The sequence below is a fragment of the Aestuariibaculum suncheonense genome (genome assembly GCF_014596935.1).
Classification (GTDB): domain Bacteria; phylum Bacteroidota; class Bacteroidia; order Flavobacteriales; family Flavobacteriaceae; genus Aestuariibaculum; species Aestuariibaculum suncheonense.
Genome location: NZ_JACVXC010000002.1, coordinates 437230 through 494900, shown reverse-complemented (window position 1 = coordinate 494900; position 57671 = coordinate 437230). Strand labels below are relative to the sequence as shown.

General features: G+C 35.1%; 49 protein-coding genes (2 of these 49 only partly in view). 27 read left to right on the top strand and 22 right to left on the bottom strand.

The window, feature by feature from the left end; translation table 11 throughout:
• The 3 genes from ICJ84_RS07740 to sppA form a co-directional block, all read left to right on the top strand.
• Positions 1-35 carry the final stretch of a CPBP family intramembrane glutamic endopeptidase gene (locus ICJ84_RS07740; RefSeq protein ID WP_188215798.1) on the top strand. It extends 943 nt beyond the left edge of the window, so 35 of the gene's 978 nt are visible here — the last part of the coding sequence; its start codon lies beyond the left edge, outside the window; it ends in the stop codon at positions 33-35.
• Positions 19-1083: an AMP-binding protein gene (locus ICJ84_RS07735; RefSeq protein ID WP_188215797.1), complete on the top strand. Its 1065-nt coding sequence runs from the start codon at positions 19-21 to the stop codon at positions 1081-1083. Before ICJ84_RS07740 ends, ICJ84_RS07735 begins: the two co-directional genes overlap by 17 nt.
• Before the next feature lie 99 nt (positions 1084-1182).
• Entirely contained in the window at positions 1183-2946 is a 1764-nt protein-coding gene (gene sppA / locus ICJ84_RS07730; RefSeq protein WP_188215796.1) for a signal peptide peptidase SppA, read from the top strand.
• Positions 2947-2994: 48 nt separating this feature from the next.
• Here the strand turns inward: sppA and ICJ84_RS07725 are convergent, their stop codons facing one another.
• A complete protein-coding gene (locus tag ICJ84_RS07725; RefSeq protein ID WP_188215795.1) occupies positions 2995-3417 on the bottom strand; it encodes a DoxX family protein in 423 nt (140 codons plus the stop codon).
• Positions 3418-3474: 57 nt separating this feature from the next.
• Positions 3475-5103 (bottom strand): acyl-CoA carboxylase subunit beta, encoded by a 1629-nt coding sequence (locus ICJ84_RS07720; protein WP_188215794.1) that lies wholly within the window; start codon positions 5101-5103, stop codon positions 3475-3477.
• 154 nt (positions 5104-5257) lie between these two features.
• Between ICJ84_RS07720 and ICJ84_RS07715 the strand changes: the two genes are divergently transcribed.
• The 3 genes from ICJ84_RS07715 to ICJ84_RS07705 are packed head-to-tail and all read left to right on the top strand — an operon-like array spanning position 5258 to position 7004.
• Positions 5258-5803, top strand: coding sequence for an NADPH-dependent FMN reductase (locus tag ICJ84_RS07715; protein WP_188215793.1), 546 nt, complete (start codon positions 5258-5260; stop codon positions 5801-5803).
• A 23-nt stretch (positions 5804-5826) separates the two neighbouring features.
• Entirely contained in the window at positions 5827-6264 is a 438-nt protein-coding gene (locus tag ICJ84_RS07710) for a MarR family winged helix-turn-helix transcriptional regulator (protein ID WP_188215792.1), read from the top strand.
• A gap of 17 nt (positions 6265-6281) precedes the next feature.
• The gene (locus tag ICJ84_RS07705; RefSeq protein WP_188215791.1) at positions 6282-7004 is read left to right on the top strand and encodes a pirin family protein; all 723 of its coding nucleotides are present in this window, start codon (positions 6282-6284) and stop codon (positions 7002-7004) included.
• A 70-nt stretch (positions 7005-7074) separates the two neighbouring features.
• Here the strand turns inward: ICJ84_RS07705 and ICJ84_RS07700 are convergent, their stop codons facing one another.
• The gene (locus ICJ84_RS07700; protein WP_188215790.1) at positions 7075-8259 is read right to left on the bottom strand and encodes an MFS transporter; all 1185 of its coding nucleotides are present in this window, start codon (positions 8257-8259) and stop codon (positions 7075-7077) included.
• Positions 8260-8711: 452 nt separating this feature from the next.
• On the opposite strand from ICJ84_RS07700, the gene ICJ84_RS07695 reads away from it, so the two are divergent.
• The gene (locus tag ICJ84_RS07695; RefSeq protein WP_188215789.1) at positions 8712-8894 is read left to right on the top strand and encodes a CAL67264 family membrane protein; all 183 of its coding nucleotides are present in this window, start codon (positions 8712-8714) and stop codon (positions 8892-8894) included.
• 1 nt (position 8895) lies between these two features.
• Entirely contained in the window at positions 8896-10587 is a 1692-nt protein-coding gene (gene ettA / locus ICJ84_RS07690; protein WP_188215788.1) for an energy-dependent translational throttle protein EttA, read from the top strand.
• 68 nt (positions 10588-10655) lie between these two features.
• Here ettA and ICJ84_RS07685 read toward each other — a convergent pair whose 3' ends face one another.
• Complete coding sequence (locus ICJ84_RS07685; RefSeq protein ID WP_188215787.1) at positions 10656-10886, bottom strand: hypothetical protein; 231 nt, start codon at positions 10884-10886, stop codon at positions 10656-10658.
• A 216-nt stretch (positions 10887-11102) separates the two neighbouring features.
• On the opposite strand from ICJ84_RS07685, the gene ICJ84_RS07680 reads away from it, so the two are divergent.
• A complete protein-coding gene (locus ICJ84_RS07680) occupies positions 11103-11699 on the top strand; it encodes an NUDIX domain-containing protein (RefSeq protein WP_188215786.1) in 597 nt (198 codons plus the stop codon).
• Here the strand turns inward: ICJ84_RS07680 and ICJ84_RS07675 are convergent.
• Positions 11696-12718 (bottom strand): formimidoylglutamase, encoded by a 1023-nt coding sequence (locus ICJ84_RS07675; RefSeq protein ID WP_188215785.1) that lies wholly within the window; start codon positions 12716-12718, stop codon positions 11696-11698. The genes ICJ84_RS07680 and ICJ84_RS07675 overlap by 4 nt on opposite strands.
• 107 nt (positions 12719-12825) lie before the next feature.
• Between ICJ84_RS07675 and ICJ84_RS07670 the strand changes: the two genes are divergently transcribed.
• Together ICJ84_RS07670 and ICJ84_RS07665 are read left to right on the top strand one after the other, a co-directional pair.
• Complete coding sequence (locus tag ICJ84_RS07670; protein ID WP_188215784.1) at positions 12826-13710, top strand: chromosome partitioning protein ParA; 885 nt, start codon at positions 12826-12828, stop codon at positions 13708-13710.
• A 271-nt stretch (positions 13711-13981) separates the two neighbouring features.
• On the top strand, positions 13982-14557 hold the full coding sequence (locus ICJ84_RS07665) for a Crp/Fnr family transcriptional regulator (RefSeq protein WP_188215783.1): 576 nt from the start codon (positions 13982-13984) through the stop codon (positions 14555-14557).
• A 168-nt stretch (positions 14558-14725) separates the two neighbouring features.
• Here ICJ84_RS07665 and fumC read toward each other — a convergent pair whose 3' ends face one another.
• Entirely contained in the window at positions 14726-16123 is a 1398-nt protein-coding gene (gene fumC, locus ICJ84_RS07660) for a class II fumarate hydratase (RefSeq protein WP_188215782.1), read from the bottom strand.
• 175 nt (positions 16124-16298) lie between these two features.
• Between fumC and ICJ84_RS07655 the strand changes: the two genes are divergently transcribed.
• The 3 genes from ICJ84_RS07655 to ICJ84_RS07645 all read left to right on the top strand — a co-directional run bounded on the left by ICJ84_RS07655 (position 16299) and on the right by ICJ84_RS07645 (position 17783).
• Positions 16299-16940, top strand: a complete 642-nt coding sequence (locus tag ICJ84_RS07655) for a peroxiredoxin (protein WP_188215781.1) — start codon at positions 16299-16301, stop codon at positions 16938-16940.
• A gap of 99 nt (positions 16941-17039) precedes the next feature.
• On the top strand, positions 17040-17483 hold the full coding sequence (locus tag ICJ84_RS07650) for an SRPBCC domain-containing protein (RefSeq protein ID WP_188215780.1): 444 nt from the start codon (positions 17040-17042) through the stop codon (positions 17481-17483).
• 123 nt (positions 17484-17606) lie between these two features.
• Positions 17607-17783 (top strand): ATP synthase subunit B family protein, encoded by a 177-nt coding sequence (locus ICJ84_RS07645; RefSeq protein WP_188215779.1) that lies wholly within the window; start codon positions 17607-17609, stop codon positions 17781-17783.
• Positions 17784-17858: 75 nt separating this feature from the next.
• Here ICJ84_RS07645 and ICJ84_RS07640 read toward each other — a convergent pair whose 3' ends face one another.
• The 5 genes from ICJ84_RS07640 to prfB form a co-directional block, all read right to left on the bottom strand.
• Positions 17859-20408, bottom strand: coding sequence for an outer membrane beta-barrel protein (locus ICJ84_RS07640; protein WP_188215778.1), 2550 nt, complete (start codon positions 20406-20408; stop codon positions 17859-17861).
• 104 nt (positions 20409-20512) lie between these two features.
• Positions 20513-22069 carry an FG-GAP repeat domain-containing protein gene (locus ICJ84_RS07635; RefSeq protein ID WP_188215777.1) on the bottom strand — a complete coding sequence of 519 codons (1557 nt, stop codon included), beginning with the start codon at positions 22067-22069 and terminating at the stop codon, positions 20513-20515.
• A gap of 64 nt (positions 22070-22133) precedes the next feature.
• A complete protein-coding gene (arsC, locus tag ICJ84_RS07630) occupies positions 22134-22475 on the bottom strand; it encodes an arsenate reductase (glutaredoxin) (RefSeq protein WP_188215776.1) in 342 nt (113 codons plus the stop codon).
• The gene (locus ICJ84_RS07625) at positions 22472-23086 is read right to left on the bottom strand and encodes an HAD family hydrolase (RefSeq protein ID WP_188215775.1); all 615 of its coding nucleotides are present in this window, start codon (positions 23084-23086) and stop codon (positions 22472-22474) included. The genes arsC and ICJ84_RS07625 overlap by 4 nt, the downstream gene beginning before the upstream one ends.
• Positions 23083-24193 (bottom strand): peptide chain release factor 2 gene (gene prfB / locus ICJ84_RS07620; protein WP_188215774.1). Its coding sequence is split into 2 segments (ribosomal slippage): positions 23083-24129 and positions 24131-24193, totalling 1110 coding nucleotides; the frame shifts between segments, so codons are not numbered across the junction. The genes ICJ84_RS07625 and prfB overlap by 4 nt, the downstream gene beginning before the upstream one ends.
• A 142-nt stretch (positions 24194-24335) precedes the next feature.
• Here prfB and ICJ84_RS07615 point away from each other — a divergent pair.
• Positions 24336-25352 carry a threonine aldolase family protein gene (locus tag ICJ84_RS07615; RefSeq protein ID WP_188215773.1) on the top strand — a complete coding sequence of 339 codons (1017 nt, stop codon included), beginning with the start codon at positions 24336-24338 and terminating at the stop codon, positions 25350-25352.
• Between the two features lie 5 nt (positions 25353-25357).
• Here ICJ84_RS07615 and ICJ84_RS07610 read toward each other — a convergent pair whose 3' ends face one another.
• Positions 25358-25681 (bottom strand): YbaB/EbfC family nucleoid-associated protein, encoded by a 324-nt coding sequence (locus ICJ84_RS07610; protein WP_188215772.1) that lies wholly within the window; start codon positions 25679-25681, stop codon positions 25358-25360.
• A 65-nt stretch (positions 25682-25746) separates the two neighbouring features.
• On the opposite strand from ICJ84_RS07610, the gene ICJ84_RS07605 reads away from it, so the two are divergent.
• From ICJ84_RS07605 to ICJ84_RS07595, 3 genes are all read left to right on the top strand, one after another.
• On the top strand, positions 25747-27888 hold the full coding sequence (locus ICJ84_RS07605) for a S9 family peptidase (protein ID WP_188215771.1): 2142 nt from the start codon (positions 25747-25749) through the stop codon (positions 27886-27888).
• A gap of 78 nt (positions 27889-27966) precedes the next feature.
• Positions 27967-29007, top strand: a complete 1041-nt coding sequence (locus ICJ84_RS07600; protein ID WP_188215770.1) for a PLP-dependent cysteine synthase family protein — start codon at positions 27967-27969, stop codon at positions 29005-29007.
• 257 nt (positions 29008-29264) lie between these two features.
• Positions 29265-30524: an aminotransferase class I/II-fold pyridoxal phosphate-dependent enzyme gene (locus ICJ84_RS07595; RefSeq protein ID WP_188215769.1), complete on the top strand. Its 1260-nt coding sequence runs from the start codon at positions 29265-29267 to the stop codon at positions 30522-30524.
• 57 nt (positions 30525-30581) lie between these two features.
• On the opposite strand, the gene ICJ84_RS07590 is transcribed toward ICJ84_RS07595, so the two are convergent.
• Both ICJ84_RS07590 and ICJ84_RS07585 read right to left on the bottom strand, forming a co-directional pair.
• On the bottom strand, positions 30582-31700 hold the full coding sequence (locus tag ICJ84_RS07590) for a GNAT family N-acetyltransferase (protein ID WP_188215768.1): 1119 nt from the start codon (positions 31698-31700) through the stop codon (positions 30582-30584).
• A 23-nt stretch (positions 31701-31723) separates the two neighbouring features.
• Positions 31724-32728 (bottom strand): transporter, encoded by a 1005-nt coding sequence (locus tag ICJ84_RS07585; RefSeq protein WP_188215767.1) that lies wholly within the window; start codon positions 32726-32728, stop codon positions 31724-31726.
• Positions 32729-32883: 155 nt separating this feature from the next.
• On the opposite strand from ICJ84_RS07585, the gene ICJ84_RS07580 reads away from it, so the two are divergent.
• From ICJ84_RS07580 to ICJ84_RS07565, 4 genes are read left to right on the top strand one after another with little or no spacing between them, the layout of a single operon-like run.
• Positions 32884-33168: a DUF4834 family protein gene (locus ICJ84_RS07580; RefSeq protein WP_188215766.1), complete on the top strand. Its 285-nt coding sequence runs from the start codon at positions 32884-32886 to the stop codon at positions 33166-33168.
• 30 nt (positions 33169-33198) lie between these two features.
• Complete coding sequence (locus ICJ84_RS07575; protein WP_188215765.1) at positions 33199-35637, top strand: YfhO family protein; 2439 nt, start codon at positions 33199-33201, stop codon at positions 35635-35637.
• Positions 35630-36907 carry a glycosyltransferase family protein gene (locus ICJ84_RS07570; RefSeq protein ID WP_188215764.1) on the top strand — a complete coding sequence of 426 codons (1278 nt, stop codon included), beginning with the start codon at positions 35630-35632 and terminating at the stop codon, positions 36905-36907. The genes ICJ84_RS07575 and ICJ84_RS07570 overlap by 8 nt, the downstream gene beginning before the upstream one ends.
• Positions 36908-38365 carry a lipopolysaccharide biosynthesis protein gene (locus ICJ84_RS07565; protein ID WP_188215763.1) on the top strand — a complete coding sequence of 486 codons (1458 nt, stop codon included), beginning with the start codon at positions 36908-36910 and terminating at the stop codon, positions 38363-38365. It abuts the gene before it with no gap.
• Between the two features lie 77 nt (positions 38366-38442).
• On the opposite strand, the gene ICJ84_RS07560 is transcribed toward ICJ84_RS07565, so the two are convergent.
• Positions 38443-39561 (bottom strand): hypothetical protein, encoded by a 1119-nt coding sequence (locus ICJ84_RS07560; RefSeq protein ID WP_188215762.1) that lies wholly within the window; start codon positions 39559-39561, stop codon positions 38443-38445.
• A gap of 210 nt (positions 39562-39771) precedes the next feature.
• On the opposite strand from ICJ84_RS07560, the gene ICJ84_RS07555 reads away from it, so the two are divergent.
• Positions 39772-41445 carry a tetratricopeptide repeat-containing sensor histidine kinase gene (locus ICJ84_RS07555; protein ID WP_188215761.1) on the top strand — a complete coding sequence of 558 codons (1674 nt, stop codon included), beginning with the start codon at positions 39772-39774 and terminating at the stop codon, positions 41443-41445.
• Position 41446: 1 nt separating this feature from the next.
• Positions 41447-42112 carry a response regulator gene (locus tag ICJ84_RS07550; RefSeq protein WP_188215760.1) on the top strand — a complete coding sequence of 222 codons (666 nt, stop codon included), beginning with the start codon at positions 41447-41449 and terminating at the stop codon, positions 42110-42112.
• 271 nt (positions 42113-42383) lie between these two features.
• On the opposite strand, the gene ICJ84_RS07545 is transcribed toward ICJ84_RS07550, so the two are convergent.
• Entirely contained in the window at positions 42384-44072 is a 1689-nt protein-coding gene (locus tag ICJ84_RS07545) for a histidinol-phosphatase HisJ family protein (RefSeq protein WP_188215759.1), read from the bottom strand.
• Between the two features lie 398 nt (positions 44073-44470).
• Here ICJ84_RS07545 and ICJ84_RS07540 point away from each other — a divergent pair, with 398 nt between their 5' ends.
• From ICJ84_RS07540 to ICJ84_RS07530, 3 genes are all read left to right on the top strand, one after another.
• Complete coding sequence (locus ICJ84_RS07540) at positions 44471-45490, top strand: hypothetical protein (protein ID WP_206688687.1); 1020 nt, start codon at positions 44471-44473, stop codon at positions 45488-45490.
• Positions 45490-46197, top strand: a complete 708-nt coding sequence (locus ICJ84_RS07535; protein ID WP_188215758.1) for an outer membrane beta-barrel protein — start codon at positions 45490-45492, stop codon at positions 46195-46197. Before ICJ84_RS07540 ends, ICJ84_RS07535 begins: the two co-directional genes overlap by 1 nt.
• Before the next feature lie 94 nt (positions 46198-46291).
• Positions 46292-47302, top strand: coding sequence for a DUF481 domain-containing protein (locus ICJ84_RS07530; RefSeq protein WP_241748721.1), 1011 nt, complete (start codon positions 46292-46294; stop codon positions 47300-47302).
• Between the two features lie 16 nt (positions 47303-47318).
• Here the strand turns inward: ICJ84_RS07530 and ICJ84_RS07525 are convergent, their stop codons facing one another.
• The 6 genes from ICJ84_RS07525 to ICJ84_RS07500 all read right to left on the bottom strand — a co-directional run.
• Positions 47319-48161 (bottom strand): hypothetical protein, encoded by an 843-nt coding sequence (locus tag ICJ84_RS07525; protein ID WP_188215757.1) that lies wholly within the window; start codon positions 48159-48161, stop codon positions 47319-47321.
• 214 nt (positions 48162-48375) lie between these two features.
• Positions 48376-49203 carry a universal stress protein gene (locus tag ICJ84_RS07520; protein WP_188215756.1) on the bottom strand — a complete coding sequence of 276 codons (828 nt, stop codon included), beginning with the start codon at positions 49201-49203 and terminating at the stop codon, positions 48376-48378.
• A 235-nt stretch (positions 49204-49438) separates the two neighbouring features.
• Entirely contained in the window at positions 49439-52327 is a 2889-nt protein-coding gene (locus ICJ84_RS07515) for an alpha-amylase family glycosyl hydrolase (RefSeq protein ID WP_188215755.1), read from the bottom strand.
• A gap of 94 nt (positions 52328-52421) precedes the next feature.
• Positions 52422-53774: a SusE domain-containing protein gene (locus ICJ84_RS07510; protein WP_188215754.1), complete on the bottom strand. Its 1353-nt coding sequence runs from the start codon at positions 53772-53774 to the stop codon at positions 52422-52424.
• Between the two features lie 18 nt (positions 53775-53792).
• Positions 53793-55337, bottom strand: coding sequence for a RagB/SusD family nutrient uptake outer membrane protein (locus tag ICJ84_RS07505; RefSeq protein WP_188215753.1), 1545 nt, complete (start codon positions 55335-55337; stop codon positions 53793-53795).
• A 10-nt stretch (positions 55338-55347) separates the two neighbouring features.
• On the bottom strand, positions 55348-57671 hold the 3' portion of the coding sequence (locus tag ICJ84_RS07500; protein WP_188215752.1) for a SusC/RagA family TonB-linked outer membrane protein. The gene runs 796 nt beyond the window's last position; 2324 of the gene's 3120 nt are visible here — the last part of the coding sequence; its start codon lies off the right edge, out of view; the stop codon is at positions 55348-55350.

Here is a 57671-nt window from a genome sequence, read left to right as displayed (position 1 = left end):
CTATAGATTCTATTGGAAGTGACACCGACATATAAAAACATCCATCTTAAATTTAAAGTAAATGGATTTCACTATTCCAGTGAATATCTAAAGGAATTAGCCTACGATTTTGTTAAAGAAGGCAAGCCTTTTGAAAAGGAAATCGGAAATTTTTTGTTTCAATGGTTGGATGAGAATGAAACCATAAAAGTTAGAACATCCGGTTCAACAGGAACGCCAAAAGTCATTGAATTATCAAAGCAAGCTATGGTAAATTCCGCTTTAGCTACTGGTGATTTTTTCAAGTTACAACCGGGCGATAGAGCTTTATTGTGTTTGCCAGCGACTTATATCGCCGGTAAAATGATGTTGGTAAGAGCTATCATTTTAGGTCTCGAAATTGACATTGTAGAACCTGCTTCCAAACTGCAATTTGACACCCAAAAAGTATATGATTTTTGTGCCATGGTGCCCATGCAGTTAGAAAAGGCATTAGATACAATTGATCATATTAAAACCATAATTGTTGGAGGTGCGCCGGCTTCAAGTAGTTTAAAAGCAAATCTTCAACAGGTGCAAACTAAGGTTTATGAAACTTACGGAATGACGGAAACGGTAACGCATATCGCTTTGAAAGCAATTAATAATACATCAGTTTCTAAACCGAATTTTAAAGTTTTACCGGGAGTGACTATTTCACAAGATGAACGGGATTGTTTAGTGGTAGAAGCGCCGAAGTTATGTCAGGGAAAAATTGTTACCAACGACATGGTTAAAATCCATTCTGAATCGGAATTTGAGTGGTTAGGACGTTTCGATAATGTGATAAATTCAGGAGGCGTGAAGCTCTTTCCTGAGCAAATAGAGGCCAAACTTCAACATAAAATAAACAGCCGATTTTTTATAGCTTCAGAGCCTAACGATATATTGGGAGAACAACTTATTTTGGTTGTCGAAAGTGAATCAAACGATTTGAATTCCGAGGTATTTTCAGATTTAGATAAGTTTGAAAAACCTAAAGCAGTTTATATGGTTAAGGAGTTTGTAGAAACCACTTCCGGAAAAATTCAGCGCAAAAAAACATTGGAGATAATAAAAAAATAAGTTTCTTGTAACAAGAACCTATTTTGTAATACCAATAGAAGCGCATTAGGTGAAATGTAATGCCTCATTGTCTAATTAAATACATGAAAATTAATTTATATGAACTTTATTAAACGCGTATTATCGACCGTTACAGGTATCTTTGTATTTCTGGGTATTTGTATTGTCTTATTAATTGTTTTCGGACTTGTTTTTGGCTCGTCGTCTGAAGAACTCGTTAAAGTGAAGCCCAATTCGGTGCTTGATTTAAAACTCGATTTTCCTATTAAAGATTATGCCGGAAAAACAGAATTCGAGCAGTACGAATTTTTAAATAAGGATGACAAAAATGGCCTGTTTAATATTATTGACGCGATTCATTATGCGGCTGTAGATGATAAAATTAAAGGCATTTCCATTGATAATAATTTCATTAATGCCGGAATTTCTCAAACTAAAGCCATTCGTGATGCTTTGATTAAGTTTAAAGAATCTGGTAAATTCGTTACCGCTTACGCAGATATTTATTCGCAAAAGGATTATTATTTAAGTTCGGTTGCCGATACTGTTTTTATGAATCCTGCCGGTATGATGGAATTCAAAGGCTTGTCTTCAGAGCAGTTATACTTTAAAGATTTTCAGGAAAAAACCGGATTGAAAATGGAAGTGGTGCGCTTCGGAAAGTATAAAAGCGCCGTTGAGCCTTTCCTGGAAAACGAAATGAGTGAAGCCAACAGGGAGCAGGTAGAAGTGTTTTTGAATTCTATCTGGTCTGAAATTAAATCTGAAATTTCAGAAAGTAGAGGGATTTCAACAGAACAATTAAATATCATTGCCGATAGTTTGTTGGCGCGTAACGCAACGTTGGCTCAGCAAGCCAAATTAATAGATAAGATAGCTTACCATGATGAATATCTTGCAGGCTTGAAAAAGGCGACGGGTACTGAGCCTTCCAAAATGCAGGAAATGGTATCGATTTTTGATTATGCAGAGTATGCTGCTACCAATATGTTAACGGATTACAGTAAAAATAAAATAGCCGTGATTTATGCTGAAGGTGAAATTATATACGGAGAAGGCGATGAAGGTGCTGTTGGTCAAGGTGTCATGACAAAATCTCTGCAGGAAGCCAGAAATAACGATAAAATTAAAGCTGTCGTATTACGTATAAATTCACCTGGAGGAAGCGCTTTAGCGAGCGAATTAATTTGGCGAGAAATTGAACTGACTAAAAAAGTAAAACCAGTCATCGTATCCATGGGTAATGTAGCGGCATCTGGCGGGTATTATATTGCTTGTAATGCCGACAAAATTATAGCAGAACCAACAACCATTACAGGAAGTATTGGTGTGTTTGGAATGTTGCCAAACGGAAATGCTTTAGCCACTAATATGGGTATTAACGCTGAGCAGGTATCAACCAATAAGAATTCAGTGACTTACAGTTTCTTTGAACCTTTAAATGATGCGCAACATGATTTTATTAAAGAAGAAATTATAAGTATTTACGAATTGTTTACAGGTCGTGTTGCTGAAGGTCGTGGTATGGAGCAAGATGCCGTTAAGGAAATTGCTCAGGGTCGGGTTTGGACAGGATCAGACGCCTTAAAAATTGGATTGGTAGATGAGTTGGGTGGATTGGATTTAGCGCTTAAATATGCAGCTGAAGCGGCAGGAATTTCTGAATATAATATTAAAGAGTTTCCAATATATAAGAGAGATTTAGACAAAATTTTAAGACAATTCGGATTGACTGAAGCTAAAGAAGACATTATGAAAGAAGAACTGGGCGAAGAAGTTTATTCCTTATTGAAAAAAGTAAAAACAATGACGCAACGTAAAGGGATTCAGTTGTTAGTGCCTTATAGTTTAGATATAAAATAGAGCTTATAAATCTTAATAAAAAAGAGCGACCAATTGGTCGCTCTTTTTTTATTGTTGCATTTTAAAATAATAATCTAAAGAATGTTTTCCAGATCCGTAGAACAGGAAAAACATACACACTACAAAGGTTATAAGTGCCAGCATTAAATTGCCCGAATTCATTTCTCCTACAAAATTAATAAGTATGGCACCTATCAAAATAGGTAATTGTCCAATAATTGCCCATCGGGTTAACAATCCGAAAGCAATGAGCATACCTCCAATAAAGTGTGCAGGAGCAACATAATGTATAGCAAACATACCTCCAGCCCAATTTTGCATAGGTTTAAAAAGTTCTATTAGCATCATGCTATCAGACATGAAACTGATGCCTTTTATAAACAGAAAGACACCCAGAGCAACACGTAACAAATCCAGAGGCAGATAAGTATGCGCATTGGCCCACTTATTAAGTGTTTTTATTGTATCCATAATTAAAAGTTGTTGATTTTCAATTAAAAAGGTACAAAAAATAAAGTGTAAAAGCAATTAAACTTGTATCACACCTAGGTTGAAAGGTTTTTCAATAGGCGCGTGATTCGCTGCTTCAATACCCAAGCTAATCCAAGTTCTGGTATCTAGCGGGTTAATTATGGCATCAGTCCAGATACGAGCAGCTGCATAGTACGGAGATACCTGAGCATCATATCGAGATTTGATCTCGTTATAAAGGGCTTCTTCTTTTTCAGGGGTAATGGTTTCACCTTTCTTTTTAAGAGAAGCCGTTTCTATTTGAAGTAATACTTTCGCTGCCGAATTACCGCTCATAACGGCTAACTCTGCACTTGGCCAGGCAACAATAAGTCGAGGGTCGTAAGCTTTCCCACACATGGCGTAATTACCGGCACCATAGCTGTTACCCATAATAACGGTAAATTTAGGAACGACCGAATTACTTACGGCATTTACCATTTTAGCACCGTCTTTTATAATACCACCATGTTCGCTTTTACTGCCTACCATAAATCCGGTAACGTCCTGTAAAAACACTAAAGGAATTTTCTTTTGGTTACAATTTGCAATGAATCGGGTGGCTTTGTCGGCGCTATCATTATATATTACACCTCCAAACTGCATTTCGCCTTGTTTGGTTTTTACCAGTTTACGCTGGTTGGCTACAATGCCCACAGCCCAACCATCAATTCTAGCGTAACAGGTAATGATGGATTTGCCATATCCGGCTTTGTATTCGTCAAATTCGGAGTTGTCGACCAATCGTTTTATAATCTCATAAGTATCGTACTGGTCTGCTCTTGATTTTGGTAAAATACCATAAATGTCTTCTGGATTTTTTAGAGGTTTTTTCGGTTCAGCCCTGTTGAATCCGGCTTTATCGTAATCCCCAATTTTATCAACAATATTTTTAATGGTGTCTAAAGCGTCTTTATCGTCTTTTGCTTTGTAATCTGTAACACCCGAAATTTCACAGTGTGTCGTCGCACCACCTAAAGTTTCATTGTCAATGGTTTCTCCAATGGCTGCTTTCACTAAATAACTTCCGGCCAAAAAGATGCTTCCGGTTTTATCTACAATTAAAGCTTCATCGCTCATAATCGGCAAATAAGCACCACCGGCAACACAACTTCCCATAACCGCAGCAATCTGGGTAATACCCATGCTGCTCATTATGGCATTGTTTCTAAAAATACGACCGAAGTGCTCTTTATCTGGGAAAATCTCATCCTGTAATGGTAAATATACGCCGGCACTATCTACCAAATAAATAATGGGTAATCTGTTTTCAATAGCAATTTCCTGAGCTCTTAAATTCTTTTTAGCAGTTATTGGAAACCAGGCACCTGCCTTAACCGTCGCATCATTAGCAACAACAATACATTGTTTACCTTTAATGTAACCAATTTTGACAACTACACCTGCTGAAGGACAACCACCCTGCTCTTCATACATGTCTTCTCCGGCGAAGGCTCCAATTTCAATAGATTTAGCTTTAGCATCTAATAAGTAATCAATACGCTCACGCGCTGTCATTTTACCTTTTTCATGAAGTTTTTCAATACTTTTTTTCCCACCGCCTAGATGTACTTTGGCTAAGCGCTTATTAAGTTCTGACACTAAAAGTTTATTATGATCTTCGTTCTTATTGAAGTTTAAATCCATTGATGTGTATTTTGTGGCTAAAATACAAAAGTTTCAAATTATACTTAGTGCTAATGTTAATATTGTATTAAAGTATATTCCTTAGAAATAGTTTCCTTGGAAAGTAAAATTATTTTTTATATCTTTGACAAACAATTAAGAATTAAATATAGTTATGAAAAAAATTATAGCCTTTGCAGGAACGAACAGCAAGCAATCCATTAATAAACAGTTAGTAACTTATGCCGCAGGTTTGGTAGAAGGTGCAGAAGTGACCATTTTGGATTTGAATGATTTTGAGTTACCAATATACGGAGTTGATTATGAAAGCGAGTATGGTGTTCCTGAAAATGCACACAAGTTTATTGAATACATTAAGAATTCAGATGGTATTCTGTTGTCGTTAGCAGAACACAACGGTGCTTATACAACGGTGTTTAAAAACTTGTTTGATTGGATGTCTAGAATTGAAAGTAAAACATTTTTCGATAAACCCATGTTATTAATGGCAACGTCTCCGGGAGGTCGAGGAGGAGCATCAGTTTTAGATGTAGCTAAAAGTAGATTTCCTTACCATGACGCCGATATCGTTGAAGTATTTTCTTTACCATTTTTCGAAAACAATTTTGCCGATGGTAAAATAATTAACGAAGATTTAGATAATCAATTGAAAAATGCTGTTCAGCAATTTCAGGTAAGGTTTGAAGTTCAAACAGCGTAACTGAACATTAATTGTTTAAAGCTATGGGAGATTTAGCAAAAGAAATTAACTCGAAATTTGCCAATAACAAACAAAAGGCATTGGTAAATATAATGTTTACCGGAAACTGGATTTCTAGTTGCCAAAACGAGTTTTTTAAGCCTTATGGTATATCGCCTCAACAATATAATATTCTTCGAATTTTAAGAGGAGCAGGCGAAGCATTGAATGTACAGGTGATTAAAGAGCGTATGATTGAACGTGCACCAAATGCTACACGGTTGATGGATAAATTATGCGCTAAAGAACTTATAGAGCGTTTACCGTGTGCAAATGACAGACGTGTGGTTAAAATTGCGATTACAGAAAAAGGATTGAAGCTTTTGGCTTCGGTTCCTGATGATTTCAATAAAGATTTAATTAAAAATCTCACCGAAGAGGAAGCAGAACAGTTAAGCCTTCTGCTAGATAAAATGAGATAAAAAAAGGAAATTCAAACATGAAAACAATAGTTCATAAATCAGATAGTAGAGGATATGCAAATCATGGATGGTTACAAGCGAATCATTCCTTTAGTTTTGCGAGTTATTACAATCCTGAAAAAGTGCATTTTGGAGCTTTACGTGTATTAAATGATGATATGATTGCCCCAAGTATGGGCTTTGGTACGCATCCACACGATAATATGGAAATTATTACCATTCCGTTAAAAGGCGTATTGAAACACCGAGATTCTATGCATAACGAATGGCAGGCCGTTTTGCCAGGTGAAGTTCAGGTAATGTCGGCAGGAACGGGGGTTCAGCATTCTGAAATAAATGGTTCAGCTGAAGAGCATTTAGGATTATTTCAAATCTGGGTTTTTCCAAATAAACAAAATGTAGAACCACGTTACGATCAAAAAGCATTTGATGAAGAAGGAAGAAAAAACAAATTACAGACATTAGTAACTTCGATAGATGAAAATCATGAAGGTAGTTTGAAAATTCATCAGGATGCAGTTTTATCTCGAATAGATTTAGACAAAGGAGAAACCTTTAACTATAAATTAAAAAGTGATAAACACGGTGTTTATGTGATGAATATTTTCGGAGAATTTCTTATTGATGGAAAACCATTAGAAACCAGAGATGCCATGGGGGTTTCTGAAACTTTAAATTTTGATATTGAAACCAAAGAAGATTCCAGTATTTTATTTATTGAAGTACCTATGGAATTCTAAAAGTGTTGATTAATAGCAAAAAATCCCGATCATTTTGGTCGGGATTTTTTTATAATGTATGTAAAGCTTATTATGAGTAGCAAGTTTCTAAGGCTTTTTTACGCTTGGTTTGTTTTTGTCGCAGGACCATAATTATTAATGCAATAATGATTCCTGTTCCAGCCATAGTAGCACCAACCCAATCAGCAGCAGTGTAACCAAATCCCATGGCTATTGGTAGTCCTGCAAAATAAGCACCTGAGGCATTACCAATATTAAAAGCACTCTGGTTAAGAGAAGATCCCAACGTCTCAGAGCCTTTTGATGCTTTGATAATAGCGACCTGAATTGGGGTAGAAATACAAAAAGTTATTGTACCAATTAAAAAGGTCATAACCAAAACCAGAGTTTTATCGGTTGCTAAATAAGTATTGGCGATTAATGCAGAAACCATAAGTAACAAAGTGATGATAATCGCCTGCATCGGTCCAAATTTCTCAGACATTTTGGCTCCAATAAAATTACCGATAACCATACCTAATCCGGCAAGAATCATGGCTAAAGAGACCATTTCGTCTGGATGTCCGGCCACTTCGGTAATTAATGGTGCAATATAGCTATACCATGCAAAGAATCCGCCTGTACCAATAGTAGTTAATAAAATAATTAACCAAAGTTCTAAACGTTTAAAGATTTTGAATTCATTGAAAAAGCTATTTTCAGAAGATTGTTTTAATACGGGCATCCAAAGTTTTACTCCGGTAACGGCTAATACACCAACCATACCTACCATAAGGAAAGAGATGTTCCAGCTAAAGTGTTTTCCTAAATAGGTGCCTAGCGGAACTCCTAATAGGTTGGCAATGGTTAAACCACTAAACATGATAGCGATACCCTGCGCTTCTTTACCTGGTTTAGAAAGCTTTCCTGCAACGACAGCTCCAATGCCAAAAAATGCACCATGTGGTAATCCTGATAAAAATCTTAGAATTAAGAAAGAGGTATATCCTGTTGCGAATGCCGATAAGGTATTGAATACCGTAAACCACAGCATTAAACCTAAAAGCACTTTGTTTGCAGGCCATTTGCTGCCTAAACCTGTTAGAAGTGGAGCACCCACAACAACACCTAAAGCATAGGCTGATATAAAATGTCCTGCCTGAGGAATACTGATAGAAAAGGCAGAAGCCACATCGGGTAAAATCCCCATGATGACGAATTCTGTGAGTCCGATTCCAAAACCGCCGATGGCTAATGACAGTAAGGATTTATTCATGTGAAAAATTTGATTTTTAAATTATTTCTAGTGAAAACCAAGGTGCAAAAGTAGTTGTAATTACCATTGTGAAAGCATTCTCAATGGTAAAAGAAATGTTAATTAAAAAGTCTTGAATATAAAGGGTATTCTATTCTTTTTAATTAGATGTTTCCCTAGGAAAATTAATGTATTCTCAAGAAAATAATTTCAGGGAAATAAGACATGAAGTTATAGATTTATTGTTTTGATAATGAATGTAGAATAACAGATATAAAATAGATATATGTTAACACAGAAATAATATTAATTTATATGTTTTCCAATTCCTTGTAAAAGTGCGATATTTGTCCTTTAAATTTTGCGCAAAGGGTAGAAGTGGTATCCTTTTAATGGTTACATTAAAAGATGTAGCGTAAAACCTGACCTTGTAGAGAAACAAGGATGCGCCCTAAGACTAAAATAAATTAATTATGGCAATGAATAAAAATACCGTGTTATCATGGGCAACTTGGATTATGATTTTTGTAGGTTTAAGTTTAATCGCACTTGGTGCTTTTAGATACGATGACGTAGCAGGTTGGGGCTTTGCAGCCGTTGGTATTGGATTTTTTGCAGTTGCTTGGGTTTTTAATGCTTTAAAAGGTAGAGTATAATATGAGTGACGACAAGAAAGTTATCTTCTCGATGTCTGGGGTTACCAAGACATTTCAAGGTGCGAATACACCTGTTTTAAAAAACATTTATTTAAGCTTTTTTTACGGAGCTAAAATCGGTATTTTAGGTTTAAACGGTTCCGGTAAATCCACTTTGCTTAAAATTATTGCCGGATTAGATAAGAATTATCAAGGTGATGTAACCTTTTTACAGGATTATTCGGTAGGCTATTTAGAGCAGGAACCTCAGTTAGATGAGAACAAAACCGTTATGGAGATTGTAAGAGAAGGGGCTGCTGAAACGGTTGCTATTCTTGATGAATACAATAAAATTAACGACATGTTTGGTTTGGAAGAAGTGTATAGCGATCCTGATAAGATGGAGAAGCTAATGAACCGTCAGGCGGCACTTCAGGATCAGATTGATGCCTCTAATGCTTGGGAATTAGACACGAAGTTAGAAATCGCTATGGACGCCTTACGTACGCCTGATGGTGATAAGAAAATCAGTGTGCTTTCAGGAGGAGAGCGTCGTCGCGTAGCGTTATGTCGTTTGTTATTACAGGAACCGGATGTGTTATTACTGGATGAGCCTACTAACCATTTAGATGCCGAATCGGTGCACTGGCTAGAGCAGCACTTGGCACAATACAAAGGAACTGTAATCGCTGTAACGCACGATAGGTACTTTTTAGATAATGTAGCAGGCTGGATTTTAGAATTAGACAGAGGGGAAGGTATTCCTTGGAAAGGAAACTATTCGTCTTGGTTAGATCAAAAAGCGAAGCGTTTAGCGCAGGAAAGTAAATCGGCTTCTAAACGTCAGAAAACATTAGAACGCGAGTTAGAATGGGTACGTCAAGGAGCGAAAGGCCGTCAGACAAAACAAAAAGCGCGTTTAAAGAACTACGATAAATTATTAAGCCAGGACCAGAAACAACTGGACGAAAAGTTAGAGATTTACATCCCTAACGGACCGCGTTTAGGAACAAACGTTATCGAAGCCGTTGGTGTTAGCAAAGGTTACGACGATAAATTACTTTACGAAGACCTGAACTTTAACTTACCGCAAGCTGGTATTGTTGGGGTTATCGGGCCGAATGGTGCCGGTAAAACGACCATTTTCAGAATGATAATGGGGGAAGAAACTCCAGATAAAGGCGAGTTTAAAGTTGGTGATACGGCTAAGATTGCTTATGTTGACCAAAGTCACTCGAATATTGATCCCGAGAAAACCATCTGGCAAAACTTTAGTGATGAGCAGGAATTGGTTTTAATGGGCGGAAAAGAGGTGAACTCCAGAGCTTATTTAAGTCGTTTTAACTTCTCTGGTGGTGAACAAAACAAGAAAGTGAAGTTGTTATCGGGTGGAGAACGAAACCGTTTACACCTGGCTATGACGCTTAAAGAAGAAGGTAACGTACTATTATTGGATGAGCCTACCAACGACCTTGATGTGAATACACTTCGAGCGCTAGAAGAAGGGTTAGAAAACTTTGCAGGATGTGCTGTAGTGATTTCTCACGACCGTTGGTTTTTAGATCGTATTTGTACGCACATTTTAGCTTTTGAAGGCGATTCTCAAGTGTATTTCTTTGAAGGAAGTTTCAGCGAATACGAAGAAAATAAGAAGAAACGTTTAGGTGGCGATTTAACTCCAAAACGTATTAAATACAAAAAATTAGTACGCTAATTAAAATGCATCATGAAAATAAAAAAGCCAGCTGAATAAGCTGGCTTTTTTATTTTTCTTCTTAAAGTTTAGTTGTTGTTATACATGTGGCCTTCGGTGAAATCTCGGTATTTTTCTTCCTTACGGGCCATTTCTTCACTTATTTTGTCAAGTCGTTCGTTTTCCTTCTTTAGTTTATAAGATTTTCTAATACCCAAAACAAGGAGTATTGAAAAGAATATAACGACTATAACAAGTACAGTTACTATGTCTAATTGACTTATTAAAAGCCTAGACGCCGATAGTTTTGTAGGTAGCATAACAGAATGCTTTAATAGCTTCTCAAATATAAGATATTTTGTTGATTAAATGATTAAAAATGATATTGTTAGGTGTTTATTTGTAAGAAGTGTATTATGTGTTTTAATTGTAAAGCCTTTATTTATATGGGGTTTTCATTGAAAACAGATTAGAGTAAAAGGTGTGAAATTTTTTAAAAAGTATTATCTTTTCATAAGATTTAGAAGCAAATTGAAATGAAAGACATTCGAGTAAAAGATATAAATACTCAGTTGTTATCCGATAATTATTATGTGTTAAATAAGCTAACCTTTAAATATTTAATGCGTAATGGTGAATGGGTTACCCAAATGCGTGAAGTTTACGATAGAGGTGATGGAGCGGGTATTTTATTGTATAACAAAGCAAAGCAAACGGTTATTTTGACCAAACAGTTTAGAATGCCAACCTTTATGAACGATAATGAAGATGGTTATTTGGTGGAGATTTGTGCAGGTATGTTAGATAAAGACCACCCAGAGGCTTGCATCATAAGAGAAACCGAAGAGGAAGTAGGGTATCGGTTAAAAGGCGTTAAAAAAGTTTATGAAGCCTATTCTTCACCTGGTGTTATGACTGAAAAGATGCATTTTTTTATTGGTGAATATACAGATGATATGAAAGTGAATGAAGGTGGCGGACTAGAAAGTGAGCATGAAGATATTGAGGTATTAGAATTACCTTTTTCAGAAGCTATTGATATGCTTCATACCGGAAAGATTCAGGATACCAGAACTATTGTACTGTTACAGTATGCTATAATTCATAACCTGTTAAATGCACAAAACAACTAAAGGTTGTTTTGTGCATTAATAAAGTCAGTTATTAAATAGGTAATCAGTTTACCTACTTGATTTTCTGTTTTATGGGTTGGTGCAGCCTCACAAATGTGTAAATAACTTGCATTTGAATTTTCGGCAAAATAGCTCACAAAGCGTCTGGCATTATTCACCGAAAAACCACTTGGCGTCATGGCACTACTCGGTATGTTTTCAATAGTGTCACAATCAATTTCAATACCATAAGGATTGTTTGAAACAAAATCGAAAGCCTCCTTCATAGCGGCAGAAAATTTTATTTTGTGTGTGATTTCAATATCTTCAAACGTGGTGTATTGAATGTTTTCTAATTTTTTAAGTGTTTTAAATAGCGCTCTTGAGGTGTAGTTTTGCTGTAACCCAAAAATGTAATAGTTTTTCAAAAAACCTTCAGAATGTGCATAACTGAAGCCGTTGCCACTGTGTCGACCTTCTTCAGCTCTAAAATCGGAATGCGCATCAAAATTTACCGCATTAATAGGTTTGCCTAAAGCTAAACTGGTTCCTTTAATATTTCCGTAGGCATTATTATGCCCGCCACCGATGATGATTGGTTTTTTACCAGCCAAAACAATTTGATGGATTATATAGGAAACATGCGTGTCAATTTCTTTTACAAGGTCTCTCGCTTTGATAAAACTTTTTCTTTTATCTGGATTTAGAAGTGCTAATTTTTTTAATTCTTCAGAAAAATCTAAATGCCCTAAAATTAAAACTTTTTCAGGAGTTGTAAACTCGTTACTCTGTATATTTAGCAAGGTTTTTAAGGTGATTTCCCACGTTTTAGAGGTGCCGGATTTTCCGTGGTTAGCAAATACCCCTACATCTTCAGGCAAACCAATTATTACATACTTGACGTCCAAACTTTTAAGTTGGTCGTATATATTGGAAATGCTGGTTAAGAGCTTAATGTCTTGACCAAACTTGGATTCGCCGGAACGTTTGTTTAATAGTTTATTTAAACTATTTTTATCGAATAAAGAAAGTTTATCCATGTGAGTAAATAAATTTTGAAACGAAATTACATCATTATTTATTTGTGGCATTGTAAAAGTAAAAAATATTAAACAACGTACATTTTAATCATTAAAAACAAGAAATTATGGAAAACAACAAAAGCAGTATCGGTCTGAAGGTTGCGTTGGGGATTGCTCTGGTTCTATTTTTAGGAACAGCATTCTATTCAATGAACTTGTATCAGGAAAGTAACAAAGTTCAGAAAGATTTAACAGAAGAGAAACAAAAGGTAATGGATGAATTAAGCCTAATGGCTAGTCAGTACGACGAAGCTATAGGTGAAAATGAAGTTGCCAATCAAAATTTAATTGAAGCTCGTGCACGTATTCAAGGGTTGATAGATTCATTAAAAATCTCAGAAACTAACGTGAAAAGCTTATGGCGATACAAACAAAAATATGTGTCTTTACAAAAGGAAATGGACGTATTGTTAGCTCAAAACGATTCGTTAAAAGTACAGAATGCTTACTTAGCAACGTCTTTAGACAGTACACGTGTTCGTTTAGAAGAGCGCACCATGTTTAACGATTCGTTATTAATACAAAATACAGCTTTAGCTGAAGTAGTTTCTAATGCAGCAGTGCTTTCTGCAGTAGATTTAAAAGCTTCTGGAGTTATTGTAAGAACATCAGGTAAAGTTATTCCAACAGAGCGAGCAGGGCGTAGTGATAAAATTAGAGTGTGTTTTATTGTAGCTAAAAACAGATTGGTACAAGCCGGAGATCAGGAATTATACATTCAGGTTATCGATCCTAAAAACAATATTATTGGTTTAAACGAGCAAGTACAGTTTGATGAGGTGACCTTAAACTACAGTGTAATAAGTAAGTTTAACTACGAAAATGCAAACTTAAATGTATGTGAATTTATAGCGCCAAGAGGTGATGAAGATTTCGATAAAGGTCGCTACATTGTGAATGTTTTTAATGAAAAAGATTTAGTATCTACATCAGAATTTACGCTGAAGTAAACCGATATACCCCAAATAATAAAACCTCAAGTGCAAGCTTGGGGTTTTTTCATACAATAAACTGTCGTTTAAAGGAAATTATTTGGCTCTTGCTCGAATTTTAATTGAAATTTTGTGATATCAGTGTATAACTTTTACATTTGGTGTATTACGCTGCATCAGTAAAACTTAGGAGATTAATAGCAACTCATTCCTTTTGTTAAATAATGCATCTGTTATTACTAACTAACAATAATAAGCATGTACTAATGCTTTAAATTTTATTAATAGAATGCAATTAGAAGAAGAAATTTTAAATACTTTTTCAAGTATTTCTAATGAAACATTTGAAGAACTTTTAAAGGTGTCAGAATTAAAAACACTAAAACAGGGTACGCAACTTGTTAAAATAAATGAAGTTCCTAACAAGGTATATTTACTGCTTTCGGGCGTTGTTAGGTGTTATATTTGTACCGAGTCGGGTAAAGAGTTTAATAAGAGCTTTTACTTGTCTAACAGTTTTTTTGGATCCTTAACTGCCTTAATGAAAAATCAACCTTCACAATTTGTTTTTGAGACGCTTACCGATTGTGAAATTCATGAAGTCGATTTTAAAAAGGTTATGGAATTAGCCGAAACTAATTTATCGGTTAGTAAACTGTACAACAAAATTCTCCAATCGTTTTATGTTTTATATGAAAAACGTCTGGTTGACTTAATATCCCTTGAAGCAAAAGATAGATATGTGGAATTAAAGAAGCAAATTCCTGATGTCGATAAGATTATACCTCAGTATCACATCGCATCTTATTTGGGAATTACTCCAGTTCAGTTAAGTCGTATTAGAAAAAAAAGTGAAATCAATTAACATTTGTTAATTGATTGAAAGCTGTTAAGTAATATATTTGGCAGGAATTCCTTTCTTAAGTATACCTAATTAACTAACAAAAGAAAGATTAATAGCTAACTAACCAACAAAAAAAACAGGTCATTTTAATGACCTGTTTTTTCTTTGGTATCAATAAAGGTTGTTTAATTATTTTAAGCCTCCAACCATGTCTTCTGGTTTCACCCAAGCGTCGTAATCTTCAGCTGTTACATACCCTAAATTAACGGCTTCTTCTTTTAAAGTTGTACCGTTTTTATGAGCCGTATTGGCAATTTCTGCTGCTTTGTAATACCCAATCTTAGTATTTAATGCTGTAACAAGCATTAACGAGTTGTTTAATAATTTGGTAATCACATCGTGGTTAGGTTCGATGCCTACTGCACAGTTTTCATCAAAGCTTACACAAGCATCACCAATTAATTGCGCTGATTGTAAAACGTTTGCTGCCATAACAGGTTTAAATACGTTAAGCTCGTAGTGACCTTGTAAACCACCAACAGAAACGGCTACGTCGTTACCCATAACCTGAGCACAAACCATAGTTAAAGCTTCACATTGTGTAGGGTTTACTTTTCCAGGCATGATAGAACTTCCTGGTTCGTTAGCTGGGATGATGATTTCTCCAATACCACTTCTTGGTCCAGAAGCCATCATTCTAATATCGTTAGCAATTTTGTTTAAAGACACCGCTAATTGCTTTAAAGCTCCATGAGTTTCAACTAAAGCATCGTGAGCAGCAAGTGCCTCAAATTTATTAGGAGCGGTAACGAAAGGTAATTTTGTAAACTGAGCAATATATTCAGCAACACGTTTGCTGTACCCTTTTGGTGTATTTAATCCAGTTCCTACCGCAGTACCACCTAAAGCCAATTCGCTTAAGTGAGGTAGAGTGTTTTCCAATGCTTTAATACCGTAGTTTAATTGCGCCACATAACCAGAAAGCTCTTGTCCTAGGGTTAAAGGTGTTGCATCCATTAAGTGCGTACGACCAATTTTAACAACTGCTTTAAAGGCATCAGATTTCTTTTGAAGGGTATCACGTAATTGTTTTACTCCCGGTAGTGTAACCTCTACAATTTTTTTGTAAGCCGCAATGTGCATGCCAGTAGGGAAGGTATCGTTTGATGATTGTGATTTGTTAACGTCGTCGTTTGGCTGAATCGCTTTATCGCCTTCCCCAATTACTTTACCTGCTAATTGCTGAGCACGATTAGCGATAACTTCGTTAACATTCATATTACTTTGGGTTCCTGAACCTGTTTGCCAGATAACTAAAGGAAACTGATCGTCATGTTTTCCTTCTAAAATTTCATCACAAACAGCCGCGATTAAATCACGCTTTTCAATAGGTAAAACCCCTAATTCGCAGTTTGTAAAAGCCGCAGCTTTTTTAAGGTAAGCAAATCCGTAAACAATTTCTAATGGCATAGATGCCGAAGGCCCTATTTTAAAATTGTTTCTTGAACGCTCGGTTTGTGCGCCCCAAAGTTTATCGGCAGGCACTTTTACCTCGCCCATAGTATCTTTTTCTATTCTAAAACTCATCGTAATAATGATTTAATTAAAGTAACAAAGTTAAGTTTTTTAGGAAGTTTAAAAGCACGATAAGATGTAGTTTTATTAATTTTTTTCAACTTAAAAATTAAAAGTTAATTTCTTCTTATTAATTCTATTAAATTGATTAATTTAGTAGGAATTAAATTTTTAAAAATAAAGTATTATGGCAGCAATTAGACTGGGCGATGTAGCACCTAATTTTACAGCTAAATCAACCGAAGGCGATATCAATTTTCATGAATGGTTAGGCGATAGCTGGGGGATTTTATTTTCGCACCCGGCAGATTACACTCCGGTATGTACCACCGAATTAGGGACAGTAGCCAAATATAAAGATGAGTTTGAAAAGCGTAATGTAAAAGTAGTTGCGCTTAGCGTAGATGGTTTAGAGTCGCATAAAGGTTGGGTAAGTGATATTAATGAAACACAAAATACCACCGTAAATTTCCCAATCATTGCAGATGAAGATCGAAAAGTATCTGAATTATACGATATGATTCACCCGAATGCCAGCGAAAAATTTACTGTGCGTTCAGTATTTGTTATAGGTGATGATAAAAAAGTGAAATTAATCATTACATATCCGGCTTCAACAGGTCGAAATTTTGAAGAATTGTTACGAGTTATTGATAGCTTACAATTAACCGCTTATCATAAAGTAGCAACACCAGCCAATTGGAAAAATGGAGAAGACGTGGTGATTTCGCCGGCTATTACCAATGAAGAAATTCCGAGTTTATTCCCGAAAGGGCATAAAGAAGTTAAACCTTATTTAAGGATGACTCCACAACCCAATTTAGATTAACACTTAAATTGTAAAGCATCGTCATTAAAATTAAAAGGCGGTGCTTTTTTGTTTACATTAACTGGTAAATTTATAATATCATTTTAAAAGAATTTAATCATGTTACACAGACTGAGTTTTAAAGTGGGTATTAATGCCAAGTCCGAAATGGTTTGGAATGTGCTTTGGGGTAAAGTAACCTACCCGCAATGGACTAAAATTTTTAGTGAAGATTCGCAGGTAGAAACAGATTGGGTAGAAGGTAGTACGGCGCTGTTTACAGATGGAAAGGGAAGTGGCATGCGTAGCCGAATTTACAAACGGATAACCAATGAGTTTATGGGAATTGAACATTTAGGAATGCTTGAACAAGGTGTTGAGTTACCTCCAAATGAAAAAACGAAAGATTGGTTAGGTGCGAAGGAGGACTATACCTTAACCGAAACAAATGGTGTAACTACGCTTGAAGTTGGATTAGATACAGTAAAAGAATATGAATCATATTTTTATGAAACTTTTCCTAAAGCGCTTCAAATAGTAAAAGATTTATCTGAAAATAAGTAAACAATTCAAATGAAGTAGATTTACTGTTCTTAAAAACTCTGTTAATAAATTTTAGTTTCATATTGTATTACAAAAAGCTTTATATTATCTTTGCTTCATATTTTTTAAAGACACTTAACAATTATGTTCGATTTTGACCAATATTTAGGATTTTTAGCTTTTTTAACCATCTTAACCATAGGGTTTTGGTTAATGATTTTCTTATTAACGTTCGTAATTCCTTACTGGATTGGAGGCGCTTTAATTGAAAGAATGAAAGAAATTAGAGAAGAGAAAAAAGCTAAGCGTCAAAACGCCTAACATTTTTTTTGAAAATATATTAACAAAAAAGGGAAGCTAATTTTAGCTTCCCTTTTTTGTTGGAGTAGTGGTTCTTTAGAAACCACCACCCATATCGTCATCATCCATACCACCATTAGTTGGACGCTCGCGTTGTTTTTTCTGTTGGTTGAATCTGTAAATTAATGATAGGTTTACCTGACGTTGTCTCCATTGAAATTCACTATAAGTTTCAATACCTTCAGTAAATCTTGTAGAGCGTCGTTTTCTGGAGTTTAGTAAATCTTGTGCGTTTAATGAAATGGTCGCATTGTTATTAAAGATATCTTTACTGAACGCTAAGTCTATTGAGAATATTCCTTCTGTTTCACCTTGTGCTGTGGCACTTGGCCCTCTATAGTTCATGTTGGTTTGCCAATCGATACTGGCTGGTAAAGTTACTTTACTACTGAAACGAGCAAACCAACTTGTGTTTTTTGTACCGTAATCTATTCCATTGAATTCACCTTCTTTTTCAAACTGGAAGAAGTTAAAGCTAGAATTGATTCGTAACCACTTTTCAGGATTATACATGATACCAACTTCTCCACCTGTTCTGGTATTATTGGATAGATTAATGGGTATTCTTCGTGTAATCTGGATACCATCGGAAGTGTAGTAGCCCGTGTTTTCCTGAATAAATTCAAAAGAATCGGTTTCGTACTGGTAATATATAGATGAGGTTAGAGTTAATTTATCCCAACGTTTTAAGTAACCTATATCAAAAGCACTGGCAAAAGCCGGCTCTAAGTTAGGGTTACCCTGAAAAACCGTTGTTCGGCTAGAACGTGAAGGGAACGGGTTGATAAACCAACTGTTAGGTCTGTTAATACGTCTGTTATAACCAAAAGATATATTTTCTTCAGAATCTTCACTCTCCCCAGCCAAGTTATATATTAAATTTACTGTAGGGAACAGGCCCAGATAGTTGTTGTCAAATGATGTGTCTATAGGGTAGCCGAAAGCAGTTTGTAGTTCTTCTTCGGTTAATCGAGAATCTATATTTCCTTTAAGTTGTGTATTTTCTAGTCGTAACCCTAATAGAAAAGAGAACTCTCCAAATTTAGTTCCGTATTGCGTGTATAGTGCATTTACATTTTGGGTGTAGTCGAATATGTTTGTTAAAGTATCATTAACAAAGTAACTGCCATCACTAATGTCTTCTTGTTCTAAAATATAATCGGTTAATTTATTTCTGAAATTACCACGGTAACCAGCTTCAAAGCGGGATTTGTCATTTATAGGTAAAACATAATCAGCTTGTAAAAGATATTCTTTCTCGTCTTCTACAGAAAATACATTTTCATTTTGAAAGGTATCCGGATTGGTTTTGTCTGTAAAGACGTAATTTTCATTAATGTAGGTTGATTGATCTTCAGATCCATTTTCATATTGAAAATCGGCTGTTAATTCGTGACCATCATCATTAAATTTAGTGATATAATTTAATGCAAATTGATATTTGTTATCGTCTTCACTTTGTTTTTCACTTCTTAATGTTCTTTCAACAATACTTCCACCGTTATAACGATCACTAGTGTTTAGAGATAAATCTTCATCTTTACCAAAATTGTAGAATAAACTAGCTGTTAAAGAGGTTTTGTCTGATAAGAAATATTCAATACCGGTGTTGGCATTGTAATTTCTGTTTATACGGTCTACGTCCTGATCTTCTATAATTCTTTCATATTCAGGAATTGTTGTAACGCCACCTTCGGTTGTTACAGAATATTTACTGTCGTTAAAACTAATTCTAGGAGGTGCTGAGTATCTAAATCCTAAATTAGAGAAAAGATTGAATTTTTCCGTACGGTAGTTTAGGTTGGCAGAAAGCCCAACGTTGTCTGGATTACCTATAGTTAAGTTAAACGAACCATTAAAACCTAAGGTTTCTTTTTGTCTTAAAATGATATTTAAGATTCCGGCAGTTCCTTCGGCATCATAACGTGCAGAAGGTGACGTAATAACTTCAACACGTTCAATAGCAGAGGCAGGTAATTGACTGAAAATATTAGAGTCCGAAAATCCTGCCATAGCCGAAGGTTTTCCGTTAATTAAAATTTTCACGTTTTCGTTTCCTCTTAAACTAATAGCGCCTTCAACATCAACAGAAACCGATGGCACGTTGTTTAAGGCATCGCTAACCGTTCCTCCGGCAGTGGTAAGGTCTTTACCAATGTTGTATATTTTTTTGTCGAGTTTTATTTCTACAGTAGTTTTTTCGGCAATCACTTCAACTTCATCTAACGCTGCTAAATCTTCGGTTAGTGCAATTGTACCTAAATTTTCATTTTTAGTTAAGTTTTTATTGCTTAGGGTAACTTTCTTGTAGGAAATATATTCTATTGTAATATCATAAATTCCTTTAGCAACAGGAATACTAAAGTTACCATTAGTATCGGTTATACAACCGTCAATAATTTTGTTTTCTGCTTTACTAAAGAATGCTACTGTCGCATATTCTAAAGGAATATTCATGTCTTTATCGATCACTCTTCCTGTAATAATAATGTTTTTTTCGGCAACAGGATCTGTGCCTTTTGGTTGTGCCAAGGTAGAAAGTGTGACACCAAAAAGCGTAAAGACAGTCAATAGATATTTGGTCATAGTTGTTTTTTAAAGTGTTAGACTTCAAAAAAACATATAAGTTTAGTAGGGTTTTGTTAAAATAAAGTTAATTAGTCGGTTAACTAGAGGTTACTAAGGGACTGTTATTTTTTCTGAGTTAATAAAAGTACTTGAGAAAACTTGGTGTGTCCGGCGGCGGTTGCAGCTTTGCCCATTTCAGCTATGTTGTAGATAAAGGAACCAAGTAATACATCATCCTTTTTATCGTTGTTAAAATCTGCTATTTCCATGGTTAACCATTTTCCATCTTTTGCTTGTGGTAAATAGGAGGCTGTAAAATTCATTTTACCATCATTTTGAAGGTAAACAAAACTTTCATTAGGTTTGTCTAATTGAGAGTAAAATGAAATGGCTACAATATCTAAATCATCATCGCCATCAAAATCTCCGGTCATTACTTTACTGCAGCCACTTAATGGGTAAAAATAGCTTTCTTTAAAATGGTTTTTACCGTCATTTAAGTAAATTCTAAATCCGTGATATGGTTTTTCAATAGGAGAAAGGTCCCAGTTATCACCGTTACTAATAATGAGATCGTTGTAACCATCTTTATTCATGTCGACAAGTTCAAGGTAACTAACTCCATAAACGGGTGGGAATTCAACAACTTTTTCTTCTTCAAAAATATTATTTCCTTGATTGTAAAATATAGAAACTCTCTCAAAAGCCTGAGCCATTAAAGCTATAACATCTGGTTTACCATCTTTGTTCATGTCTTTAATGTAAGCAACACGGGCTCCGGGAAGGTAACTTAATACATGTTCTTTTTTAGAATTGAATCCGTCGTACCAAGATAGCTTGCCAGTGTAATTTCCGAAGTTACAGACAACTACATCTTTTTTTCTGTCATTATTCAAATCTCCTGAAACGAAATAAACCGGACGTTTTAAGTTTTGAATAAAAATATTATCATTATCATCTTGTGAAGGATAAAGACTTGCTAGCATACCATTTTCCTGATCTGAAGGTGCGAAATTACCAATGCCCAAAACTAATGGAGATTTGTTATCTCGGAATTCAGCATGTGTTGCCGGACTGTTTAATTTCCAATGTCCGGTTAGTTCTCCTGTATTTTTTACGGCATATAGATTATTGAAATCCCCAATATACAATTCTGAAGTTTTTTTATTGAATTCCAGCATGGTTACCATTGGCATTTTATTTTCACCAACTGTAATGTATTGCGCTTCAAAAGGCATAAGGTTATTGTCTACTGGCGTATTATTTTTTGCAACAGGGAGTTTTGAAGGTGCTTCGGTTTTATAGTATTTTATAATTTTTTGCCAATCATCATCCAAAATAATTTGATTGTTAGGAAAGATATTCAGGCTTTTTATAATTTGAATTTCCTTTGGGTCCAAGTCTTTATAGGGGTCAGTTTTAGGGTCTTTAACACCTAAACGAAGCCCCATATTAGGAAGTACTTTTTCTGCCCATGTGGTTTTATCTAATAAACTTGGCTCAGGAAAAAGATGGCACATTGTGCAGTATCTTTTGGCTAACTCTCGACCACTTAATTGTTCGGTGTTTTCAATTTTATTCACCGGAACTGTTTTAATTTTAGAATATGAAGTAAGGGTAAAAAAAAGTAATGCAGTTAGCATTACTAAGGGAAGGACATAAGCCAATATTTTTTTCATACTAAAGAAGGTCTTTTATGTCGTTAAATATAAATAAAAACCTTCCTTAATATGAATGATGAATTTAAAAAATTTCAGTAATTTTTTCGGTTGGTCTACCTATAACAGCTTTATCTCCGTTTATTATGATTGGACGTTCTATAAGTTTCGGGTTTTCAACCATGGCTTTAATGATTTGTTCATCGCTAAGGTTTTTTCCTTTGTAATCGGACTTCCAGATGGCTTCGTTGGTTCTTACCAATTCTATTGGAGAAATGTCTAAAAGCTTGATGATTTCAGTTAATTCCGTTTCGGTTGGAACATCTTCAAGGTATTTTACAACCTCGAATTCTTTACCAGCGTTCTCTAAAAATTGAACGCCTAAACGCGATTTACTGCATCGGCTGTTGTGAAATATTTTAATCATGAGATATGAATATTATAGATTTTTAAATCTTCAATTAATTGTTCCGGATTTTTAAAGTGAATGCCGTTAATATTTAAAGCTTTGGCGGCTTCTATATTCCGAAGGTTATCATCAATAAACAAAGTGTTTTCAGGAGAGATATTAAAACGTTTCAGTGTGATGTCGTAAATATCTTTAAACGGTTTTCTTGTTTTTTCGTCTCCTGAAACTACAATGCCTTCAAACCACTGTAAAAATTCGAATCGTTTTTGTGCAATAGGGAAGGTTTCGTTACTCCAATTGGTTAAAGCGACCACTTTGTAGTTTTTAGATTTTACCAATTTATCCAAAATAAACACAGTTCCATCAATTGCGCCTCCTAACATTTTTTCCCAATCGCCATAAAACAAGCGGATATAAGATTCGTATTCCGGAAATTTATTCACTAAATCTTCTGTGGCCTGAGCTAACGGATAACCTGCATCCTGATTTTCATTCCAGTCGCTAGTGCAAATGTTTTGTAAAAACCAAGCTGTTTTTTCCTTATCGCCGTTAAAGGCATCCAAAAAAACATACTCCGGATTCCAGTCGATAAGTACGCCGCCTAAATCGAAAATTATCGTGTTTATCATAAGGTATTATCGTCTTCAACTTTTTGCCCCATCATCATGAGATATGCTTTTAAAAACGGACCGATATTTCCATCCATAACCGCATCAACATTGCTAGTTTCGTTTCCGGTGCGAACATCTTTAACCAGTTTGTAAGGTTGCATCACGTAATTACGAATCTGGCTTCCCCATTCAATTTTCATTTTACCAGCTTCTATGTCTTCACGTTGTGCCATTTGCTTTTGTAGCTCGATTTCATAAAGCTGCGATTTAAGCATTTGTAAAGCTCTTGCTCTGTTATCGTGCTGCGAGCGGGTTTCTGAACATGAAATCTGAATACCTGTAGGCTTGTGCGTTAATTGGACTTTGGTTTCTACTTTATTAACATTTTGTCCACCGGCACCACTTGATCTTGCGGTTGTAATTTCAATGTCCGCTGGATTGATTTCAATTTCAATAGTATCGTCAACTAAAGGATACACGTAAACCGAAGCAAAACTGGTATGGCGTTTGGCATTACTGTCAAACGGCGAAATACGCACCAAACGGTGTACGCCGTTTTCACCTTTAAGCCATCCAAAAGCAAAGTCGCCTTCAATTTCTAAAGTCACGGTTTTTATGCCGGCAACATCACCTTCTTGAAAGTTTAATTCTTTGACTTTAAATCCGCTCTTTTCAGCATACATTAAGTACATACGCATGAGCATGCTTGCCCAATCGCAACTTTCGGTTCCACCGGCACCAGCTGTAATTTGAAGTACGGCACTTAGGCTGTCTCCTTCATCGGAAAGCATGTTTTTAAACTCAGTATCTTCTAGAAGGGTAGCTGCCTTGTTATATTGATTTTGTACATCTTCTTCGGTAGATTCACCTTCTTTATAAAATTCATAAAGTACCTCTAAATCTTCAAGAAGTGTTTTGATGGTATTATAGTCTTCAACCCATTTTTTCTTCACTCGAAGTGATTTCATAATAGTCTCAGCAGCTTTGGGGTCGTTCCAGAAATTAGGGTCGAAGGTTTTTTCTTCTTCGTTTTGTATTTCAATACGTTTTTTATCTAAGTCAAAGATAGTGCCTTAGTTTGTCAAGGCGGGTATTAAGATCTTTAATTTGATCGGAAGTTATCATGTATTCTATATTGTTATTGTTTTGTAAAAGCCAACTATTGGCCTTTATTTTCAACAAAAATAAAATTTAAAGGAAGAGCAGAAAAGTATTGTTGTCATTATTTTATAGATTTACTTTCTCAATTCAATTTTAAAGGCGTAAAATGAAAATAGATTTACGAAGCGATACCGTTACTAAACCAACTAAAGAGATGCTTGAAGTTATGATGAAGGCACAGGTGGGAGATGATGTGTTTCGGGAAGATGAAACGATGAATACCCTTGAAAAACGAATAGCAGAATTATTCGGTAAAGAATCGGCATTGTTTTTTCCGAGTGGTACAATGGCGAATCAAACAGCTATAAAATTACATACCCAGCCAGGAGAACAGGTGATTTGCGATAAGTATGCTCATATTTATAATTATGAATCGGGAGGAGCGTCTTTCAATAGTGGTGTGTCGTGCAGATTATTGGATGGGCATCGCGGTATGTTTACAGCCAATCAGGTGATCGAAGCTATAAATCCAGATGCTTATTATTATGCCAAAACAAGTTTAGTAGAAGTTGAAAATACAACGAATAAAGGCGGTGGTGCATGTTGGGATTACAATGAACTGGTTAAAATTAAGCAGGTTTGCGATGAACATAATTTGGGCTTTCATTTAGATGGAGCACGTTTATGGCATGCCTTGGTCGTTAAAAATGAAACTGCTAAACAGTATGGTGTGTTATTTGACACCATTTCGGTGTGTTTAAGTAAAGGTTTGGGGTGTCCGGTTGGATCTGTTTTGGTTGGCGATGCAGACATCATGAAGGATGCTTTGCGTATTCGTAAAATTTTTGGAGGTAATATGCGACAGGTGGGGTATTTGGCTGCTGCCGGATTGTATGCTTTAGATCATAATATTAATCGTTTAGAAGAAGATCATAAGAAAGCTAAGGAGTTGGGTGAGGTGCTTTCTAAATTGTCTCAGGTAAAATCGGTCGAACCTATTGAAACAAATATTGTGATTTTTGAGTTGCACAAAGATGTTAACGAGAAAGCGTTCTTAAATAAAATAGAAGATAATAACATCCATATAATAGGCATGGGGGGAGGTAAGCTACGTATGGTAACTCACCTCGATTATACCCAACTTATGCACGAAAAAGTTTTGGAGTGTCTCCAAACTTTTTAAAAGTATTATTTAAAAAAGTCCATGCCTGGAATGCTAGGCATGCCCTCTTTTGCAACTGCAGCTAATTCCGCCTCGTTAACCTTTGTGGCTTTTTCAATAGCTTTATTTAAGGTTAAAATTAAATAGTCTTCAAGTTGTTCTTTGTCTTCTAATAACTCGTCATCTATTTCAATGGTTTTAATCGTTCTGTTTGCTGTTAGCGTGATTTTTAGTTTTTTATCATTGCTAGACTCATCAATAAGAACGGTGTCTAAGCGTTTTTTAGTATCTTCAACTTTTTGTTGGGTTTCTTTAAGTTTACCCATCATATTCATCATATCTCCAAACATAGTGTATAATTTTTTATTACAAATTTAGATATTCAAGTTAAAATTGGAATTAAATTTCTTGAAAAATGAAAAACATCAACATTATGTTAATCATTAGCATTATTTTTGCGAACTCGTGTAAAAAAGAAGCGATAATGACAGAAGACAAAGTTTTAGCAACGCCACCTAAGGCAACCGTAAAACCAAAGGAGCTTACAATGCATGGCGATATAAGAATGGATAAATATTATTGGTTAAACGAAAGGGAAAATCCTGAAGTATTAGAGTATCTAAATGCAGAGAACGCTTACACCAAAGCAGTTATGGAGCATACCGAAGGATTGCAAAAGGAGTTGTTCGAAGAAATGAAAGGCCGCATTAAAGAAGATGATGAAACGGTGCCTTATAAACTAAACGGTTATTGGTATATTACACGATACGAAAAGGGAAAAGACTATCCGGTTTACGCAAGAAAAAAGGAAACCTTAGAGGCGACTGAGGAAATTTTGTTCGATTGTAACGCTATGGCGGAAGGGCATTCATTTTTCAATTTGGGAAGTATTTCTATAAGTCCTGATAATACCATGGCGAGTTTTTCATTAGATACCGTTGGAAGACGTCAGTACACTATTCAGATTAAAAATTTAGTAACGGGTGAAATTTATCCTGATAAAATAACCAATACTACAAGCAGTAGCACTTGGGCAAATGATAACAAGACCTTGTTTTATTGTGTGAAAGACGAAGTAACCCTCCGTTCTAGTAAGATTATGAAACATAAATTTGGTACAGATGCTAAAGATGATGTTGAAGTGTTTTTCGAAGCCGATGATACTTTTAATACGTTTGTATACAAAACCAAGTCTAAGAAATTTATTGTTATAGGTTCGTCAAGTACGCTAACTACCGAATATCGTATTTTAAATGCCGATACACCCGATGGTGAATTTAGAGTGTTTCAGGAGCGTCAGCGTGATTTAGAATACAGTATTGCACATTATAATGATCATTTTTACATCATAGCCAATAATGATGGCGCAACCAATTTTAAACTTTTAAAAGCCCATGAAGACACTACTAGCATTGAAAACTGGGAAGAAGTGATTCCACATCGTGAAGATGTGCTTTTAGAAGATATTGAAATTTTTAAAGATTATTTAGTCGTTAACGAACGTGAAAACGGACTGAATAATCTGAGAATAATCAGTTGGGATGGAAAAGAGGATTATAATTTACCATTTGAAAGCGAAACCTACACTACATATATAGGTAACAATCCGGATTTCGATAGTGATGTGTTGCGTTATGGTTATAATTCATTAACCTCGCCAAGTTCGGTGATTGATTATAATTTCAAAACTAAAACGAAAGACATTAAAAAGGAACAGGAAGTTTTAGGTGGTAAGTTTAATAAGGATAATTATGAATCTAAACGTATCTGGGCAACGGCGCGTGATGGTGTAAAAGTGCCGATTTCGTTGGTGTATAAAAAAGGTACAAAATTGGATGGTACAAGTCCGTTATTGCAATATGCTTACGGTTCTTACGGTCACACCATCGATCCTTCATTTTCATCAATACGTTTAAGTTTATTAGATCGCGGATTTATTTATGCCATTGCACATATTCGAGGCGGAGAATATTTAGGACGCGACTGGTATGAAAACGGTAAACTGTTAACTAAGTTAAATACCTTTTACGATTTTATAGATTGTTCTAAATTTTTGATTGAACAAAACTACACATCAGCCAATCATTTATATGCCTACGGTGGTTCAGCTGGAGGCTTATTAATGGGGGCGGTAATGAATATGAATCCGGAATTGTATTTCGGCATTATCGCAGCAGTGCCTTTTGTTGATGTGGTTACAACCATGCTGGATGATTCTATTCCGTTAACCACTGGAGAATATGATGAATGGGGGAATCCGAATGAAGAGGAGTATTACCATTATATGAAATCGTATTCACCATACGATAATGTTGAGGCTAAAGCCTACCCAAATACTTTAGTAACTACCGGACTTCATGATTCTCAGGTGCAATACTGGGAACCGGCAAAATGGGTGGCGAAGTTACGAGAACTTAAAACCGATTCTAATAAATTGTTGTTACAAACCGATATGGATTCGGGGCACGGTGGAGCCTCAGGACGCTTTGAAAGTTTAAAGGAAGTTGCGTTAGAATACGCGTTTTTATTAGATTTAGAAGCAAGTTATGGTCAGTAAAAAAAAAAAACTTATTTTTGTCAGGTTTTAGGTTGCAAATATTTTCAGTAATATTACCGTAGCTTATAAAAAGCATTTATGAAAAACAAAAAACAGGTTTTCGATAATGTATTAGATTTAGTGGGAAATACGCCGCTAATCAAGCTTAATAGAATGGTCTCAAATTTTAAAGGAAATTTCTACGCTAAAGTAGAATCTTTTAATCCTGGACACTCTTCTAAAGACAGAACAGCACTTTACATTATTGAGCAAGCAGAAAAGAAAGGTATTTTAAAACCAGGCGATACCATTATTGAAACAACATCAGGAAATACTGGTTTCAGTATAGCCATGGTAAGTATCATTAAAGGCTATGAGTGTATTTTAGCTGTAAGTTCTAAATCTTCACCAGATAAAATAGACATGCTAAAAACCATGGGAGCAAAAGTATATGTTTGTCCTGCTCATGTTCCCGCCGATGACCCAAGGTCGTATTATGAAGTAGCCAAGCGTATTCATGAAGAAACGCCTGGTTCGATTTATATTAATCAGTACTTTAATGAATTAAATATTGATGCTCATTACGATTCTACCGGACCAGAAATATGGAATCAAACCGAAGGTAAAATCACGCATTTAGTCGCTTGTAGCGGTACTGGGGGAACAATTTCGGGAACGGCAAGATACTTAAAAGAGCAAAACCCTAATATTAAAGTTATAGGGGTTGATGCTTTTGGTTCTGTAATTAAAAAATACCACGAGACAAGAGAGTTTGATAAGAATGAAATTTATCCGTATCGAATTGAAGGTTTAGGTAAAAACCTGATTCCGGGAGCAACAGATTTCGATGTTATAGACTCTTTTGTGAAAGTAACCGATGAAGAAAGTGCGCATACTGCAAGAGAATTAGCAAGAACCGAAGGTTTGTTTGCTGGGTATACTTCTGGAGCAGCGATGCAAGCCATAAAACAACTTGATGAAATCGGAGAATTTAAAGATGGTGACCAAGTTGTTGTTATTTTTCCAGATCATGGATCGCGTTATATGAGTAAAGTATATAGTGATAAATGGATGCAGGATCAAGGCTTCTTCTATTCACAAAACGAGCTTACCACTGAAAATATACAGTACGTAAAATAAGTGCTAAAGCAATATATATAGAGGGATGATAATTGTTTAAAAAACAATAAATCATCTCTTTATTTTTTTTGTAAATAATTGAACCCTAAAAATTATGTACAAAGAATTTAAATATTTAATTTTGCAGCAGCTAACTAAGAACTATAAAGCTTTCTTTTAACAGGCTAAAACAAGGGGCAGGCCCCATGTATCCTAGTAAAAGCCACTTCAAGTTAATAGTTAAGGCTTAATTTTAATAGCAATAAGATTTATAATAAATGAAGGATTTATTTGAAAAAATTTATAAAGACAAAGGTCCGTTAGGAAAATGGGCATCTCAAGCTGAAGGCTATTTTGTTTTTCCAAAATTAGAAGGTCAGATTTCTAACCGAATGAAGTTTCAAGGGAAAGATGTTATTACCTGGAGTATAAACGATTACTTAGGTTTAGCAAATCACCCTGAAATTCGTAAAGTAGATGCAGAGGCAGGAGCTGCTTATGGTTCGGCTTATCCAATGGGAGCAAGAATGATGTCTGGTCACACAGATCTTCATGAGTTACTTCAAAAGGAGTTAGCTGAATTTGTAAATAAAGAAGCTGCTTATTTATTAAACTTTGGTTACCAAGGTATGGTGTCTACAATTGATGCATTGGTTTCTAAAGACGATATCATTGTTTACGATGTTGACGCTCACGCCTGTATTATTGATGGTGTTCGTTTACATATGGGGAAGCGATTTACTTACAAACATAATGATGTTGAAAGTTTAGAGAAAAACTTAGAGCGTGCTACTAAAATGGCAGAACAAACTGGTGGTGGAATTTTAGTGATTTCAGAAGGAGTGTTTGGTATGCGTGGTGAGCAAGGAAAATTAAAAGAAATTGCTGCACTTAAAAAGAAATATAATTTCAGATTCTTAGTTGATGATGCTCACGGTTTTGGTACTTTAGGTAAAACAGGTGCTGGAGCAGGTGAGGAGCAAGGTGTTCAAGATGACATCGATGTGTACTTCGCTACATTTGCTAAATCTATGGCTGGTACTGGTGCATTTATCGCAGCAGATCAAGAGATCATTGATTATTTAAAATATAACTTACGTTCTCAAATGTTCGCGAAGTCTTTACAAATGCAATTAGTTGTAGGGGCAAGAAAACGTTTGGAAATGCTTAAAACTATGCCTGAGTTAAAAGATAAACTTTGGGAAAACGTTAATGCATTACAATCTGGTTTGAAGGAAAGAGGCTTCGATATTGGAACAACACAAAGTTGTGTAACGCCAGTTTATTTAAAAGGAAGCATTCCTGAAGCGATGGCTTTAGTTAAGGATTTACGTGAAAATTATGGTATTTTCTGTTCTATCGTTGTGTATCCTGTAATTCCTAAAGGATTAATTTTATTAAGATTAATTCCTACCGCAACTCATACATTAGAAGATGTTAGAATTACGTTGGATGCCTTTGATGGTATTAGAGAACGATTAGAAAACGGAACGTACAAGCGTTTATCTGCTGCTGTAATGGCAGCAATGGGTGAGTAATTTATCCGTGTAAATAATAAAAAAAGAGCCTCTAAATTAGAGGCTCTTTTTTTATGGTTATAAATTTTTTCTGTAGGTTCTTCGTTTGGCGTAAACCGTCGAGTCGAAATGTTTCCATATTTGTTTGATGGCTATATTGTCGTCTAATTCCGGTGTTCTTACGCAGGTTTCAACACCTTTTTCTTTAAAAGTATCGTAGAATTCATTAAAAATAAGTGCGTGAACACCTTTGTTTTGATAATCAGGATGTACACCAATTAAGTAGAAAATGGCACTTTTGCTATTCTTTTTTGCACGCAATATATGAGCAAATCCAAACGGAAATAATTTGCCTTTAGCCTTTTGTAAAGCTTCAGCAAAAGAGGGTAAAACAACGGCAAAAGCAACTAAATTCCCATCTTTGTCTACTATAAATTTGATGTATTCAGGATTAACAAATCCGATAAATTTCTTTTTAAAATATTCTTTTTGAATATCGGTAACAGCAACAAAGGATGATAGTTTGGCATATGTTTCATTGAATAAATCAAACATTTTATCCACATATGGCATCACTTCAGAAGTTTTGGTGAAATTCAATGCCTTTAGCTGGTAGCGTCGCGTAACAATATCGTTAAGTTTTAAGAATACCTTAGGGTCTACGTTACTAAAGGAGAAACTACTTTCAGAATACGATTTTTCAATACTATACCCTAATGCCTCGTAGTGTTTTATATAATACGGATGATTGTACCAGGTAACCATAGTGGCTCTGGTTTCAAAGCCTTCGCACATAACCCCAACTTTATCGAGGTTAGAAAAACCAACCGGACCTTCGGCATAGGCTAAACCATGCGAACGCCCGATCTCTTCAACTTTTTTAAGTAAGGTTTTAGATACTTCTAAATCATCAATAAAATCGAACCAGCCAAAGCGCATTTTTTTTACGTTTTGACCATTAACTTCAAGCCAGTTAATCATTGCTGAAACACGACCAACAATCTCATTGTTCTTATAAGCAAGGAATAAAGTTGCTTCGGCATCATGAAAAACAGGGTTTTCATTTACATCGAAGGTTTTTACTTCTTCACTGATAATCGGTGGAACCCAATATTTAGAATCTTTGTAGAGTTTGAAAGGAAACTTAACAAAGTCTTTTAAATCTTTTTTTGTTTTAACTTCTTTTAATGTAATCATAAAGTGGTTGGGAAGCTGTATTATTAGTTAAAATCTACAGCTTCACGTTTTTGTTTTGAATTAATCAAGTCGGTACTGCTATTCTTATTTTTGCTTTTGCGCGATCGGCGTTTGCCTTCATCTTTAGCCGATGTTCCGTTGTCGATTTCCTTGTAAGGATCCTGATGAAAATCTAGTCGGTACGACATTCCAAAGTTAGCACCAAAAACCGAAGGCGTATCTTTTGTGTTTAACGTTAAGGCGGTGTCTAACTGAAAGTTTTTACTTAGTAAATAAGCACCACCAAATCGAAACAGGTTGTCTGCATAAAAATCGCTTTGTATACCTTGTGTCTCAGCAAAAATAACCCATTTTGGACTAAACGAGTGCGTTAAGGTTAAAATATATTGAAAGTCGGACTGGTCGGTACCAATGCGATCTTTAATAAAGTTCATAATAAATACCCAGCCACCAGCAAAATTATTCTGGGTAGCAATCATTACCTTAGGGCTAAAACCTTCGATGCCGACATCGGTATACGGGTTTTTGTCGGTGTCATAATTTACTCCAGCATATACCGAAACCGCAGGAATTAAAGATTTCCATTTAAATTTGTGGTTGGCTTTCCAGCTGTATAGGTTTGGCTTGTCGTCTTCAGAATTTTTATAAGGATCGTAAACCAAATATTTCGCCCCTAATGTTAAATATTTAAAGTTTGCACGTTTATCTTCTGAATTTATGGTAGATGTATAGGTTTTAGTATCACTTTGAAAGGTGCCTTCTACATTCAATTCCAATTGTTCCCATAATAAGCCATAGCGAGCAGCAAAATCGACACCATATCCCTTAACTTCATAACTTGGAGCAGGCGTTCTTTTTTCATTTATAAAATAAGGGCCTGCTTCAAATTGCACGACATTTGTACCGACAGAAAAGGCGCTTCTTGAGGCTCCAGGTCGGTTGGAATTAATCACGTCGGTGTATTGAGCAAAGCCTTTTGCGGCGATTAAACTAAGTGAAATAAACAGTGTAGATTTGATTAGCTTCATAATATTGTGTTTAATTTTCGCAGTATCAAAACGATAAAACGAATGCTGTATTAATACCGCTTTAGGCATCCCAAATATAGAGATTTTATAGATTTTTTATCATTTTTGAACGGTTTTTAAGCGCATAGAATTGTATTTTTGTTAAAAATATTTTTATGATACAGCAAGCATCAGTTAACGGATTGATAAGAATGATTTTGATAATTATCCTTGTGTATTACGGGATAAAAATTGTTTCAAGACTATTAACGCCGTTCCTTATAAAATATGTTTCGAAAAAAGCAGAAGAACGTTTTGGCGGGCAATTTGGTCAGTTTCAGCAACAACGTCGTCAGGAATCACCAAAAAAAGAAGGAGAAGTAACGATTGATAAAATGCCCAATACAAAAACTTCAAATAAAGAGGTTGGTGAATATGTGGATTACGAAGAAATTGACTAATTTTCGCATTCATTGATTTAAACCATTTTCATGCAATTTTCATTTAAAAAAGTACTTCCACATTTATTAGTTATTACAGGTTTTGTTGTTATTGCGTTGGCATATTTTAACCCGGTTTTAAAAGGAAAGAAAATTTTTCAAAGCGATATCATGCAATATATTGGCATGAGTAAGCAACAAAATGATTTTAGAGAAGCAACAGGAGAAGAAACCTATTGGACCGACAGTGCTTTTGGCGGGATGCCAACCTATCAGTTAGGAGCTAAATATCCTCATAATTATATTAAACAATTAGATTTAGCCTTACGTTTTATACCTCGTCCGGCCGATTATTTATTTTTATATTTTCTAGGTTTTTACATTTTCCTTTTGGTGTTAAAAGTCGATTTTAAGTTAGCCGCTTTAGGGGCTTTAGCCTTTGGGTTTTCAACCTATTTAATTATCATTCTCGGGGTTGGACACAACAGTAAAGCTCACGCGATAGCGTACATGCCTTTGGTGTTGAGTGGGATTGTTTTAACCTTCCAACGGAAATACATTTCAGGGTTTTTGCTAACTACAGTAGCGATGGGACTGGAATTGGTAGCAAACCATTTTCAAATGACGTATTACCTGATGTTTTTAGTTGTTATTTTAGGAGTAGCCTATTTAGTTGACGCTTATAAAAATAAAGCTTTACCGGAGTACTTTAAAGCAATTGCTGTTTTAGTTGGAGCCGTTGTATTATCAATAGCATTGAATGCTACCAATATTTTAGCTACTCAGGAATACGTTAAGGAAAGTAAACGCGGAAAAAGCGAATTAACAATCAATCCTGATGGTTCTCCAAAAGTAGCAACTACAGGTTTAGATAAAGATTATATAACCCAGTTTAGCTACGGAATTGCTGAAACATTTAATTTATACATTCCTCGATTTATGGGAGGAGGAAATGGAGAGGATGTAGGTAAAGATTCGGCAACGTATGATGCATTTAGAAAGTTAGGTGCCACTACGACACAAGCAGCACAAGAAGCTAAAAGAGCACCAATGTATTGGGGCGAACAACCTATAGTTGAAGCACCAGCCTATATTGGAGCTGTCGTTTTGTTTTTATTCGTACTGGCTTTATTTTTAGTAAAAGGCCGTTTAAAATGGTGGCTTATTGGAGGGACCATATTTTCCTTACTATTATCCTACGGAAAGAATTTTGGGTTGCTTACCGATTTATTTATCGATTATGTACCATTATACAATAAGTTCAGAGCGGTAACATCGATTCAAGTCATATTAGAATTATGTGTTCCTGTGTTGGCCGTATTTGGTTTAGTGAAATTATTTAAAGACGAAAACACAAAAGAAGAAAAACTAAACGCCTTAAAATATACAGCAGGTATCACAGCAGGATTAGCTGTTTTATTCTTAGTGTTAAAATCTTCGTTATTTGATTTTGTTGGGGTTAACGATGGTTTTTACCGTCAGAATTATGGACCGGATTTTGTCGAGGCTTTAAAAACAGATAGAAAGACGTTATTTACCAATGACACTCTAAGAACTTTGATTTTAGTGTTGCTGTCAGCCGGATCGGTTTACATGTTTTTAAAAGGAAAGTTAAAGCAGCAAGCTGTAATTTTCATTTTTGCAGGATTGATTTTATTTGATTTAGTAGGTGTTGATAGACGTTACGTAAATAACGACGATTTTGTATCGGCCAGAGAAGTCGATAAACCATTTACCGCCAATGCTATCGATAAAGAAATTTTAAAGGATGATGGTCATTTCAGGGTTTATGATTTAGTGTCAGGGCCTTCAAAACCCTCGTATTTTCACAATTCTTTAACGGGTTATAATGCAGCTGAGTTACGCAGATATAATGATGTATTTGAGTTTTATGTTGCTAAAAACAATATGAACGTATTGAACTTGTTGAACACAAAATACATTATAGCGCAGGATAAGGAAGGGCAAATGTTTCCTTATGTAAATGATGAAGCCAATGGTAATGCTTGGTTTATTGAAAGTTTTAAAACTGTCGATAATCCGAATGACGAAATTCTGGCGTTAGATAAATTAGACAATAAAAAGCAAGCGGTTTTAAACACCGTCGATTTTGGGAAAACCTTTAAAAAGGAAATTCCAAATTACACGGTAGATTCAACAGCATCGATTACTTTAGTTGAGCAGCAGCCTAATTATTTAAAATATCAGTCAGATAACAATCATAATGGTTTCGCGGTATTTTCTGAAATTTATTACGGAAACGGGTGGAAAACATTTATAGATGGTGAAGAAGCGTCTCATATTCGCGTAGATTACACATTACGCGGTATGGAAATTCCGAAAGGAAAGCACACGATTGAATTTAAATTTGATCCGGATGTGGTGAAAACAGGAAGCACAATAACCTTGGCAGGTTCACTAATTTTTGCTTTACTATTAGTAGGTGGATTATTTTACGAGTTCAAAAAGAAACAGGAAATTAGTGCCTAAAAAAACGCTCATAATAACTTATTACTGGCCACCTGCGGGAGGCCCCGGAGTTCAACGTTGGTTAAAGTTTGTAAAATACTTACCGGAATTTAACGTTGATCCGATAGTTTATATTCCTGAAAATCCAAATTATCCGCTTTTGGATGAAAGTTTATTAGAGGACGTTTCTAAAAGTGCAACCATCATCAAACACCCCATTAAAGAACCTTATAAATTAGCAGGTATCTTTTCAAAAAAGGCATCAAAAACTATTAGTAAAGGCATTATTCCTGAACAAAAAAAGCAAAGTTTTATAGAAAAACTGATGTTGTTTGTTCGTGGGAACTTCTTTATTCCTGATGCCAGAAAAGGGTGGGTAAAGCCATCGGTTAAGTTTCTTTCAGAATATATTTCAAAAGAAAATATTGAAACCGTAATCACTACAGGGCCGCCACATAGTATGCACTTAATCGGTTTGCAGCTAAAAGCTAAATTAGGAGTAAAGTGGTTGGCTGATTTTAGAGATCCTTGGACAACCATTGGATATCATAAGCAATTAAAATTAACGCGGTCTTCTGCAAATAAGCATAAAGCTTTAGAGCATGAGGTTTTAAATTTTGCGGATGACATTATTGTTACGAGTTTTACAACTAAAACAGAATTTGAAGCAATTACTTCAAACCCCATTCATGTAATCACTAATGGTTACGATTACGAGCCGTTGAAAGACTTTACAATGGATTCTAAGTTTACTTTAGCGCATATTGGGTCGTTATTATCTAAACGTAATCCGGAGGTTTTATGGCGTGTTTTAAGAGATTTACGACTTGAGAGCGATGGTTTTGCAAAGGATTTTCAACTGAATTTAATAGGCGCAGTTAGTGTAGATGTGCTTCGAACCATGAATAAATATGGTTTAGATAATTGTATTAAGAACATAGGTTATGTATCGCACAGTAAAGCGGTAAAACATCAGAAGCAATCGCAATTATTATTGTTAATTGAAATTGATTCGGAAGAAACCAAGTGTATTATTCCAGGTAAGCTATTTGAGTATATGGTTTCGAATCGTCCTATTATTGCGTTGGGTCCTAAAAATTCTGATGTCGAAACTATTATTAAAGAAACCAATACCGGACATTACTTTTATTATAATAGTTACAGTTCTTTAAAATCGGTTATTTTAGAGTGTTATAAAGCTTTTAAAAATAACGAATTGCAGGTGCATGCCATTGGTATTCAAAAATACAGTCGCAGGGCGTTAACCGAATCTTTATCTAAACTGATTTAAATGGGTATTGTAGCTTCACAATCGGTTAAAAATATTACATCTACCTATCTAGGTTTTTTTATTGGAGCCATTAATACGCTGTTTTTGTTTACCAAATATATGAGCGACGAGTATTATGGTATGGTGGGATTTATGTTGTCCCTCGCTACGGTAATCATGCCTGTCATGTCCTTTGGCGTACCAAATACCATCGTAAAGTTTTATTCATCGTTTAAAACCAGAGTGTCACTCAACAGTTTTTTAACCTTGATGTTGTTTTTGCCCATTTTGGTTACTATTCCTCTAACCATTTTAGTTGTATTTAGTTATAATATAATTGCTGATTTTTTAACTAAGGAGAATGCAATTATTGAAAATTACCTTTGGCATACCTTCATTATAGCAATAGCTTTAGCGTATTTTGAAGTATTTTTTGCCTGGGCCAAAGTACAAATGCAAACTGTGTTTGGAAACTTCATGAAAGAGGTTTTTCATAGAGTAGGCGCCATGATTCTTTTATTTTTATTGCATTTTGAAGTAATAGACGTAGAACAATTTATGAAAGGTTTGGTACTGGTTTACATCATTCGTATGTTAATCATGAAGCTTTATGCGTTTAGCATTAAATGGCCAGTATTGACTTTTAAAAAAGTGAATAACCTCAGTAGCATTTTAAAGTATTCGTTTTTAATTATTATCGCGGGATCTGTAGCCTCTGTTTTATTAGATGTAGATAAAGTTATGATAGGTTATTTTATGCCAATAGGAGGCATTGCTTATTATAATGTGGCTATTTACATAGCAATGGTTATTGCAGTTCCACAGCGGTCTATGCATCAAATATTATTACCACTTTCGGCAAAATATATTAACGAAAAGGATATTAAATCACTCGATGATTTATCAAAGCGAAGTTCTCTAACGTTATTTGTGGTAAGCGGATTAATTTTTCTGTTGATCGTTTTGAATATAAATCAATTATATCTTATTGTTGAAGAAGAATACAGTCAAGGTTTGTTTGTGGTTCTCATTATTAGCTTGGCAAAATTGTACGATGCACTTTTAGGAAGCAATAATGCCATTTTATTCAATAGCGATTATTACAGAATGGTATTGTTACTCGGTGTCGTTCTGGTGGTATTAATGGTATTACTGAACATTGTTTTTATTTCGTTATGGGGTATTAACGGAGCAGCATTGGCTACATTTTTTGCTATGTTTTTATACAATACTATTAAACTGATTTTTGTTTACAGGAAATTTAAAATCTTACCCTTTACAATGAATACGGTAAAAACCGGGGCCGTTATAGTTTCTGGAGTATTATTGTTTTATTTCTGGGATTTTCCGTTTCACCCCATTGTGAATATTGGGCTAAAATCCACTTTAATAGGATTGAGTTATGTTTATGTGATACACAAGTTTAAATTATCTGATAATATTTCTTCGCTTCTCGATAGATTTATCAAATTGAATTAAATAAAAAAAGAAACCCCCTCGAAGTTGCTTTAGGGCGAACATATCGAAGGGATTTCTAAACTAACCAACCAAAATTTTTAAAATCGTCTGTTGTTTGAGTTTGACGATCTGTTATTGTCTTTACTATTATTACCTCTTGTATTTGAAGCCATTGATTTCTTGTTTGAACTTCTGTAAACATTAGCATTTCGTTGTTGTGATGCTCTCGGTTTACTTTCTGTTCTACTAGCTACTTGTGAGGGTTTTCTAGTGTTTGTATTACTTTTGTTATATATACGAGTATTATTGTTATTTGGTTTTTGAGTTACTCGATTTTGTTCATATTTTCTTGAATCATTATTTCTAACTGCAGGGTTTCTTTTTGTAACGTTATTATTTCTAAAATTATTGCGATTTACTTCAGGACGATAGGTTCTGCTTGAATTTCTATCTACAGTTTTGTTATTATAATTTCTATGACTGTTATCGGCTACGTAACGTTTTGAGTTGTTGTTTCTCGGGTTTCTGTTAACTGTAGCGTAGTTTCTGTTTCTTTTAATATTATCCCCATGTCTTGATGCAACCGATGTTCTTGGTCTGTAATTATTGTAATATGGTCTTTCGTATCTGTGACGAATTGGTTTGTAATATTGTCTGTAAGGTCTGTTATAAACTACACAGTAATCGCGAGCCGGAACACTGTAATAACGGTGCCAAGGTCTGTAAACATAATGTCTGTTGTAAACATTAATATATCCGGTACAGTGTGAAAACACGTTGTATCTGTTATAGTGTACATTCAGTCCGCCAACTCGGGTAACAAAACCATAGTTGTTATAGTTAATATTTACATGTCCTACTCGAGAAACGCGTCCGTAGTAATCATAATATATAGGGGTGTTTTCAATTTGAATGATGGCACCAAATTCATCATATTGTACATAAGCGTTGTAATCGTAACCAGAATTAAAACTAATGTTGAAATTTGGCGAACCAACCGAAACATTTAATTGCGAATTGTTGCCTAAGATATTAAAATCGAACTGTCCATCTCTGAACACAGAAAATTCAATACCATTTTCAACAAATATGAAAGAATTACCATAACCTCTGTTGTAAATTGTAGTTGCTACTTGCTCTGTATTGGTGGTTGTGGCTGCATTAGTAGTAAAGCCTGTAAGAGCTAAACCGGCTAATAAGAATATAAACTTTTTCATAATGGCATGTTTTTTATTGTTACGCTTAATGAATTACAAACAACGTGCCAAAATCAAAAGACAAGGGCGTGTGTTGGTGTTAACTTTCTTGATTTTAAATATTTAAAGTGAAAAATAAAATATTTTCGCTAAGCTGAAGATTATCAAATTTATATTGAATTTAGAAAACAAAAGCTAGGGAAGTCAGGGAATACTCATTATTTTTGAAATATGAATAAAAAAGAGTTTTTACTTCTGCTTTTAACCTGGATATTTGGTGTTATTGGATTTAAAATTGAGGCACAGCAAACACAGGATAGTACTCAAATTTACTATAACGCAATCACTGAATTTAAAGATGTAAATCTATCAGCAAAAGCCTTTGATTTTTTTCAGAAAAAAGTAAATAACGCTTTAGAAAATAATAAACCGGTAAAAGCTGCCTATAATTTAGAGTTAATTGCTTTTGCACAATACAGAATGGGCTTTTTCGACGAAAGTGAACAGTTTATTATTCAGGCTTTAAAATTATTAGATGGATCAGAATCTAATTCTCAAACTCAGGGCTTAAGAGAACGCTTGTTTAATCAGTTAGGAATGATTTATAGAAATCTTAAAGATTATGAAAATTCCAACAAGTATTTTAAAAAGGCACTAGCACTTAATCAAAATCCTGAAAATATTATTGCCATTAAAACCAATATCGCCAATAATTTTGCAGATCAAGAAGATTATAAAAAGGCGGTTGAGGTTTTAGAACCATTGTACGAAGAGGCTATAAATATAGAAGATGTTGATATTAAGGTGGTTTTTATTGATAATCTGGGCTATTACAAAACGAAAATAGGAGACGATTCAGGAGAAGTGTTGATGAATACGGCATTGAACTTAAGAACGAAAAGACAGATGTTAACAGGACTATTTTCAAGTTACTGGCATTTGTCGTTGTTATATTTAGATCGAAATGATAAGGTTAAAGCGAAGCGTTTTATAGACTCATTAGAGGTTATAGGGAACAAAATTGGAACACCAAGTTATCAACTGGAAGTATTAAAGTTGAAATTAGATTTAGCAAACAATCCAGATTTTAAAGCTTATGTGGACTTAAAGGAAGCAATAGCAAACGAGCATTTTGCTCGAGAAAACAAGTTTGCCGCTATAAAGTATAATGTTACTGAAAAGGAAAAGGAATTACAGGAAAAAGAACAGAAACTTAAAATTAGCGAACTTGAAAAAGAGAAGGAGAAAAACTTAAAACTCTTCTATTTAGCGCTTGGTTTGCTTGTGGTCTTTATTTCCGGGTTTTTATTGATGGTTTTAAGAATAAAGCATCGCAAAGACAAGGTGAAACAAGTGTATTTAACCGAAGCCCGTATATCTAAGAAAGTACATGACGAGGTAGCAAATGATGTCTATCAAATCATGTCTAAACTTCAGAGCACACCGCAGGTGAATGATGATATTCTGGATAATTTGGAGGCGATTTATTCCAAAACAAGAGATATTTCAAAAGAAAATAGTGCGATTGATTTAAAAGAAAATTTCTTAAATATTTTAAAAGATTTATTACAGGGCTATAGCAATAGTTCGGTAAATATTATCACCAAAGGCATTAGTCAAGTTGAATGGGAACAGGTTGATGATATTAAAAAAATGACGCTATATCGTGTGCTTCAGGAATTGATGGTGAATATGAAAAAGCACAGTCAGGCTTCAAACGTGGTATTGAGTTTTAAATATGAAAATAATAAAATTCAAATAGCTTACACCGATAATGGCCTCGGATGCAACCTTTTAAAAGGGACCGGAATGCAGAATATGGAAAACCGTATTCATTCTATTAATGGAACTATTATTTTTGAATCTGAAGCAGGTAGAGGATTCAAATCAAAAATTACGGTATAAAATGTTTAAAAAGGTTTTAATAGTCGATGACCACGATGTGGTAAGTGAAGGTGTGCTTTCGGTACTTAATCAAAATAATATCACCAATGTGGTTCAGGCACAATATTGCGACGAAGCTCATTTAAAGGTGAAACGTGCCGCTTTAGATGCCGATCCGTTCGATTTATTAATTACCGATTTATCTTTTAAGAAAGATCATCAAAACAGTACTTTAAATTCAGGTGAAGATTTGTCTGCTATTTTAAAAGATGAATTCCCCGAGTTGCAAATTATTGTCTATTCTATGGAAGATCGTTTGCAAAAAGTAAGAACTCTTATTCATACACATGGTGTTAATGGCTATGTGTGTAAGAGCAGGAAAGGCGCTTCAGAATTATCTCAGGCAATCAAACAGGTTGCCAATCAGGAAATTTTTCTTTCTCCTCAAGTAGAACATGCCTTAAATCATAATAATGAATTGGAGATTGACGATTATGATATTGAACTTATTAAACAATTATCGTTGGGGTTTTCTCAAGCTGAAATTAGTATGTTGTTTAAAACCAAAAACATGGTGCCAAGTAGTTTGAGTTCTATTGAAAAGCGCATTAATAAATTAAAAGATGTTTTCAAGGCCAATAATACTATTCATCTGGTTGCTATACTAAAAGATTTAGGACTAATTTAAAAAAAAAAAAGATGCTGTCTTACGGTTTTCCATAAAATGAAACTAGAAGAAAGAAATATGTTTGTGGTGCTATTAATCCTTTTACCATAGGGAGGCATTGGGCACGTCTTTTTTTAAGCGTGCTTTTTGTTTTACTCGATAATCGACACTGAAGTATTACATCGAATTCTGGAATTTTGATTTTTTACTATAATTTAGCTTTAGATTACTTCATATAAAAAACACCTTAACATAATTTGCTAAGGTGTTTTTTATATCCGTTAGAATACGGTTACATACTATGAAATTCAATAAGATTGGCTTCGTAATACTGGTCTCCTAATTTGTTTAATAAATTCGTAATGGTGTTGCTGTCGCCATCTACAGCTAAGGCAGAATACCCAACATTGTTAAGTTTTCCTAATCGTAAATCTATAATATTAATATTCTTAGATGCTAATGCCGATAATAAAATAAGCAGAACACCGGGAGCATTTAAATGTTTGGTAAGAATAACTTTCTGGCTTAGCGCTAAATTTAAGTTCACACCATCCATTTCTAATAAATACACACCCTCTCTGTGGTAATTTGGTAATTCGGCATCTTCTTTATAGGTCAAATTGGTAAACGTACCAGCATCGGTTCCGTTAATGAAGTCGATGGCGCTTTTAATATCTTCGTTATCACCGTTTATTGATAAAAAGGCTTCGGCAGTACCGTCGTTATTCGATTTTAAACGCGCGGTTTCAACGTTAATGCCTTCAGAAGCTAATGTGTTGAATAAGGAAGAAATAACCCCCGGTTTATCTAAATGTTTAGAGAATAATCCGTTAACTTTTTGAGTCGGTTTTTCCGGAACTTCGTTAGTTACCGTAATAGATTTTCCGGTTTTACGGATTCTAATCGCGTTGTATTCACCCATACTTGTCGAGCCTTTGTACAGGTCAACAAATTCAGAAAAAGAACCACCAAATGAAAAATCAGGAATAATTCGACGTTGCTCGGTATCTAAACGTTGATTTAATAACTCAATGCCTTTATTTAAAACCGTGTATTTAACTTTCAGTTCGTGGTCGTCGTAAATGGTACGATTTTCAGGGATTAACTTCGAATAACTCACATAACTTTCGTAACCGGCTTCCTGAATGTATTCTAAACTTTCTTTAAAGTTAAGTCCGTAGTAACGCACATGGTGTGTATCGGTACCCACACAAACCGGAATTTGTAATTCTTTGGCACGTCTTAAAATATTTTGAACAGGGTATACGCCAACACCCTTAAATTTACCCGCCATATTTACGTCAAGTGCTAAGTTACGGTCGGCAATAAGCTCTAAAAGGGTTCTGAATTTATTGGCTAACGGATGCGCACTGGTTTCAAAGTTCATTAAAGCTTCAGGCATATCCATATTCAGTTTTGGTAAATCGATGTGACCGATAATCTGAATCATATCACCAAAACATTCAATCATTTGAATCATTTCATTGAAATACCCATCCCAGTAAGCTTCAAGGCTTCCACGAAGTTTTAATAATTCCATAGCTTCTTCTTTCGAACCATCATATGGTAAGCCCTCTGGCGCAAAGTGTACTGAACCAATAACGTAATCGGCATCTTCAGCCTGGAAAATTTTAGAACGGCTCCATTGTAAACCCAATTCAGGGCCCATCCATTCTAATTCTACACCGTATTTAATATTGATTTGGCCTTCGTATTTTTCACGAAGGTTAGCAATACGTTTTGGGTAGTTTAGGTACGAACGATTACCACGAATGAATTTCACATTGGTTTCTCGTTCGGCAGTATAACGAAAACTTGTTAATCGAGGGGAGTGAATAATAAAGGTGATACTCGGGTGCCCAGCTTCAATAGCTTTGTCAATAATATCTTCTAATTTATCAATACCATGCTTTACATGGTCTTGTTCTGTACCCGCATGAATACCATGTGTTTCCCAAATAAACTCGTTAAGTTTTCTCATAAACCAAAATGTGTTTAAAATGCATTTAAAGAGGCAAATTTAGTTATTGGTAAATAATTATGAACTATAATAGAATGCTTTTCAATTTTTTTCAGTAAGTATTCTTTTTGACTTTGGAAAATAGTGTAAAACAAAAGACTTATTAAGAATTATATAAACTCGGTTGAAATTGATATGATCTTTATAGTTGGATTTTTGAATGATAAAATTTGTAAAATGAAGATAAAGTTTGTTGAAAAGATGAAATATAATTTATTGATTAATCTTAAGTTAAGTTGTTTTTTATGAACTATTTTGTGTTTTTTTTCTTAGATTTAAGTAGAAAATCAGTCTGGCATATGCAACATCAGTTACTCTTTATTTTAAAAATTGTTTTTTCTTTTTTTAATGGCGTTACCTTGATTTTATTCGTTTTATTGCTTGCTAATTCTAGTTACGGGCAGTATACATCTAAGGAGTTAAACCCTTATCATAAGGCATATCATGATAGTTTGCAAAGGAGAGAATACCCTTATACCTTTCCTATTTTAGCCAAACAAGCCTATAAAAAAGGATTCGATATCCCTTTTACTTATGGATTGAGTACGGCGTATTACACGCAGGTTCAGGATGTAAATATTAAACGGACTTTAATCGGTTTTAATGATTCAGATCCTGTTGATTTAAGTGGGTTTATAAAGTTTGGAACTATTGAAGCTAGAACCGAAGCAGTTACATTCCGACCAGATATGTGGGTCTTACCGTTTTTAAATGTTTATGGCATATTTGGCGTTGGTTCAAGTAGTACTGCTGTTCCTTTAGTCAGACCGGTCGATTTCTCTACCACACAGCATTTTAATGTCACCAGTATGGGGTTTGGTTTTACGGTAGCAGGTGGTTTTGGTCCACTGTTTTTTGTGGTTGATAATAATTTTAATTACGGAGATATTGATGCTTTGGTTGAGCCGGTTCCAGCTCATAATTTAGATATTCGTCTGGGGCATAATTTTGTAAATCCGCAACGAGCAGATAGAGGTTTAGCTGTTTGGTTTGGGGCATTTCGTCAAAATATTAAAGGCGATACCAGCGGAAGTATAAAAATTAAAGATCTGTTTCCTAATGGTGCCGAAGGTCTTCAGGAAGGTTTTATAAATCGCTTAGAAGAATGGGCCGACGGATTACCTCTTACACAGCAAATTATAGCGAATCAAATAATTAATAGAATAGACGATCATTTAAGCGGGGTAGATGTAGGTGATGCTAACATCACCTATACGCTAGATAAAGAACTGGCAAAGCCATGGAATTTAATTTTCGGAGCCCAGTATCAGCACAATAAACACTGGCAACTTAGAACAGAGTTAGGAACTTTTGGAAAACGCACTTCTTTCCTGATTATGGTGAATTATCGATTTGAAAGCTTATTTAAAAAGAAATGATGAAAAAATATGTACCACAGTTTTTAATCGTGTTTATGCTTTTGTTGAGTAACAAAGCACCAGCCCAAATTTTGTTGGGTTTAATTTTTGGAGATGACTTAAATTCTGAAAAATTAATTTTTGGAGTTCACCTGAATTATTCCTGGAATGATTTATCTAACCTTCCCGAATCCGGAAGTTTAAATGCTTTTAACCTTGGCTTAAATTTTAATTATAAGATAAGTGATAAGTTTAGAGCACAAACGGAAATGCTGGCAAAATATACTCGCGGAGCAGGAGATATTCCGGTATATTCTCTAGGTGATGAACATTTAGATGCCTTGTATGCCAATGGTAAAGTATCCAGAGAAATTAAGTATTTAAGCATACCAATAGCTATTCAATATTTAACACCAATTGGGGTTTATGCCGAAGCAGGTCCGCATGTTTCCATGCGTATCAAGGCTAATGATGTTTTTGAAGCCGATACACCTGAAGGTAACTTAGAGTTGAAAAGGAACATTAAAGATATGGTTAACCTTTGGGATTTTGGATGGATTGTAGGTATTGGGTACTATATAGCGCCGTTAAAAACGACTTCGGTAGGGCTACGCTATTATGGTGGTTTTAGTGATGTGATTGATGTTTCTGGAAGACAAGTGCATCAACAATGGGCGGTATACGCTAATATTCCGTTAGGAAGAAAAGGAAAGGATAAACAAGATTAAAATATTATAATTTAATAAAAACGAGCTTATGGGAGCTAATAGTCTGTGTCGGTTTAATTTAAAAAAAACGGTAAACACGCTTAATTCTATCAAGTTGAAAATTTTATTTTTTACTGCGTTAATGTATTGTGGATATAATCTTTGGGCACAAAATGATACGCTGGTTCTTAAAAATAATAACCGTATTGTTGGTGAGATTAAAACTATGCAAAACGGTGTTTTGGGTATTGAAACCGATTATAGTGACTCTGATTTTAAGATAACATGGTTAGAAGTTGTTGAAGTTTATGGAAATCAAATGTTTCTCATCACTTTAAAAAATGGAGATCGCTATAACACAACTCTAAAATCGGTAGGAGCAAAAGGTAAAGTAAAATTGGCCAATTCAGAAAATGGTCGTGTTGTAAATATTCAGGATATTGTCTTTATAAAATCTGTAAAATCTAGCTTTGTTTCTAGATTGGATGCTTCGTTATCAGTTGGGTTTAACTTAACGAAAAGTAATAATTTAAGGCAATTGAATGTTCGAAGTAAAATTGGATACACTGCTAATTATTGGCAACTTATGGGAAGTTATAACTCGGTAAGGAGTAAACAGGATGGTAGTAATGAAATTCATAGAACTGATGCGAATATTAGATTTACCTATTTTTTAAAGAATGACATGTTGGCCATATTTAATTCGGAATATTTAGCTAATGATGAGCAAAAAATAGATTTCAGGTTAACTAATAGACTTGGTTTTGGTAATTATTTCATACATACTAATTATTTGTATTTTGGAGCCATTGCTGGTTTAGCATTGAATAATGAGCGTTTCTCGGATGATTTGGCAACAAACCGAAACAGTTTGGAGGCTTTTGGATCGTTAGAGCTTAATTTATTTGATATTAAAGATTTCGATTTACTAACCAATATTATAGCTTATCCAAGTATCACGGAAAAAAATCGTTTTAGGTTAGATTATAAATTGGATTTAAAATACGATTTGCCGTTGGATTTCTTTATAAAATTAGGGGTAACCTATAACTTCGATAATCAGCCAGTGCAAGATGCCTCTAAAGATGATTATGTTTTTCAGGCGACTTTTGGTTGGGAACTGTAATTAAAACACGAATTATCTAAAAAGCATACATGGCTGTGATGGTTGGTCCATTATAGCCCCATTTTAAAAAGCCATTTAACTTTTCTTTTTCAATATCCACTCTGAAATTAAGTCCGGTATACCCCAGATTTAAATTCACTTTGGGTATTAAATTGTAAGACAGGGCAGCATTGTAGCTCAGTATCCGCCCTTGAATATTATTTATCTTAAGCGACAAATAATTAACGTTACTATAGAGACCAAGTTTTTTAGTAATCAGGAATTTGTTCCAGATTCCAATATCGGGCAGAGGGGCTGTAAAATCTAAATTGTCTTTAATTTCACCAGAACCAATGTTAGTTTCTGCTCGAAGTCCAATATCGCCAAATAATACGTGTGTACCAATTAAGGCTCCTATTTGATATTTTGGTTTGTAGATAATAGCATAACCGTATGAAAATCGTAAAATTTGAGTGTTAAAAAAGGCCTCAATCTCAGCATCAGCATGATAGGTGTTTTCTCCAAAAACAATATCTTTATCTATGGTATAACGCGTTGAACGACTTAAATAAAAATAGTTTAAGTCAAACCGCGAACGTTTAGAAACCTGCCAGGAAGCTGTGCCGAAAAACGACGTAGTGTATTTAGAAAATCCGAGATTATCTTCAAGATCTAACAGGGTTCCTTTGCCGCTGTTATTACTTCCAACTCTTACTTGTGTGTTGTTTAAAGGAAAGAATGCTCCAAGATGAAATTCAAATTTATTTGTGTACCAATCCGGTATATTTTTTTGTAATGAGGGAGAAGCTATGGAGTCCTGTGCCATTAAAACTAAAGAACTCAGTAGTGAAAAGACTAAGGTTAAGTAATGCTTTTTCATTATAAACTCGAATTACAGTTGATACAATCGTTTTCAGAAACTTGCTTGTATAAATGTACGAAATAGTTTAGTTTAAAATGGATGGAATAGCAATAATCTAACTGTGTTTTAGGTAAATAAAAAAAGCATAAAGCAAACATAAACAGGGGGTGATGGTTTGCTTTATGCTGTTCAAGAGTGACCTCGAAATGTGTTTTAATAATGTTTATTAAAGTTATTTAGGAATCACTAAAAACGGAACTATTGGATGAAATCCGATGCGTTTTATAACGGGTTCTTTAATAATATCTTCAATGAAACTATGTTTGTAATTAACCATAGTTAAGGCATCGATGTTAAGTTCTTCAATAAAATCGTTTATTTCAGAAGCTTTTGTAGAATAGTTTGGCATCCAATGGAAACTATGGTCGTAATCTGCTAAAAGTGTTTTAAGTTGCTCTAAATTATTTTTCTGATTTTCGGTCAATTCTTCTTCTACGTTAATATGTAAGATTCTAATCTTAGAATTGAATAAATCTGCAAATTGTTTTATTGGGGCTAATTCTGTTTCACTATAGTTTCTATTAAAATCTGTTGGAAACGCCACTTGTTTAGGGGCATTAAAATCGTAATCTTCAGGAATAACCAAAACCGGACAATCATGAACGTGGTTAACGACTTGAATGGTATTACTTCCAAAGAAAAACTCTTTAGCACCTGAGGCGCCACGGGTTCCCATAACAATAAGATCGATACTTTTTTCTTTTACAATCTTTCGCATACAGGTTACCATGTCTTCTGCACCCTGTAAAAAATGAAATTCATGATTTGCATTATGGTCGCATGTCTCAACAAGATTTTTTAATGCTTCCAATTCTTTTTTACTATTGTCTTTTACAATATCTTTTAGTTTACTTGAAAGCGTGCCGTAAGAAGCTGTTTGAATAGTCGCTGAATTTAAAATATAAAATGTACTAGGCTCATCGGCATACAGCTTAAGAGCATAAACGATAGCGTTCCAAGCGTTGTCTGAAAAGTCTGTGGGTAATAATATATTTTTCATGAGTAATTAGTTTTAAATATATAGTAAAGTTAGAGGATGAGGTTTTTAAAAATTATGATAAATATCATTTAACCATTAAGATAATCTTATTTTATCAAATTTTCAATATCAATATTGTTAAATTGATTATTCTTTAGGTTTTTTGTTATGAATTGTTGCTCTGTGGGTTAAGTTGAAATAAATAAAAAAGGATCCTGTTTTCAGGATCCTTTTTGTTTCTAGGGTGAGTGGATTTTTATAATTTAACTAATTTAGAAATACCAGTATCTCCTAAATCATTTACAATTTTAATGAGATAAATGTTTTTAGAAAGGTTTGATATGTTAAAATCTGAACCTTTTAAGAAATTTCCACTAAATTGTTGAATTAGTTTTCCTGTCATGTCATAGATTTCTAATGTTTGAATGTTCTGATTGACCTTAAACTTCGTTGAGGTTGGATTAGGATATAATCTGAAATCTATTAATTGTGACTTATTAGAAACCGATAATGTACTGTTTTGGTTTCCATAGATTTTAAATTCGCCTGGCTTTAATTGAAGGCTAGAGGTGGCTGCATTGATAATAGAACCATCCATTAAATCGTACCATGTTCCTGAATATGGGAAATTAGGGTTTATAGTTTGGGTAACGATATCAAAATTCGCAATGATGATTACGTTTTTTAAAGTTGTCCCCGGAGTGTTTTCATCACCAGTGAAAATACTAATTCTAGGCGTCAAATTTCCGGAACTTATAGTGTAGTTACCTTCAAAAACGGGTTCATTAATTTTTAAATTGTTGATGCGAGCCCAATCGTTATAAATCTGACTGCGAGTAGCATCGCTCAACCAACTATTGATCCATTGAGGTTGAGGTTTGGTGTCTAATTTACAATCACCGTTAGTGGCATCATCAGAAGTGTTTACTGAACCATTGTTACAGGTGAATATAGAGTTTTCCATACCTAATTCTCCAAAATGCCAAATCATTTTTGGTCCGGGAATGGTTAATGAAACGGCGCCTAAAGCCGACATTCTGGACAAGGCAGTTTCCAGATTAGTTACACTGTAATCGGTATTACTGTTGCCGTATTGCAGGTTTTTGTACATCAATCGTTCTTCATCATGACTTTCTGCATACCCCACTAATCGAGGCGCTGTGTATCCACGAGAAGTATGACCCATTTCGGTAATATCTCCGGCATACCCCATAGTTAGCTCGTTATATTGGTGGTTTAAATTTCCCCAAAGCATGATGCCTTTACCTTCGTCGATACGGTAGTTCGCCCATTCTGTTTCTTCATCTCTAGAGGTTTGTCCGTCATTATTGGCATCCCAGTCTGCACCAAGGTGTTCAAAAATCACGTAATGGTCTGGGTCTAAACTCCAGCTATAATCGGCATATTCTTTTAAAACAGCCACGCGATCGGCATTATAGTCGTTGGTACAACCTTCATTATTTTCACAGTTTTGTGTAAAGCCTTTGGTTAAATCCCACCGAATCCCATCGATTTTAAAGTCTTCGATCCAGTGTTTTACCACGCGTTTGGAATAGGTTTTTGTAAATCCGTTAGAATGGTTGAAATCAGAGCCCACGTTATATGAATGTTTCGGCGTTTGATTGAAATACGGGTTTTCAGGGCTTGGGTCTCCCCAGCCATCACCATCGGCATCTTCCATCCATAAACGCACAATTGGATTTCTTCCGAAGGCATGATTTAAAGCAAGATCTAAAATGACAGCAATGCCGTTTTGGTGACAGGTGTCAATTAATTCTTTAAATTTAGCTTCGGTACCGTAAAATTTGTCAAGCGCCATATGGAAGGCAGTGTTATAACCCCAACTTTCATTGCCTTCAAACTCCATAACGGGCATAAGTTCTATGGCGTTAATATTTAAGTTTTTAAAATAATCTATTCGGTCTATGATATCCTGAAATGTTCTGTTAGAGTTAAAGTCGCGGATTAATACCTCGTAAATCACTAAGTCTTCTTTTTTGGGTTTTGTGAAATTAGTTACTTGCCAGTTATAATCGGATTGTCCGGTTTGAAGCACAGTAACCTCGCGTTCTTGTCCTTGAGGATATTCTGGTAAATCAGGGTAGGAGTTTGCCGGAATATAAGGGTCGTCAAAAGGAGATAAAACCAAAGTAGAATACGGATCGGCAGTTTTTACTAAAGCCGGTGAGTTCGTTAAAGGTGTTTTATCTACCGCCCAATATTGGTAAGTTTCAATTTGACCAGGTGTTAATCCAGTTAAGGTTATCCAGAATTTACTGTTGCGAGACGGATCGCGTTTCATGGCGTAGCTCGCATCAGGTTGCCAATTATTAAAACTTCCTGCTACGTATACAAAATCTTTACCTGGAGAATATAACACAAGAGTTGCTTTTGTAGGATCGTTTTGGTCGTAGGTGATACCATCCAGATAAGTTTCAGGCATAATTTCAGAAACTGTTACCGGATCTATAATAGCCGAAAATGTTTTGATTTTAGTTTCACCTGAAAGGGTTACTTCTAGCGTGTAATTTTTGTTTTCAGTAATATTTGTGTCCGTATAGGAATAGGAAGCAATACTGTTTTGCGTGTTTACAGTTACACCATTGGCTTTTAGTATATAGTCGGCATTTCCTCCTGTATTGGTGGCAGAAACAGAAATATTATCACCACTATTTATAATAGAAGTTGTAAGTGAAGGAGCTGTTAATGAAACAAGAAATGTACCAACATTAACAAGTTCATCTTGGGATTGTTTTTGGCCTGAACCATCTTTGGCTTTTATAAGGAAACCTATTTGTCCGATACCAGTTCGGTTGTAAAATGTAGTTGGAGTGAATGTAATAGTATATGCATCGGCAGTTGCATTATAAGTTAAACGATTGTTTTCGTCAGAGTTGTCCCAACTTCCATTTGTAGGACAATCTTGCTGATTTGCTAAATTGGTGTCATAAGACCAAGACCACAGGTATAAGGCATTATCGGTTACGCCCCATGCTGATTCATCTATTGTAGCACCATCAAAGGTTATTGTAATACTATCGTCTTCGTTAAACGGATTAGGTGCTATTGTGAAATCTACGGCTTGCACTTGAGCACGGCTGAAGAATACAACAAAGATCAGAAATATTGTTATTAATTTTTTCATGTTGTTTAAAGTTTAAACAAAAAGGGTTGCGTTATCATAAAGCAACACAACCCTTTTAATCATTACATTAGAAATATGAATTAGTCACCATATTTTATCGTTTTCCTAAATAATATTTAGGACCATCAGCATCGTTAAAATCAATACTGATGACATAGTTACCGGCTGTAACAGCAATATTGTTATCGGGATCTTGATCAAGAATATTATCTTGATTGGCATCTCCATAATCGCCATTCCAGGTATTGTTTGGTCTGAATTTAAGTTCACCATCAACTAAAGTAATATTTTCGGCAAACCAAACTCCAGGTTGAATTTCGTTTAAGGCAGCATCAGGCGTTTCTCCCCAATTATTATAGCCCGAACCAACAGCTCCCCAAACGGTAGCCTCTTCAATAGAATATGAATTATCTTTTAAATCTAAAGTTACCAAATAATGCCCTTCGGTAACAGCTATGTTGTTATCGGCATCGGCGTCTAAAATGCCATCCAGGTTGGCATCTCCTAAGTCGCCTCCCCAAGTGTTGTTCATTCTAAATTTAATTTCCCCATCTAATAATTGAACACTAGCTTTGAAGGTGTCGGTTGTATAATCGTAATATAATTTAGCATCAGGCGTTTCTCCCCAGTTGTTATATCCAGAACCGACAATTCCCCAAGAGAATTCTTCGATAGAGTAAGAGTTATCATTGGTATTGATTGTAATTTTATAATCACCAGCAGTTACCGCAATATTATTATCGGCATCGCTATCTAAAATACCGTCCATATTGGCATCACCTAAATTACTATCCCAGGCGTTGTTTTCACGGAATTTAATTTCTCCATCCACTAAGTTTACATAAGAAACAATTACCCCATCGGTTGCGGTTGTGTAAAATTTGGCATCGGCAAATGCGCCCCAATTGTTGTAACCAGAACCAACAACACCCCATGTAGAAACCTCGTAAGCGCCACCACCAGTTACAGCTTCTGGTAATACAACATTTAGGGTTTGGGTTTCGGTATACACCGGTAAACCACCGTCGGTACCAGGAGAAGCCATTAATCTGAAATATAAAGCTCCGGTGTTAGGATTTTCGGTGTTTGGGTCGTTGTCAAGTCCTGCTTCTTTAGCATAAGTTAACATGTTTCCAATGGTAATTGAAAGCTCATTGCCGTCTGTTGTTCCAACTACAGTGGCGTCTGTGAAATCGCCTAAAATTGAGTTTTGTAATTCGTATTCTACATTGGTGGGCACTCCAAAATAGGCGTCTTTCCAAGTAAATCGCTCTCCAATATTTTTAGAGGTTGCTGTGGTTAAGGTATACTCTTCTAAGAATATATTTGAAAAGCTAATACCTTCTTCAGGCACGTAAGCAATGAACACTAAATCGTCTTCTTGTTCGCAAGAAGTTAAGCCAATGGTGGCTAAAATTAACAGCGATAAAAGTTTTATATATTTCATGATAATTAGTTTAGTTTTTTAGTAACCTGGATTTTGAGTTAAGTTGGGATTAGCCTGAATAGCAGATGCAGGAATAGGATATACATTGTATGAGGATGGAATTGAAGTTCCGTTTTTTACGCCACCTTTCCAAGGCCATATATATGTGTTTCCTGTAAATTTACCGAAGCGTATTAAATCTGATCGTCTGTGACCTTCAAGGTTTAATTCTCTGGCACGCTCATCAAGAATAAAATCTAATGTTAATTCGGTTGCGTTAATAGCAGAGGCATTCGATCTAGTTCTTATATCATTTACGTACTGAAGCGCTGTTGTTGCATTTCCTCCCGCATTTCTAAGTACACATTCGGCATACATAAGGTAAGCATCTGCTAATCTGAATAAAGGGAAATCAGTACTTGAAAATTCGGTGATTGTACCAGAACCATCGGTATTAATATTTCTGAATTTTATTGAAGGGTAACCATCTTCCCATTCGCGGTAGTCATCCATTTCATAGTTATGACCTTCAGTCCAGAATAACTCTGCTCTCTTGTCATTAGACGTTGCCAAATCACCATATAATCCATACCATGCTTTGGTAGCTCTATGACCTGTCCATCCAGCAGTTGATCCAAAATTTCCCGGATCCATGGTGTCAGTACTTAAATTTCCGTTTACGATATATGTAGTGTTACCGTAACTTCTACTATTATCTGCATCGGCAATTAATGGAAATATGATTTCCTTAGAAGTATCGTTGTCAGCAGAGAATAATCTAATAAAGTTTGTATCTAGCTGGTAGCCACCTTCGTTAATTACTTTGGAGACATATGTTAAGGCGTCATCATATCTTGCTGTGCCTGTATATACTTCAGCATTTAAATACAATTTTGCTAATAACATTTGTGCAGCCGAGTTTGTGGCTCTCCCGTATTCGTTAGTAGCAGGTAAGGTGCTTTCAATAGCTAAAAGCTCTTTCTCTACATAGTCAAATAATTCAGCTCTTGTTACCTCAGGAAGCAGTTCTGTACCACCAAAATTTTCTTCTGTAGATAGTACTCCTTTGCCAAAAACATCAATGAGGTAGTAATAGGCTAAGGATCTTAAAAATCGAACTTCAGAAATGATACCTTCTTGATTTTCAACATTAACATTCTGTAAAACAGTTAGCAGGTTGTTACATTGAGGAATAGTGAAATAAATTCGGTTGAATAGATATCTAAAGAATTTATTGTTCTCGTCCCAGTTAGATGTTGTTGTTAACTGGTCTAATCCATCATCACCCCAACGGTTTTTCATGCCGTCTGCCGAGAAATCCTGTAAGTTTACCAGATTTCTTAAGAAAGGCGATTCACCAGGATCGTCTCCTTGAATGTCTGATTTATCTGCTGCTTCAATGCTAGATAAAGCAAATGATGCATAAAGTCGGGCTAAAATTCCTTTTACTGCATCTGGATCTTTAGCAAGCAGTTCATCTAAGGTAAGTTCTACTAGTGGTTCAGTGTCTAAGTCACTTGTACAGCTACCAATTGAAAACGCTAGTGTAAAACTTAATAAAATGATATATATCTTATTTTTCATAACTTTTTTTTTAAAAATCAATGTTTAGACCTAAAGTATAGACACGTGGCCTAGGATAGAAGTTGTTATCTATAGCGTTGAAGTTTTCCGGATCTTGACCAGAATAATCTGTAATAACAAATGGGTTGTTTACTGATGCATATACTTTAAGCGATACATCTTTGAAGGTTTCACCTACCGTTAAACCTAAAGTGATATTTTCACATCTTAGGAAGGCTGCACTCTCTAGATAGTAGTCTGAGAACGGGATGTTACCATTTCGGTTTACGAAGTTAGTATCAGAAACACCATTATAAAAGTCTACAACATTATTTAAACTCTCTGTGTTTGAGGGGATAGCGGCTTCAATATATCCAATAGCTAAATTACGTGTATTGTACATTTGGCCATCTAGCTGTCCTCTAAAACTTGCACTTAAATCCCAGTTTTTATATTGTGTAGAAAATCCTAACCCAAAAGTCCAGTTTGGTCTCAAAGCTTTGTAATATCTATCGTCATTAGTGATTTGTCCATCTCCATTTAAATCGACAAAGGCCCCTAGTATGGGTCGGTGGTTTTCATCGTAAACCTGTTTGAAAACCCAAGCCGAGTACACTTCTTCACCTACAGCATGTCTTGCTAGTTTTACACCTGTTCCGGTTGGAATGCCAGATTCATCGGCAGCAATACTACTTACTCCATTTAAGTTTGTAACCTCGGTTTTACTATAAGCTATATTTCCATTAAGATCTAAACTGAAATTGTCATTCTTTACAGGAGTAATGCCTAAATTAAGCTCGAAACCTTCATTTTCTGTTTCACCAATATTCTGTGGGAATAAGTTGGTAAAGCCCTGTCCAGGAGCTACTGGAGCTAAAACCAAAAGGTCTTTGGTTTTTCTTTTAAAAACATCAAACGAACCTGTTAGTGCTCCTGAGTTGAAGAAACTAAAATCTACACCAGCATTGTAAGTGGTTGTTTTTTCCCAAGTTAAGTTTTCATTATATGCTCTAGCTGAATATAAGGATACACCGGGTAAATATTGTGTAGTACTGTTACCTACTGTAAATAGAGGCGTAGAAGGGAAGTAGCCTCCAGCTAGTCCGGTAATGTCCTGCTGCCCCGTTTTACCGTATCCAAGTCTTAGTTTTAATTCCTGAACAAAGTCAGCATCTTTAAGGAAGCTTTCTTCTTTTAATTTCCAAGCCAATGCTGCCGCAGGGAAAATACCCCAAACATCATTGCCCCAAATATCATCTTTAACAAAAAGAGAAGAGGCATCTGCTCTTACAGACAAAGTGACTAAGAATCTATCAAGAATATTAATATTACTTCTTCCAAAAAATGACTGTAAGTTCAATACATTATAATATCTGAAATTCGGATTGCTTTCATTTACCTGAAGCTCTCTTAAACCTGTTTCAGTATTGTATAAGTATTGTTCTTTATTACCATCATTTTTAAAGTTTTGATATCCATAACCACCTTGTACTTCAAAGCTATTAATAAAAGAGTCGTCATAGTTTTTATTGTACACTAAATACCCTTCAAGAGTTGTATTAGTAATATGCTGATTTTCTTTAAAGTTCACTCCTGGGTTAAAGATATAACTATCTGAAGCATTGCTTAATCTGTAAGTTGAAATAGCATTTTCAGAATAGTATTCTTCTATTGTAGAGCGAGATGCTTCAATACCAAGATTTAAAACGGCGCGTAATTCTGGTAAAAAATGCATTTTATAATCTATTTCGACATTCCCTAGAATCTTTTGAGTCTCTTCAGGTCTAGTACGTTGCATTAAAAGTGCTAAAGGATTCGACTGACCAATAAGCATTCCTGTTGGGTTTGACGTGCTCGATGTGGTTGTAAAATAGCCTCCAAAAGGAGAATTTTTATCGTAAATTGGTTTTGTAGGATCCATAACCACGGCACCAAATAGAGCTCCACCTTCGTCAATAGCATTTTTATCTGCTGAAATACCTTTCAAGTTTAAATCAACTTTTAAGTGATCTTGGAAGAATTTAGGTGTTATTTTTAAAGAGGCTGTTATACGTTCGTAATCACTTGTTTTTACAACACCTTCAGTATTATTATAGCCAACTGATGCACGGAAAGGTATTTTTTTAAGCAAGTTTGCTCTGGCACTAAAATCGTAATTAGTAGATATGGCCGTTCTGTAAATAGCATCCTGCCAGTCTGTGTTGTAAATGGCACGTTCCTGACCATTAGAATCCATAAAAGTTTGAATTGCCTGTTCCCTAGTATCTACCGAGTTAATTGGCACGCCAAGACGATCTGAAGTTCCGGCTTCAAAAATACCTTTTTCTTCATATTCGTTAATGAACCTTACAAATT

Bases quoted from the DNA above. Each gene is read 5' to 3' on its own strand.
- ICJ84_RS07715 (WP_188215793.1), top strand. From the start codon at position 5,258: ATGAAAAAAATTATAGCCTTTGCAGGAACGAACAGCAAGCAATCCATT.
- ICJ84_RS07665 (WP_188215783.1), top strand. From the start codon at position 13,982: ATGCAATTAGAAGAAGAAATTTTAAATACTTTTTCAAGTATTTCTAAT.
- sppA (WP_188215796.1), top strand. From the start codon at position 1,183: ATGAACTTTATTAAACGCGTATTATCGACCGTTACAGGTATCTTTGTA.
- ICJ84_RS07700 (WP_188215790.1), bottom strand. From the start codon at position 8,259: ATGAATAAATCCTTACTGTCATTAGCCATCGGCGGTTTTGGAATCGGA.
- ICJ84_RS07510 (WP_188215754.1), bottom strand. From the start codon at position 53,774: ATGAAATATATAAAACTTTTATCGCTGTTAATTTTAGCCACCATTGGC.
- ICJ84_RS07545 (WP_188215759.1), bottom strand. From the start codon at position 44,072: ATGAGAAAACTTAACGAGTTTATTTGGGAAACACATGGTATTCATGCG.
- ICJ84_RS07580 (WP_188215766.1), top strand. From the start codon at position 32,884: ATGATACAGCAAGCATCAGTTAACGGATTGATAAGAATGATTTTGATA.
- ICJ84_RS07520 (WP_188215756.1), bottom strand. From the start codon at position 49,203: ATGAAAAATATATTATTACCCACAGACTTTTCAGACAACGCTTGGAAC.
- ICJ84_RS07605 (WP_188215771.1), top strand. From the start codon at position 25,747: ATGAAAAACATCAACATTATGTTAATCATTAGCATTATTTTTGCGAAC.
- ICJ84_RS07595 (WP_188215769.1), top strand. From the start codon at position 29,265: ATGAAGGATTTATTTGAAAAAATTTATAAAGACAAAGGTCCGTTAGGA.
- ICJ84_RS07640 (WP_188215778.1), bottom strand. From the start codon at position 20,408: ATGACCAAATATCTATTGACTGTCTTTACGCTTTTTGGTGTCACACTT.
- ICJ84_RS07655 (WP_188215781.1), top strand. From the start codon at position 16,299: ATGGCAGCAATTAGACTGGGCGATGTAGCACCTAATTTTACAGCTAAA.
- ICJ84_RS07680 (WP_188215786.1), top strand. From the start codon at position 11,103: ATGAAAGACATTCGAGTAAAAGATATAAATACTCAGTTGTTATCCGAT.
- ICJ84_RS07600 (WP_188215770.1), top strand. From the start codon at position 27,967: ATGAAAAACAAAAAACAGGTTTTCGATAATGTATTAGATTTAGTGGGA.
- ICJ84_RS07625 (WP_188215775.1), bottom strand. From the start codon at position 23,086: ATGATAAACACGATAATTTTCGATTTAGGCGGCGTACTTATCGACTGG.
- ICJ84_RS07675 (WP_188215785.1), bottom strand. From the start codon at position 12,718: ATGGATAAACTTTCTTTATTCGATAAAAATAGTTTAAATAAACTATTA.
- ICJ84_RS07670 (WP_188215784.1), top strand. From the start codon at position 12,826: ATGGAAAACAACAAAAGCAGTATCGGTCTGAAGGTTGCGTTGGGGATT.
- ICJ84_RS07585 (WP_188215767.1), bottom strand. From the start codon at position 32,728: ATGAAGCTAATCAAATCTACACTGTTTATTTCACTTAGTTTAATCGCC.
- ICJ84_RS07685 (WP_188215787.1), bottom strand. From the start codon at position 10,886: ATGCTACCTACAAAACTATCGGCGTCTAGGCTTTTAATAAGTCAATTA.
- ICJ84_RS07695 (WP_188215789.1), top strand. From the start codon at position 8,712: ATGGCAATGAATAAAAATACCGTGTTATCATGGGCAACTTGGATTATG.
- ICJ84_RS07575 (WP_188215765.1), top strand. From the start codon at position 33,199: ATGCAATTTTCATTTAAAAAAGTACTTCCACATTTATTAGTTATTACA.
- arsC (WP_188215776.1), bottom strand. From the start codon at position 22,475: ATGATTAAAATATTTCACAACAGCCGATGCAGTAAATCGCGTTTAGGC.
- ICJ84_RS07710 (WP_188215792.1), top strand. From the start codon at position 5,827: ATGGGAGATTTAGCAAAAGAAATTAACTCGAAATTTGCCAATAACAAA.
- ICJ84_RS07550 (WP_188215760.1), top strand. From the start codon at position 41,447: ATGTTTAAAAAGGTTTTAATAGTCGATGACCACGATGTGGTAAGTGAA.
- fumC (WP_188215782.1), bottom strand. From the start codon at position 16,123: ATGAGTTTTAGAATAGAAAAAGATACTATGGGCGAGGTAAAAGTGCCT.
- ICJ84_RS07590 (WP_188215768.1), bottom strand. From the start codon at position 31,700: ATGATTACATTAAAAGAAGTTAAAACAAAAAAAGATTTAAAAGACTTT.
- ICJ84_RS07725 (WP_188215795.1), bottom strand. From the start codon at position 3,417: ATGGATACAATAAAAACACTTAATAAGTGGGCCAATGCGCATACTTAT.
- ettA (WP_188215788.1), top strand. From the start codon at position 8,896: ATGAGTGACGACAAGAAAGTTATCTTCTCGATGTCTGGGGTTACCAAG.
- ICJ84_RS07555 (WP_188215761.1), top strand. From the start codon at position 39,772: ATGAATAAAAAAGAGTTTTTACTTCTGCTTTTAACCTGGATATTTGGT.
- ICJ84_RS07650 (WP_188215780.1), top strand. From the start codon at position 17,040: ATGTTACACAGACTGAGTTTTAAAGTGGGTATTAATGCCAAGTCCGAA.
- ICJ84_RS07515 (WP_188215755.1), bottom strand. From the start codon at position 52,327: ATGAAAAAATTAATAACAATATTTCTGATCTTTGTTGTATTCTTCAGC.
- ICJ84_RS07505 (WP_188215753.1), bottom strand. From the start codon at position 55,337: ATGAAAAATAAGATATATATCATTTTATTAAGTTTTACACTAGCGTTT.
- ICJ84_RS07535 (WP_188215758.1), top strand. From the start codon at position 45,490: ATGAAAAAATATGTACCACAGTTTTTAATCGTGTTTATGCTTTTGTTG.
- ICJ84_RS07610 (WP_188215772.1), bottom strand. From the start codon at position 25,681: ATGTTTGGAGATATGATGAATATGATGGGTAAACTTAAAGAAACCCAA.
- ICJ84_RS07565 (WP_188215763.1), top strand. From the start codon at position 36,908: ATGGGTATTGTAGCTTCACAATCGGTTAAAAATATTACATCTACCTAT.
- ICJ84_RS07635 (WP_188215777.1), bottom strand. From the start codon at position 22,069: ATGAAAAAAATATTGGCTTATGTCCTTCCCTTAGTAATGCTAACTGCA.
- ICJ84_RS07615 (WP_188215773.1), top strand. From the start codon at position 24,336: ATGAAAATAGATTTACGAAGCGATACCGTTACTAAACCAACTAAAGAG.
- ICJ84_RS07560 (WP_188215762.1), bottom strand. From the start codon at position 39,561: ATGAAAAAGTTTATATTCTTATTAGCCGGTTTAGCTCTTACAGGCTTT.
- ICJ84_RS07525 (WP_188215757.1), bottom strand. From the start codon at position 48,161: ATGAAAAAGCATTACTTAACCTTAGTCTTTTCACTACTGAGTTCTTTA.
- ICJ84_RS07645 (WP_188215779.1), top strand. From the start codon at position 17,607: ATGTTCGATTTTGACCAATATTTAGGATTTTTAGCTTTTTTAACCATC.
- ICJ84_RS07705 (WP_188215791.1), top strand. From the start codon at position 6,282: ATGAAAACAATAGTTCATAAATCAGATAGTAGAGGATATGCAAATCAT.
- ICJ84_RS07720 (WP_188215794.1), bottom strand. From the start codon at position 5,103: ATGGATTTAAACTTCAATAAGAACGAAGATCATAATAAACTTTTAGTG.